This window comes from Rhizobium grahamii CCGE 502, assembly GCF_000298315.2.
GTDB lineage: Bacteria > Pseudomonadota > Alphaproteobacteria > Rhizobiales > Rhizobiaceae > Rhizobium > Rhizobium grahamii.
Window position 1 is genome coordinate 225,552 of the sequence record NZ_AEYE02000003.1, and the last position, 54,546, is coordinate 280,097.

General features: G+C 60.7%; 57 protein-coding genes, 1 tRNA gene and 1 pseudogene (2 of these 59 running past the window's edge). 32 read left to right on the forward strand and 27 right to left on the reverse strand.

Features of this window, described 5'->3' with window-relative positions; genetic code table 11:
* The 5 genes from RGCCGE502_RS02220 to arsC all read left to right on the forward strand — a co-directional run.
* Positions 1-220, forward strand: partial view of a globin-coupled sensor protein gene (locus tag RGCCGE502_RS02220; protein ID WP_016552535.1) — the 3' end only. It extends 1,277 nt beyond the left edge of the window; only the last 220 of its 1,497 coding nucleotides appear in the window; its start codon lies beyond the left edge, outside the window; its stop codon occupies positions 218-220.
* 96 nt (positions 221-316) lie between these two features.
* Positions 317-835, forward strand: a complete 519-nt coding sequence (gene def, locus RGCCGE502_RS02225) for a peptide deformylase (RefSeq protein WP_016552536.1) — start codon at positions 317-319, stop codon at positions 833-835.
* A 122-nt stretch (positions 836-957) separates the two neighbouring features.
* Complete coding sequence (fmt, locus tag RGCCGE502_RS02230; protein WP_016552537.1) at positions 958-1,893, forward strand: methionyl-tRNA formyltransferase; 936 nt, start codon at positions 958-960, stop codon at positions 1,891-1,893.
* Positions 1,893-2,699, forward strand: a complete 807-nt coding sequence (truA, locus tag RGCCGE502_RS02235; protein ID WP_016552538.1) for a tRNA pseudouridine(38-40) synthase TruA — start codon at positions 1,893-1,895, stop codon at positions 2,697-2,699. Before fmt ends, truA begins: the two co-directional genes overlap by 1 nt.
* Positions 2,677-3,081, forward strand: coding sequence for an arsenate reductase (glutaredoxin) (gene arsC, locus RGCCGE502_RS02240; protein WP_016552539.1), 405 nt, complete (start codon positions 2,677-2,679; stop codon positions 3,079-3,081). Before truA ends, arsC begins: the two co-directional genes overlap by 23 nt.
* A gap of 8 nt (positions 3,082-3,089) precedes the next feature.
* Here the strand turns inward: arsC and RGCCGE502_RS02245 are convergent, their stop codons facing one another.
* The 3 genes from RGCCGE502_RS02245 to dapD all read right to left on the reverse strand — a co-directional run bounded on the left by RGCCGE502_RS02245 (position 3,090) and on the right by dapD (position 5,887).
* Entirely contained in the window at positions 3,090-3,686 is a 597-nt protein-coding gene (locus RGCCGE502_RS02245) for a hypothetical protein (protein ID WP_016552540.1), read from the reverse strand.
* The gene (gene dapE, locus RGCCGE502_RS02250) at positions 3,673-4,866 is read right to left on the reverse strand and encodes a succinyl-diaminopimelate desuccinylase (RefSeq protein ID WP_016552541.1); all 1,194 of its coding nucleotides are present in this window, start codon (positions 4,864-4,866) and stop codon (positions 3,673-3,675) included. The genes RGCCGE502_RS02245 and dapE overlap by 14 nt, the downstream gene beginning before the upstream one ends.
* Positions 4,867-5,026: 160 nt before the next feature.
* Positions 5,027-5,887: a 2,3,4,5-tetrahydropyridine-2,6-dicarboxylate N-succinyltransferase gene (gene dapD, locus RGCCGE502_RS02255; protein ID WP_016552542.1), complete on the reverse strand. Its 861-nt coding sequence runs from the start codon at positions 5,885-5,887 to the stop codon at positions 5,027-5,029.
* Between the two features lie 192 nt (positions 5,888-6,079).
* Between dapD and RGCCGE502_RS02260 the strand changes: the two genes are divergently transcribed.
* The gene (locus RGCCGE502_RS02260; RefSeq protein WP_016552543.1) at positions 6,080-6,946 is read left to right on the forward strand and encodes an LOG family protein; all 867 of its coding nucleotides are present in this window, start codon (positions 6,080-6,082) and stop codon (positions 6,944-6,946) included.
* Between the two features lie 46 nt (positions 6,947-6,992).
* Here RGCCGE502_RS02260 and RGCCGE502_RS02265 read toward each other — a convergent pair whose 3' ends face one another.
* Together RGCCGE502_RS02265 and RGCCGE502_RS02270 are read right to left on the reverse strand one after the other, a co-directional pair.
* Positions 6,993-7,631, reverse strand: coding sequence for an EF-hand domain-containing protein (locus RGCCGE502_RS02265; protein ID WP_016552544.1), 639 nt, complete (start codon positions 7,629-7,631; stop codon positions 6,993-6,995).
* 110 nt (positions 7,632-7,741) lie between these two features.
* A complete protein-coding gene (locus tag RGCCGE502_RS02270; protein ID WP_016552545.1) occupies positions 7,742-8,449 on the reverse strand; it encodes a pyrimidine 5'-nucleotidase in 708 nt (235 codons plus the stop codon).
* Positions 8,450-8,550: 101 nt separating this feature from the next.
* Between RGCCGE502_RS02270 and RGCCGE502_RS02275 the strand changes: the two genes are divergently transcribed.
* Entirely contained in the window at positions 8,551-9,630 is a 1,080-nt protein-coding gene (locus tag RGCCGE502_RS02275) for a bifunctional transcriptional activator/DNA repair enzyme AdaA (RefSeq protein WP_040673887.1), read from the forward strand.
* Entirely contained in the window at positions 9,627-10,400 is a 774-nt protein-coding gene (locus tag RGCCGE502_RS02280; protein WP_016552547.1) for an isocitrate lyase/PEP mutase family protein, read from the forward strand. Before RGCCGE502_RS02275 ends, RGCCGE502_RS02280 begins: the two co-directional genes overlap by 4 nt.
* A gap of 17 nt (positions 10,401-10,417) precedes the next feature.
* Here RGCCGE502_RS02280 and argB read toward each other — a convergent pair whose 3' ends face one another.
* Positions 10,418-11,305: an acetylglutamate kinase gene (gene argB / locus RGCCGE502_RS02285; RefSeq protein ID WP_016552548.1), complete on the reverse strand. Its 888-nt coding sequence runs from the start codon at positions 11,303-11,305 to the stop codon at positions 10,418-10,420.
* Between the two features lie 131 nt (positions 11,306-11,436).
* On the opposite strand from argB, the gene RGCCGE502_RS02290 reads away from it, so the two are divergent.
* From RGCCGE502_RS02290 to RGCCGE502_RS02300, 3 genes are all read left to right on the forward strand, one after another.
* The gene (locus RGCCGE502_RS02290; RefSeq protein ID WP_016552549.1) at positions 11,437-11,976 is read left to right on the forward strand and encodes a sigma-70 family RNA polymerase sigma factor; all 540 of its coding nucleotides are present in this window, start codon (positions 11,437-11,439) and stop codon (positions 11,974-11,976) included.
* Complete coding sequence (locus RGCCGE502_RS02295; RefSeq protein ID WP_016552550.1) at positions 11,973-12,692, forward strand: anti-sigma factor; 720 nt, start codon at positions 11,973-11,975, stop codon at positions 12,690-12,692. Before RGCCGE502_RS02290 ends, RGCCGE502_RS02295 begins: the two co-directional genes overlap by 4 nt.
* 123 nt (positions 12,693-12,815) lie before the next feature.
* Positions 12,816-13,373, forward strand: a complete 558-nt coding sequence (locus tag RGCCGE502_RS02300; RefSeq protein ID WP_016552551.1) for a fasciclin domain-containing protein — start codon at positions 12,816-12,818, stop codon at positions 13,371-13,373.
* A gap of 52 nt (positions 13,374-13,425) precedes the next feature.
* Here the strand turns inward: RGCCGE502_RS02300 and yihA are convergent, their stop codons facing one another.
* The 4 genes from yihA to rpmH form a co-directional block, all read right to left on the reverse strand.
* Positions 13,426-14,085: a ribosome biogenesis GTP-binding protein YihA/YsxC gene (gene yihA, locus RGCCGE502_RS02305; RefSeq protein WP_016552552.1), complete on the reverse strand. Its 660-nt coding sequence runs from the start codon at positions 14,083-14,085 to the stop codon at positions 13,426-13,428.
* A 135-nt stretch (positions 14,086-14,220) separates the two neighbouring features.
* Positions 14,221-16,014, reverse strand: coding sequence for a membrane protein insertase YidC (gene yidC, locus RGCCGE502_RS02310; RefSeq protein WP_016552553.1), 1,794 nt, complete (start codon positions 16,012-16,014; stop codon positions 14,221-14,223).
* Entirely contained in the window at positions 16,014-16,415 is a 402-nt protein-coding gene (gene rnpA, locus RGCCGE502_RS02315) for a ribonuclease P protein component (RefSeq protein WP_016552554.1), read from the reverse strand. The genes yidC and rnpA overlap by 1 nt, the downstream gene beginning before the upstream one ends.
* A 21-nt stretch (positions 16,416-16,436) precedes the next feature.
* Entirely contained in the window at positions 16,437-16,571 is a 135-nt protein-coding gene (gene rpmH, locus RGCCGE502_RS02320; protein ID WP_016552555.1) for a 50S ribosomal protein L34, read from the reverse strand.
* Between the two features lie 446 nt (positions 16,572-17,017).
* Here rpmH and RGCCGE502_RS02325 point away from each other — a divergent pair, with 446 nt between their 5' ends.
* The 3 genes from RGCCGE502_RS02325 to RGCCGE502_RS02335 all read left to right on the forward strand — a co-directional run bounded on the left by RGCCGE502_RS02325 (position 17,018) and on the right by RGCCGE502_RS02335 (position 20,896).
* Positions 17,018-19,018, forward strand: a complete 2,001-nt coding sequence (locus RGCCGE502_RS02325) for a methyl-accepting chemotaxis protein (RefSeq protein WP_016552556.1) — start codon at positions 17,018-17,020, stop codon at positions 19,016-19,018.
* 155 nt (positions 19,019-19,173) lie between these two features.
* Positions 19,174-20,697 (forward strand): ATP-binding protein, encoded by a 1,524-nt coding sequence (locus RGCCGE502_RS02330; protein ID WP_016552557.1) that lies wholly within the window; start codon positions 19,174-19,176, stop codon positions 20,695-20,697.
* A gap of 122 nt (positions 20,698-20,819) precedes the next feature.
* Positions 20,820-20,896: transfer RNA gene (locus RGCCGE502_RS02335), tRNA-Arg, on the forward strand.
* Positions 20,897-21,037: 141 nt separating this feature from the next.
* On the opposite strand, the gene RGCCGE502_RS02340 is transcribed toward RGCCGE502_RS02335, so the two are convergent.
* The 3 genes from RGCCGE502_RS02340 to RGCCGE502_RS02350 form a co-directional block, all read right to left on the reverse strand.
* Positions 21,038-21,301, reverse strand: a complete 264-nt coding sequence (locus tag RGCCGE502_RS02340; protein ID WP_016552558.1) for a hypothetical protein — start codon at positions 21,299-21,301, stop codon at positions 21,038-21,040.
* 375 nt (positions 21,302-21,676) lie between these two features.
* Positions 21,677-22,147 (reverse strand): aminoacyl-tRNA deacylase, encoded by a 471-nt coding sequence (locus RGCCGE502_RS02345; RefSeq protein WP_016552559.1) that lies wholly within the window; start codon positions 22,145-22,147, stop codon positions 21,677-21,679.
* Positions 22,148-22,304: 157 nt separating this feature from the next.
* Positions 22,305-22,877 carry a cysteine hydrolase family protein gene (locus tag RGCCGE502_RS02350; RefSeq protein ID WP_016552560.1) on the reverse strand — a complete coding sequence of 191 codons (573 nt, stop codon included), beginning with the start codon at positions 22,875-22,877 and terminating at the stop codon, positions 22,305-22,307.
* 116 nt (positions 22,878-22,993) lie between these two features.
* On the opposite strand from RGCCGE502_RS02350, the gene RGCCGE502_RS02355 reads away from it, so the two are divergent.
* The 4 genes from RGCCGE502_RS02355 (at position 22,994) to RGCCGE502_RS02370 (ending at position 26,780) form a co-directional block, all read left to right on the forward strand.
* Positions 22,994-23,980, forward strand: coding sequence for a GlxA family transcriptional regulator (locus RGCCGE502_RS02355; RefSeq protein WP_016552561.1), 987 nt, complete (start codon positions 22,994-22,996; stop codon positions 23,978-23,980).
* Between the two features lie 96 nt (positions 23,981-24,076).
* Positions 24,077-24,400, forward strand: a complete 324-nt coding sequence (locus RGCCGE502_RS02360) for a hypothetical protein (RefSeq protein WP_016552562.1) — start codon at positions 24,077-24,079, stop codon at positions 24,398-24,400.
* 167 nt (positions 24,401-24,567) lie between these two features.
* Positions 24,568-24,939 (forward strand): hypothetical protein, encoded by a 372-nt coding sequence (locus tag RGCCGE502_RS02365; RefSeq protein WP_016552563.1) that lies wholly within the window; start codon positions 24,568-24,570, stop codon positions 24,937-24,939.
* An 803-nt stretch (positions 24,940-25,742) separates the two neighbouring features.
* A complete protein-coding gene (locus tag RGCCGE502_RS02370; protein WP_016552564.1) occupies positions 25,743-26,780 on the forward strand; it encodes a 4-hydroxyproline epimerase in 1,038 nt (345 codons plus the stop codon).
* A gap of 3 nt (positions 26,781-26,783) precedes the next feature.
* Here the strand turns inward: RGCCGE502_RS02370 and RGCCGE502_RS02375 are convergent, their stop codons facing one another.
* Together RGCCGE502_RS02375 and RGCCGE502_RS02380 are read right to left on the reverse strand one after the other, a co-directional pair.
* Complete coding sequence (locus RGCCGE502_RS02375; protein ID WP_016552565.1) at positions 26,784-27,266, reverse strand: RbsD/FucU family protein; 483 nt, start codon at positions 27,264-27,266, stop codon at positions 26,784-26,786.
* On the reverse strand, positions 27,250-28,497 hold the full coding sequence (locus RGCCGE502_RS02380; RefSeq protein ID WP_016552566.1) for an ROK family transcriptional regulator: 1,248 nt from the start codon (positions 28,495-28,497) through the stop codon (positions 27,250-27,252). The genes RGCCGE502_RS02375 and RGCCGE502_RS02380 overlap by 17 nt, the downstream gene beginning before the upstream one ends.
* A gap of 230 nt (positions 28,498-28,727) precedes the next feature.
* Here RGCCGE502_RS02380 and RGCCGE502_RS02385 point away from each other — a divergent pair, with 230 nt between their 5' ends.
* From RGCCGE502_RS02385 to RGCCGE502_RS02420, 8 genes and pseudogenes are all read left to right on the forward strand, one after another.
* On the forward strand, positions 28,728-29,753 hold the full coding sequence (locus RGCCGE502_RS02385; RefSeq protein ID WP_016552567.1) for a sugar ABC transporter substrate-binding protein: 1,026 nt from the start codon (positions 28,728-28,730) through the stop codon (positions 29,751-29,753).
* 152 nt (positions 29,754-29,905) lie between these two features.
* Positions 29,906-30,970: an ABC transporter permease gene (locus tag RGCCGE502_RS02390; protein ID WP_016552568.1), complete on the forward strand. Its 1,065-nt coding sequence runs from the start codon at positions 29,906-29,908 to the stop codon at positions 30,968-30,970.
* A gap of 1 nt (position 30,971) precedes the next feature.
* Positions 30,972-31,754, forward strand: coding sequence for an ATP-binding cassette domain-containing protein (locus tag RGCCGE502_RS02395; RefSeq protein WP_016552569.1), 783 nt, complete (start codon positions 30,972-30,974; stop codon positions 31,752-31,754).
* A complete protein-coding gene (locus RGCCGE502_RS02400) occupies positions 31,751-32,377 on the forward strand; it encodes a nucleoside triphosphate hydrolase (RefSeq protein ID WP_016552570.1) in 627 nt (208 codons plus the stop codon). Before RGCCGE502_RS02395 ends, RGCCGE502_RS02400 begins: the two co-directional genes overlap by 4 nt.
* Positions 32,378-32,491: 114 nt before the next feature.
* Positions 32,492-32,842 carry a DUF805 domain-containing protein gene (locus RGCCGE502_RS02405; protein ID WP_016552571.1) on the forward strand — a complete coding sequence of 117 codons (351 nt, stop codon included), beginning with the start codon at positions 32,492-32,494 and terminating at the stop codon, positions 32,840-32,842.
* 91 nt (positions 32,843-32,933) lie between these two features.
* A complete protein-coding gene (gene pyrC / locus RGCCGE502_RS02410) occupies positions 32,934-33,974 on the forward strand; it encodes a dihydroorotase (RefSeq protein ID WP_016552572.1) in 1,041 nt (346 codons plus the stop codon).
* A gap of 182 nt (positions 33,975-34,156) precedes the next feature.
* A pseudogene (locus RGCCGE502_RS02415) lies at positions 34,157-35,336 on the forward strand (GGDEF domain-containing protein).
* Positions 35,337-35,525: 189 nt separating this feature from the next.
* Positions 35,526-36,062, forward strand: coding sequence for a glyoxalase superfamily protein (locus tag RGCCGE502_RS02420; RefSeq protein ID WP_016552575.1), 537 nt, complete (start codon positions 35,526-35,528; stop codon positions 36,060-36,062).
* 31 nt (positions 36,063-36,093) lie between these two features.
* On the opposite strand, the gene RGCCGE502_RS02425 is transcribed toward RGCCGE502_RS02420, so the two are convergent.
* The gene (locus RGCCGE502_RS02425; protein ID WP_016552576.1) at positions 36,094-36,582 is read right to left on the reverse strand and encodes an anthrone oxygenase family protein; all 489 of its coding nucleotides are present in this window, start codon (positions 36,580-36,582) and stop codon (positions 36,094-36,096) included.
* On the reverse strand, positions 36,579-36,785 hold the full coding sequence (locus RGCCGE502_RS02430; RefSeq protein ID WP_016552577.1) for a hypothetical protein: 207 nt from the start codon (positions 36,783-36,785) through the stop codon (positions 36,579-36,581). Before RGCCGE502_RS02430 ends, RGCCGE502_RS02425 begins: the two co-directional genes overlap by 4 nt.
* Positions 36,786-36,883: 98 nt before the next feature.
* On the opposite strand from RGCCGE502_RS02430, the gene RGCCGE502_RS02435 reads away from it, so the two are divergent.
* The gene (locus tag RGCCGE502_RS02435) at positions 36,884-37,534 is read left to right on the forward strand and encodes a TetR/AcrR family transcriptional regulator (protein WP_016552578.1); all 651 of its coding nucleotides are present in this window, start codon (positions 36,884-36,886) and stop codon (positions 37,532-37,534) included.
* Positions 37,535-37,550: 16 nt separating this feature from the next.
* Here RGCCGE502_RS02435 and RGCCGE502_RS02440 read toward each other — a convergent pair whose 3' ends face one another.
* The gene (locus tag RGCCGE502_RS02440) at positions 37,551-38,822 is read right to left on the reverse strand and encodes an MgtC/SapB family protein (protein ID WP_016552579.1); all 1,272 of its coding nucleotides are present in this window, start codon (positions 38,820-38,822) and stop codon (positions 37,551-37,553) included.
* A gap of 219 nt (positions 38,823-39,041) precedes the next feature.
* Between RGCCGE502_RS02440 and RGCCGE502_RS02445 the strand changes: the two genes are divergently transcribed.
* Together RGCCGE502_RS02445 and RGCCGE502_RS02450 are read left to right on the forward strand one after the other, a co-directional pair.
* Complete coding sequence (locus RGCCGE502_RS02445; RefSeq protein ID WP_016552580.1) at positions 39,042-39,731, forward strand: orotate phosphoribosyltransferase; 690 nt, start codon at positions 39,042-39,044, stop codon at positions 39,729-39,731.
* Positions 39,732-39,821: 90 nt separating this feature from the next.
* Positions 39,822-40,748, forward strand: coding sequence for a carbohydrate kinase family protein (locus tag RGCCGE502_RS02450; protein WP_016552581.1), 927 nt, complete (start codon positions 39,822-39,824; stop codon positions 40,746-40,748).
* 8 nt (positions 40,749-40,756) lie between these two features.
* On the opposite strand, the gene RGCCGE502_RS02455 is transcribed toward RGCCGE502_RS02450, so the two are convergent.
* Complete coding sequence (locus RGCCGE502_RS02455) at positions 40,757-41,557, reverse strand: alpha/beta fold hydrolase (protein ID WP_016552582.1); 801 nt, start codon at positions 41,555-41,557, stop codon at positions 40,757-40,759.
* Between the two features lie 176 nt (positions 41,558-41,733).
* Here RGCCGE502_RS02455 and RGCCGE502_RS02460 point away from each other — a divergent pair, with 176 nt between their 5' ends.
* Positions 41,734-42,018 (forward strand): BON domain-containing protein, encoded by a 285-nt coding sequence (locus RGCCGE502_RS02460; RefSeq protein ID WP_016552583.1) that lies wholly within the window; start codon positions 41,734-41,736, stop codon positions 42,016-42,018.
* Between the two features lie 78 nt (positions 42,019-42,096).
* Here the strand turns inward: RGCCGE502_RS02460 and pgi are convergent, their stop codons facing one another.
* Positions 42,097-43,722 (reverse strand): glucose-6-phosphate isomerase, encoded by a 1,626-nt coding sequence (gene pgi, locus RGCCGE502_RS02465; protein ID WP_016552584.1) that lies wholly within the window; start codon positions 43,720-43,722, stop codon positions 42,097-42,099.
* Positions 43,723-43,860: 138 nt separating this feature from the next.
* The gene (locus tag RGCCGE502_RS02470; protein ID WP_016552585.1) at positions 43,861-45,561 is read right to left on the reverse strand and encodes a long-chain fatty acid--CoA ligase; all 1,701 of its coding nucleotides are present in this window, start codon (positions 45,559-45,561) and stop codon (positions 43,861-43,863) included.
* Positions 45,562-45,810: 249 nt separating this feature from the next.
* Here RGCCGE502_RS02470 and RGCCGE502_RS02475 point away from each other — a divergent pair, with 249 nt between their 5' ends.
* The gene (locus tag RGCCGE502_RS02475; RefSeq protein WP_016552586.1) at positions 45,811-46,203 is read left to right on the forward strand and encodes a PRC-barrel domain-containing protein; all 393 of its coding nucleotides are present in this window, start codon (positions 45,811-45,813) and stop codon (positions 46,201-46,203) included.
* A 117-nt stretch (positions 46,204-46,320) separates the two neighbouring features.
* On the opposite strand, the gene RGCCGE502_RS02480 is transcribed toward RGCCGE502_RS02475, so the two are convergent.
* The 6 genes from RGCCGE502_RS02480 to osmF form a co-directional block, all read right to left on the reverse strand.
* Positions 46,321-48,771, reverse strand: a complete 2,451-nt coding sequence (locus tag RGCCGE502_RS02480) for a glycoside hydrolase family 2 protein (RefSeq protein WP_016552587.1) — start codon at positions 48,769-48,771, stop codon at positions 46,321-46,323.
* Between the two features lie 9 nt (positions 48,772-48,780).
* Positions 48,781-49,176, reverse strand: a complete 396-nt coding sequence (locus tag RGCCGE502_RS02485) for a VOC family protein (protein ID WP_016552588.1) — start codon at positions 49,174-49,176, stop codon at positions 48,781-48,783.
* A 47-nt stretch (positions 49,177-49,223) separates the two neighbouring features.
* A complete protein-coding gene (locus tag RGCCGE502_RS02490) occupies positions 49,224-49,973 on the reverse strand; it encodes an ABC transporter permease (RefSeq protein WP_016552589.1) in 750 nt (249 codons plus the stop codon).
* The gene (locus RGCCGE502_RS02495; RefSeq protein ID WP_016552590.1) at positions 49,970-50,914 is read right to left on the reverse strand and encodes an ABC transporter ATP-binding protein; all 945 of its coding nucleotides are present in this window, start codon (positions 50,912-50,914) and stop codon (positions 49,970-49,972) included. Before RGCCGE502_RS02495 ends, RGCCGE502_RS02490 begins: the two co-directional genes overlap by 4 nt.
* Positions 50,911-52,077 (reverse strand): ABC transporter permease, encoded by a 1,167-nt coding sequence (locus RGCCGE502_RS02500; protein WP_016552591.1) that lies wholly within the window; start codon positions 52,075-52,077, stop codon positions 50,911-50,913. Before RGCCGE502_RS02500 ends, RGCCGE502_RS02495 begins: the two co-directional genes overlap by 4 nt.
* Before the next feature lie 65 nt (positions 52,078-52,142).
* Positions 52,143-53,051 carry a glycine betaine ABC transporter substrate-binding protein OsmF gene (gene osmF, locus RGCCGE502_RS02505; RefSeq protein WP_016552592.1) on the reverse strand — a complete coding sequence of 303 codons (909 nt, stop codon included), beginning with the start codon at positions 53,049-53,051 and terminating at the stop codon, positions 52,143-52,145.
* Between the two features lie 419 nt (positions 53,052-53,470).
* Between osmF and RGCCGE502_RS02510 the strand changes: the two genes are divergently transcribed.
* Positions 53,471-54,546, forward strand: partial view of a LysR family transcriptional regulator gene (locus tag RGCCGE502_RS02510; RefSeq protein ID WP_016552593.1) — the 5' portion only. The gene runs 118 nt beyond the window's last position; the window shows 1,076 of its 1,194 coding nt (coding positions 1-1,076); its start codon is at positions 53,471-53,473; its stop codon lies beyond the right edge, outside the window.

The following is a 54,546-nucleotide window of genomic DNA, read 5'->3' on the forward strand; positions in this document are numbered from 1 at the left end:
CGCCGCCGCCGCGCGCGATCAGGCAACCGGCGTCAATGAGGTCAGCATCGCCATCCGCAACATGGATACGATTACCCAGCAAAACTCGGGCATGGTCGAGAACACTTCTGCCGAAACCCGGCATCTGCGCGGCGAGGTCGACAATCTTGTGGCGCTGCTGCAGCGGTTCCGTACCGGCGTCGAGCATCGCTCGATGGTCGCGCCACGCCGCGCCGCTTAAAGGAATGCGGCGAAAATCCGGGCTGGGACGTAAAAAAGCGCCCCGCCTGCCTGCCGGATAATTCCATCCTGGAAAAAGATGCGTTATGGGAACGCCATGACCATCAAGCCACTCATCATTCTCCCCGATCCGCTGCTTCGTCAGGTTTCCAAGCCGATCGAGCGCGTCGATGCCGATTTTCAGCGCCTCGCCGACGACATGCTTGAAACCATGTACGACGCGCCGGGCATCGGTCTTGCTGCCATCCAGATCGGCGTACCGCGCCGCATGCTGGTCATCGATGTATCCCGCGAAGGCGAAGAGAAGCAGCCCCTCGTATTCGTCAACCCGGAGATCGTCGCATCCTCCGACGAGCGCTCGGTATACGAAGAGGGTTGCCTATCCATCCCTGACTACTACGCCGAGGTCGAACGCCCGGCGACCGTCACCGTCAACTATCTCGACCGCTACGGCAAGGAACAGACGGTGCAGGCCGACGGCTTGCTCGCGACCTGCTTGCAGCACGAGATCGACCACCTGAACGGCGTGCTTTTCATCGACCACATCTCGCGCCTGAAGCGCGACATGGTGATCAAGAAGTTCACCAAGGCAGCGAAGTCGGCGAAGGCGCTTTAAGCGGGTTTGTCGGGAGTCGATTGCGATCCGACGACGAAGTCGCTGGGCAAGCCAATGGACTTGATCTTAGGCTCGTAAGCCCGTTTGAAGACGGGTGACGATCTGCAACATGGCGAGATACAATGTCGCTTCGCATCATCTTCATGGGTACGCCCGAATTCTCTGTTCCGACCTTGCGCGCGCTGGTCGATGGCGGGCATGAAATCATCGCCGTCTACACGCAGCCTCCGCGGCCGGGTGGGCGGCGCGGTCTCGACCTGCAGAAGTCGCCCGTACATCAAGCCGCTGAATTGCTCGGCATTCCCGTCTTTACGCCAGTGAATTTCAAGGATCCGGAAGAACGTGAGCGCTTCAAGGCGCACGACGCTGACGTTGCCGTTGTCGTGGCCTATGGCCTGCTGCTGCCTGAGGCAATCCTGACCGGTACCCGGCTTGGCTGCTACAATGGTCACGCCTCGCTCCTCCCCCGCTGGCGGGGTGCCGCTCCGATCCAGCGGGCGATCATGGCCGGCGACCGGAAGACCGGCATGATGGTGATGAAGATGGACAAGGGGCTGGATACCGGCCCGGTGGCTCTCACCAGTGAAGTCGAGATCGGCGCCAACACCACGGCTGGCGAGTTGCACGACAAGCTGATGCATGTCGGTGCCAAGGCGATGGCGGAGGCGATGGTCAAGCTCGATATGGGCGAGCTGCCCCTGACACCCCAGCCGTCGGACGGTGTGCTCTACGCCGCCAAGATCGACAAGGGCGAGACGCGGATCGACTTTTCAAAAAACGCCGTCGACGTCCACAATCACATTCGCGGCCTGGCGCCGTTTCCCGGTGCATGGTTCGAGCTTGCGATCGGCGGCAAGCCGGAACGTGTGAAGGTGCTGGCGTCCGAGCTCGCACAAGGTCAAGGGATTGCTGGTGACCTGCTGACCGACGATCTGGTCGTCGCCTGCGGAAGCGGCGCCGTGCGTCTCACTAAACTGCAGAAGGCTGGCGGCAAGCCGCTACAGGCTGCCGACTTCCTACGCGGAACGCCGCTTGCATCAGGGACGAGGCTCACCTGATGCATCGCTACCGCATGATCGTCGAATATGATGGTGGTCCTTATGTCGGCTGGCAGCGGCAGGAGAACGGGCCTTCCGTCCAGGGCGCGATTGAGAAGGCGATTCTTTCGGCAAGTGGCGAAACGGTGTCGATCCGCGGGGCCGGCCGCACCGATTCCGGCGTTCATGCGACAGGCCAGGTCATCCATGCCGATCTTGCCAGGGAATGGTCGCCCTTCAAGCTGCAGAATGCGCTGAACGCGCATCTCAAGATGGCAGGCGAGCGGGTCGCGATCATCAACGTGGAAGCGGCCAGCGAGTTTTTCGATGCCCGCTTCTCGGCGCTGCGGCGCCATTATCTCTATCGCATCATCAGCCGCCGGGCGCCGCTGGCACTCGAAGCTGGCAAGGCCTGGTGGGTGCCGAAACCTCTCGATCACGAGGCTATGCATGCCGCCGCGCAGACCCTTGTCGGCAAGCACGATTTCTCTACCTTCCGTTCCGCACATTGCCAGGCGAATAGTCCGGTCCGTACGCTGGATCGGCTGGACGTGACAAGAAATGGCGAACTGATCGAAATCCGCGCGACGGCCCAGAGCTTCCTGCACAACCAGATCCGCTCCTTCGCGGGAACGTTGAAGCTTGCGGGAGAAGGCAAGTGGACGCCGGACGACGTTCGCGCCGCTTTGGATGCCCGCGACCGCAAGGCTTGCGGCCCGGTGGCGCCGCCCGATGGCCTCTATTTCATGCAGGTCGATTATCCCGAGGTGATCACCGATCGCCGCCGGGAAAAGGAGGCACGCGATGACGACGACGATCTATCATAATCCCGCTTGTGGCACCTCGCGCAACACCCTTGCCATGATCCGCCAATCCGGCGAGGAGCCGGTAGTGATCGACTATTTGAAAACGCCGCCGACACGCGAGCGATTGGCCGAGATGGTCGCTGCGATGGGGGTCCCCGTCCGCGCGCTGCTGCGCCAAAAGGGCACGCCCTATGATGAACTTGGATTGGGCGATCCATCGCTGAGTGACGACCAGTTGTTGGATGCGATGATCGCGCATCCGATCCTGATCAATCGCCCGATCGTCGTCACCGAAAAAGGCGTGCGGCTCTGCCGGCCATCGGAGACTGTGCTGGATATCCTGCCGAATGCCGCCATCGGGACCTTCACGAAGGAAGACGGTGAAGTCGTTCGAGGCAAATAGCGCCTGATCTAGACCGGATAGATACCGAGAAAGCGCTGCAGGTATTCCGACAGCATCAGCGACGGGACCAGCAGCACCAGCGTCATTGCCCCGACCATCAGGCCCTGGCCGTAGAAGATCATCCTGAGGATGCGGGCGACGGCGAAGACTTGGGCCAGCATGAAGGCCAAGAGCAGCAGCGAGACGAAGCCCACCAGTTGCGGCAGGAAGAAGACCAGCGCCAGCAGCAGCCCGTTGATATAGGAAAGTGGCACACCCAGCCAATTGACACTGACGATCACAGGCGCAAAACGCTCGCCCTTCTTGAAGGCGAGCAGCAGCAAGCCCGCAAAGACCAGCGGCACGAACCAGTTGGCGGCTTCGACGAGCCCAAGCCGGAAATAGAAAAGGGTGCCGACATTGGTATGCGGCGGCATCGTTTGCAGAAAGGCCTGGCGCCACCAGAGCCACGAGATACCCATCGGCGGAAGGCACCAGAAGATTGCCCAGAACGAGCGGTTGACGCCGCGCTCCGACATGTCGAGAAAACGGAAGCCGCGCGGGTCCATGCGGATCAGCAGCCAGATTCCGGCAAGATAGTATTGAACTTCCCTAAAGCCCGGCATTCGCGAACCAGCGCTCGATGAAGGTCTCATAGATTACCGTGAGTCGCTCGAGGTCGGAAACGGCAACGCGCTCGTCGACCATATGCATCGTCTGGCCAACGAGGCCGAACTCGACGACCGGGCAATAATCCTTGATGAAGCGGGCGTCGGACGTGCCGCCCGTGGTGGAAAGCTTCGGCGACTGGGCGGTTACGCTCTCGACCGCGGAGGACAGCGAGGCGATCAGCGCATTGTTGCGAGTCAGGAACACGTGGCTCGGACGCTCGGCCCACACGATGTCGTATTTGAGCGGCGGCCGGCCTGGGCGCAACACGCCTTCAGCCGCAGCGGCATCGAGCCGGCGCAGGATCTCCTGCTGCAGGCTTTCCGCTGTCCACGTGTCGTTGAAGCGGATGTTGAAGCTCGCCGTTGCCTTGGCGGGTACGACGTTCGTCGCCGGATTGCCGACGTCGATGGTCGTCACTTCGAGGTTCGACGGCTGGAAGTTGTCGGTGCCGGCATCGAATGGCGGATCCATCAGCGCTTGGGTGAGCTGCAGGATGCCGCGCACGGCGTTATCGGCCAGATGCGGGTAAGCGGCATGGCCCTGGACGCCATGCACGGTGATCTTGCCGGAGAGCGATCCGCGACGGCCGATCTTGATCATGTCGCCGAGCTGGTCCGGATTGGTCGGTTCGCCGACGAGGCAGGCATCCCAGCGCTCGCCGCGCTCGGCGGTCCACTTGAGCAGCTTGATCGTGCCGTTGACCGCCGGGCCCTCCTCGTCGCCGGTAATCAGGAACGAGACCGATCCCTTCGGCGCTCCATGCTTTTCGACATGGCGGGCAATGGCCGCAACGAAGCAGGCAACGCCGCCCTTCATGTCGACCGCGCCACGGCCAAAGAGTTCGCCGTCGGCGATCTCGGCGGCAAAGGGCGGATGCGTCCAGGCCGCTTCGTCGCCAACCGGCACCACGTCCGTATGCCCGGCAAACATCAGATGCGGGCCCTCAGTGCCGAGCCGCGCATAGAGGTTCTCGATGTCGGGCGTTCCCGGTTCCGTCGCCGTAACCTTGTCCACCTTGAAGCCGAGCGGCGACAGCATTGCTTCGAGTGCCGAAAGCGCGCCGCCCTCGGCAGGAGTGACGGACGGGCAGCGGATCAGGGTCTGAAGATTGGCGACGGGATCGGTAGCGGTCATGGGAGTGGAACTATCCAGCTGTAATGGCAAAGAAAAGGCAAGCCGGCGATGCCGCCTTGTTGAAATGTGCCGTTCATTTTGCCGGATCAAGTCCGACCGTCAGCGTTTGGGCGGCGCGCATCTTTTCGGATGCGCGGACCGCCGGAACGCCAAGACTTGATCAGTCGCGCAGCAGTTCGTTGATGCCCGTCTTCGAGCGGGTCTTTTCGTCGACGCGCTTGACGATGACGGCGCAGTAGAGGTGTGGTGCCGGCTGGCCGTTCGCCATCGTGGCGTTGCCCGAAGGCATGGAGCCTGCAACGACGACGGAGTAGGGCGGCACTTCGCCGTACATCACTTCGCCGGTGGCGCGATCGACGATCTTGGTCGACTTGCCGATATAGACGCCCATGCCAAGCACCGAGCCCTCGCGGATGATGCAGCCTTCGACCACTTCCGAACGCGCGCCGATGAAGCAGTTGTCCTCGATGATCGTCGGGCCGGCCTGCATCGGCTCGAGAACGCCGCCAATGCCGACGCCGCCCGAGAGATGCACATGCTTGCCGATCTGCGCACAGGAGCCGACAGTCGCCCAGGTATCGACCATAGTGCCCTCATCGACGAAGGCGCCGAGATTTACGAAGGACGGCATCAGCACGACGTTCTTGGCAATATAGGCCGAGCGGCGCACCACGCAGTTCGGCACGGCGCGGAAGCCGGCAGCGCGATACTGGTTTTCACCCCAGCCTTCGAACTTGGAAGGCACCTTGTCCCACCAGGTCGAGTTGCCCGAACCACCCTTGACGACCTCCATGTCGTTCAGGCGGAAGGAGAGAAGCACGGCCTTCTTCAGCCACTGATTGACCTTCCAGGCGCCGTCGCTGCCGCGCTCGGCAACGCGTGCCTTGCCGCCATCGAGCAGTTCGAGCGCTGCCTCGACGGCGTCGCGAACTTCGCCCTTCGTGGACGTATTGACGTTGTCACGGTTATCGAAGGCAGCTTCGATTGTCTTTTCAAGGGAAGAAAGGTCGCTGGCGCTCATGGGAATTCCTTAAACTTCGATCTCTATCGTGGAGACCGAAGCCTCCGGAATTGTGATTGGCGGGATGCGATCTGCTCTATCCCATGCAGGGGTAAAATGGAATGATTTTTCGGGGCGTGGTAACTCTCCCAATTCAAAGCAGGAAACGACATACCGGCAGCACCTGCCGGGCATACTGAGAGGCATTTTGACATGGCAAAAACAAAAAACAGCAGGCTGCGGCGCAAGGACGGCGTCTGGGACCCGCTGAAGACGAGCGCAACCGACAAGCATCGCGCCGAAGCCGTGCCGAAAACACCACAAACGTTGTCGCCTGCCTATCGTCTTGCCTATGCCGATGAGGATTTTCTATGCCGCGAAGAGCTGCGGCCGATCCGCTTGCAACTGGAGCTGATGAAGCCGGAAATGCTGCTGACCGAGCGCGGCATCAAATCGACGGTCGTCATGTTCGGCGGCGCCCGCATTCCGGCGCCGGGCCAGAGCGCCTGGGCGGCGAGAAACGAGACGCAGCGCGCCAACCTCGAGGCAGCCTCGGTCTACTACGACGAAGCACGCAAGTTCGCCCGTCTGTGCTCGAAATATTCGGCGGGTTTCGATTTTCATGAGTACGTCGTCGTTACCGGTGGCGGTCCTGGTGTCATGGAAGCCGGCAACCGTGGTGCGGCTGATGAAGGTGCTCCCTCGATCGGCCTCAACATCGTGCTCCCGCATGAGCAGGCACCGAACGTCTATGTGACCCCGGAACTGAGCTTCAATTTCCACTATTTCGCGATCCGCAAGATGCACTTCATGGTGCGGGCAAAGGCGATCGCTGTCTTCCCCGGCGGCTTCGGTACGCTCGATGAATTCTTCGAGTGCCTGACGCTGATCCAGACCGGTCGGATGGAAAAGATGCCGTTGATCCTGTTCGGCGAGAAGTTCTGGAGGAGCATCGTCAATTTCGAGGCGCTTGCGGAATTCGGCACGATTGCGCCCGACGATGTCGACCTGATCAGCTTTGTCGATACTGCCGACGCTGCCTGGAAGATCATCCAGGATTTCTACGAACACCACGAGTAAGAAAAAGCCCGCCGGTTGGCGGGCTTCGATCTCTGTAAGCTCAAGCTTACGGGAACGGGCGATCCGGCATGTCGTCGAGCGAGATCGTGCCGTCCTTGTTGCGGTCCATCCAGGTGAAGAACTTGTCGAAGGCCGCTTCGGCTTCCTGTTTGGAGATCTGGCCGTTCTCGTCGGTATCGAAGCGCTGCATCATCATCATGCCGCGCATCATCCCGCCATGCATGCCGCGGCGATCCGGACGGCCGTCGGAGCCGGGCTGGGGCGGTGCCGGTTGGGCGTTGTCTGCATCGGCCGGCGGCGCCATCGGTGCAGCATCGTCGTCCGTTGCGTCATCGGCGGGTGCCTTTACCTTGGCCATCTGCGCTTCGCGGTATTTGCGGATTTCGCCTGGCGTCAGGGAGCCGTCCTTGTCGGTATCGATCGCGACGAAGATTGCCTCCATCCCGTCTTTGGCTTCCTGCTTGGAAATCTGTCCGTCCTTGTTCGTGTCGAACTGCTTCAGCATGCGAACGAAGATGACTTCACGGATCGCGCCCATGCGCGGCCCCATCATCATGCCCATGGCGTGTTGCGGGCGCGACGAATGATGCTTCTTGTCGTGAGAGGCGGCAAAACTGGTGCCGGCTGCGGCACCGACGATCATGACGGAGGAGAGTGCGGCCAGTATCAGCTTGTTTCGTGACATCTCAATTCCTTTCGATCTGCAATCACAATGAGGACTACAGGTGAAAGGGTAGGGCCGGTGCGGCAAATTGCCCAATTAAAGATCGGTAAGCTGGATGAAATTTCTGTAATCTAGTCGGCAATCTTCGCAAGAAAATCAGTTAGATCGTCGGTCACGAAGTCGATGTGATCGTCCTCGCCGCTCGTCTTTTCCCACCATTCGACGACCGTGTCCTCGAGGTTGTTCGGCACCAGCAGGACCGTCTGCATGCCGAGCGCTTTCGGGACCTTCAAGTTGCGTGGGAGATCCTCGAACATCGCCGCCTTGCCGGTCTCGATCCGCTTCAGCGCAGTGAACTTGTCATAGGTCTCCTGCGCCGGTTTCGGCACGAAATCGGCGGCCACGATGTCGAAGATGTCGTCGAAATGCTCGAGGATGCCGAGTGCGCCTGCGGCCATCTCGGCATGCCTGACGCTGCCATTGGTGAAGATGAACTTGCGGCCCGGCAGGGCCTTGATTGCCGCGCCGAGTTCCGGCTGCGCCGTCAGGCTCGAATAGTCGATCGCATGCGCCTTCTCAAGGAAGTCGTTCGGATCGATGCCGTGGTGGATCATCAGCCCTTGCAGGGTCGTACCGTGATCGAGGTAGTACTGCTTCTGCAGCTTCCGCGCCTCGTCCCGCTCCATCTGCAGCAGGGTCGCGACATAGGCCGTCATGTTCTTGTCGATCTGCGCGAACAGGTTGACGTGGTGCGGGTAGAGGGTGTTGTCGAGGTCGAAAACCCACTCGGTCACATGCGCGAAGTCCGCCTTGGTCGGCGTGCGATCTATCTTGGTCATATTCGCGTTATGGCACGCCTTGCCACCCAAGGAAATCGGCAAGAAAAAATAGACGCCCGATTTGCGGCGGACGCAGCCGGGAAGGGATGATAGAACGGCTCATGCTCTTTGACCTGCCCGATGACAACGCGCTCTACGATGCGCTGATTGCCCGCAGCGCGGCCTATGAGGGCCTCGCTTACGTTTGCGTCAAGACAACCGGCATCTTCTGCCGGCTGACCTGCCCGGCTCGTAAACCGAAGCGGGAAAACACGCTGTTCTATGATTCTGTCGCCACCTGCATGCAGTCCGGATTTCGGCCCTGCCAACGCTGCCGGCCTCTGGAGGAGGCGGGCAGGGAGCCGATCGTCGACCAGCTTCTCACCGCGCTCGACCGCGATCCCGCAGCGCGATGGACGGAGGACGATCTGATTGCGGGCGGCTACGATCCCTCGACCGTACGGAGAGCCTTCAAGCGATCCCTCGGCATGACCTTTCTCGATATCGCCCGTTATCGCCGTCTTGGCGAGGCGGCGAAGCAGCTGGCGAATGGCGCCCGTGTCATCGATGCTCAGATCGAGGCAGGGTATGAATCGGGCAGCGGCTTCCGCGCGGCATTTCAGCGGCTGATCGGCAAAGCGCCCGCGCTATCGCAGAAACGCGACCTTCTGCGTGCGGATTGGTTCGAAACGCCGCTCGGCCCCATGGTTGCTGTGGCCGACCAGACGCATTTGCATCTCCTCGAATTCCACGACCGCAAGGCGCTGCCTGCTGAGCTAGACAAGCTGCAGCGCAAGACGCGCTCTACCGTCGCAGCCGGCCGCACGCCGGCGATCGAGCAGATCGATGCCGAGCTGAAGGCGTATTTCGATGGCAGATCGGCATCCTTCCGGACGCCGCTTGCGCTGGGTTTCGGCACGGCTTTCGAGCGGCAGGTCTGGTTGAAGCTGATGGAGATACCCGTTGGCGAGACACGCGCCTACGGCGACATTGCGCGCGATATGGAAAACCCGCAGATCGTGCGCGCCGTCGGCCGCGCAAACGGGGCGAACCAGATGGCGATTGTCATCCCCTGCCACCGGCTGATTGGCGCCGATGGCTCGCTGACCGGCTACGGCGGCGGGCTCTGGCGCAAGCAATGGCTTTTGCGACACGAAAATGAGATGAAATCCAAGAGATTGTCTGTGGAGGGAATTCAATGAATCAGGCTGAGAAGGCAAAGGCGTTCGGTGCCTTGCATCAAAAGGGCAATCCCCTCGTCCTTTATAACATATGGGACGCCGGAACGGCGAAGGCGGTGACCGAAGCCGGCGCAAAGGCGCTGGCGACCGGAAGCTGGTCGGTCGCAGCAGCGCAGGGCTATGGTGATGGTGAAAAGATTCCGATGGAGGCGTTGATCGCCACAACCCGCCAGATCACCGCTGTCAACGACCTGCCGCTCTCGGTCGATTTCGAGGGTGCCTATTCCACCGATCCGGCCGGTGCTGCCACCAATGTCGAAAAGCTGATCGACGCCGGCGCGATCGGTATCAACTTCGAAGATCAGGTTGTTGGCGGCGAAGGGCTGCACGCCGTCGATAAGCAGGTCGCCCGCATCCGCGCCATCCGCGAGATGGCGGAGCGCCGCGGCCTTGCCTTCTTCATCAATGCGCGCACCGATCTGTTCTTGCGCGAAGGTGATCTTTCGAAGCATGCCGGTCTGGTTGAGGAAGCGATCGAGCGCGGCAAGGCTTACGCTGCCGCCGGCGCCAACGGCTTCTTCGTGCCTTGGCTGATCGACGAGGGTCTCATCGAGAAGGTCTGCGCCGCGTCGCCGCTGCCGGTCAACATCATGATGCGGCCGGGCGCCCCCGACGTGAAAACGCTGGCGAAGCTCGGTGTCAGCCGCGTCAGCTACGGGCCGGGACCATATCGGGCGATGATGGAGAAGCTGAAAGAGGCAGCCGCGGCGGTCTATGCCGCCGCGGGCTAACAGAGGTCCGGCAAAGCTCAGGGAACGATCAGCGTTCCCGCGCCGTGCTCGGTGAAGATCTCGAGCAGGACCGAATGGGCGGTCTTGCCGTTTAGGATGACGACACCCTGGACGCCGGCCTTGATCGCATCGATGCAGGTCTCGACCTTCGGGATCATGCCACCGGAGATCGTGCCGTCGGCGATCAGCGCGTGCGCCTGCGCGACGGACAATTCCTTGATCAGGTTGCCCTGCTTGTCGAGAACACCGGGAACATCCGTCAGGAAGAGCAGGCGGGTGGCGTTCAGCGCGCCGGCGATCGCGCCGGCAAAGGTGTCGGCGTTGATGTTGTAGGTCGCACCGTCGCGGCCAGGGGCGACCGGAGCAATGACCGGGATCATCTCCGAGCGGGCAAGCAGGTCAAGCAGCGTGCGGTCGACTTCGACGACCTCGCCGACGAAGCCGAGGTCGAGCACGCGTTCGATGTTCGAATCCGGGTCCTTGATCTTCTTTTGCGCCTTTTCGGCAAAGACCATGTTGCCGTCCTTGCCGCAGAGTCCGATCGCCCATTCGCCCGTCTGGTTGATGAGCGCGACGATTTCCTTGTTGATCGAGCCGGCGAGAACCATTTCGACGATCTCGACGGTCTTGGCGTCGGTGACGCGCAGGCCGCCTTCGAATTTCGATTCGATGCCCATCTTCGTCAGCATCGCGCCGATCTGCGGGCCGCCGCCGTGGACGACGATCGGATTGACGCCGGACTGTTTCAAGAGCGCGATGTCGCTCGCGAAGGCCTTGCCGAGCTCGGCATTGCCCATGGCATGGCCGCCGTACTTCACGACGATCGTCTTGTTCTCATAGCGCTGCATGAAGGGCAGGGCCTGCGCAAGCAGGCGTGCCTGGGTTTCGCTTTCGGACTGGTTCATGGGATACCCCGCGGAATTGATCGCGGCCTTTTATCTCAAGTTTTTGACAGATGGAATAATCCAGAGGCCATTAGTTTGCCGTATCAGCTGGCAGTAAGCCCGGGAGTCGGGCTAGTGGTAAGGGGCATGGCATGACAAGCGACGAAATCGCGCATCTGATCAGCCTCGTGGCGATCGGCGATCGCAAGGCCTTTGCCACGCTCTATCGCGAGACCAGCCCGAAACTCTTTTCCATCTGCCTGCGTATTTTGAAAGACAGAACCGAGGCCGAGGAATCGCTTCAGGAAGTCTACGTGAAGATTTGGCAGCGTGCCGGCGTGTTCGCTGCCGGATCCGGTACGCCGTCTTCCTGGCTCGCGGCAATCGCGCGCAACCAGGCGATCGACATCATGCGCGCGCGAAAGCCGATCGCCGACGAACTCGATAGTGCCTACGACCTCGCGGATGACGAACCCTCCCCCGAGATACAGACTGTGATCAAGGATGAAGGAAGGCGCATTGACACCTGCATGGAAGAGTTGGAAGCTGATCGGGCAATGGCGGTGAAGAAAGCTTACGTCGAAGGGCAGAGCTATCAGGAACTGGCCCATCAGTTTGGCGTCCCTTTGAACACGATGCGCACATGGCTGCGTCGCAGCCTCTTGAAACTGAGAGAGTGCATGGAACGATGACATCGCCGGATCAGAGCAAGGGAGGCCGCTCCCGCGACGAGGTACTCGCCGGTGAGTATGTTCTTGGTGTTCTTTCCTTCAAGGATCGGCGAGTTGTAGAGGAGCGGATGCGTCGCGACAGGCAGTTCGCGGCGATCGTCAGCCGCTGGGAAACCAATCTCTCCTCCTTCAACGACGATTACGACGTCGTCAGCCCCAGCCAGGAAACGTTCAAGCAGATCGAGGCGCGGTTGTTTGGTGCGCCGGAAGCAACTCCGGCGCCGGCGCGTGGAGTGTGGGGTTCGCTCATTTTCTGGCGCTGTCTCGCGCTCGTCTCGCTGTTGATCACCGCGGGCGCACTGACGATTGCCACTGTTGCCGTCACTCCGCCTCAGGCCTCAGCACCGCTCGTGGCAGAACTGACGGCCTCCGGCAGCCAGGTCAATCTACTTGCCTCCTATGAACGACAGAGCGGAAAACTGCGGATCGTACCCATCGCCACCGGCAAGCCCGAAGAGAAGTCGCTGGAGCTCTGGCTTGTTCCGGCAAGCGGTGCACCACGATCGCTTGGCGTATTCCCTCCGGGTCAAACAGGCGAATTGGTCATCCCTGTCGATATGCGCGGCAGCGTTGACGAAGGCGCAGTCCTTGCGGTCAGCCTCGAGCCTTTCGGCGGCTCGCCGACCGGGCAGGCCACCGGGCCGATCGTGGCTAGCGGTACGACGCACCGCCGTTGACCTTTTTTCAGCAAGTTTGCGCTCTGGCTGAAACTCTCCCCACGAACCTCCCGTAGATCCTCATGTCCGTAAGGAATGTCGGCATCCGGTCGGCTTAGCCACGGACGCTAGAGGAGAACCATCATGATGAAGTCCGCACTGCGCTTGAGCGTGCTTGCTGCTGCCGTTTCCGCATTTGCTTTCACTGCGCAGGCCAAGAACCCAATGGTCGGTGGCGCCGCAATGTATCCGACCAAGGATATCGTGCAGAATGCCATGAACTCGAAGGATCACACGACGCTGGTTGCGGCGGTAAAGGCTGCTGGTCTCGTATCGACGCTCGAAGGCAAGGGACCTTTCACAGTCTTTGCTCCGACCAATGAGGCTTTCGCGGAATTGCCCGCCGGCACGGTCGATACGTTGCTGAAGCCGGAAAACAAGGCCCAACTAACGAAGGTCCTGACCTGCCACGTCGTCGCCGCTGACGCGATGGCCAAAACCGTTGCCAAGATGATCAAGGCCGACGGTGGAGAACACGACATCAAGACGGTCGGCGGTTGCGTGCTGAAGGCCAAGGAAAACATGGGCAAGATCACGATCACCGATGAAAACGGCGATGTCGCCCATGTGACCATCGCTGACGTGAAGCAGTCGAACGGCGTCATCCACGTCGTTGACAAGGTTCTGCTGCCGAAAATGTAAGCCGGTTCAGGCAGTCAGCGGAAGGCGCCCAATTCCATCTGGGCGCCTTTTTTCATTTCCAGTTGGTGATCCCGACCGTTTGGGCAATCGCCTCACGCAGGTCATCGAGACCCTCGCTCTTCTCCGAGGAGGAGGCGATGATGCCGGGATAGGCCGCCGGCCGCTTCTTGATCTTTTCCGCGGTGTCCGCGAGCAGCTTGATCACAGCCGGTGGCTTGATCTTGTCTGTCTTGGTCAGAACGATCTGGTATGAGACGGCCGCCTTGTCGAGCAGATCGAGAACCTCGTCATCGTTCTTCTTCACGCCATGGCGGCTGTCGATCAGCACATAGACCCGCTTCAACGTCGCGCGGCCGCGCAGGTAATCGAAGACGAGCTTCGTCCAGGCATCGACCTGATCCTTCGGCGCCTGCGCGTAGCCATAGCCCGGCATGTCGACGAGAGCCATGGGTGGCAGGTCGCCGGCTTCACCGGAGTAACCCTCCGGCACGAAGTAGTTGAGTTCCTGTGTGCGCCCCGGCGTATTCGAGGTACGCGCCAGTCCCTTGTGACTGACGAGCGCATTGATCAGTGATGACTTGCCGACGTTCGATCGGCCGGCAAAGGCCACTTCCAGCGGCCCTTCCGGCGGCAGGAACTTCAGGGACGGAACGCCGCGGATAAAGGTCCAGGGGCGCCCGAACAGCGGCTTGTCGTTCTTGTTGTCGGTCATTCGGCCTTTTCCAGTCCAGATCCAATGTGCCTATGGCATTCAGGTTTCGGGTGATTTTGTCAACCGACCGGCAGCTGCCAGGTTACCGCAGCAACGCCGGCTGAAATGAAAAGCCCCGCCGAAGCGGGGCTTTTGTCATTTCTCCGTCGGGGCCGGCTTTCGCTTGAAGAGCCCCTTCAGGTTGCTGAAGAGTTCGATCTTCACGCCATGGCGCTTCATGATTACCGACTGCTGGATCACCGACAGCGTGTTGTTCCACGCCCAGTAGATGACCAGACCGGCCGGGAAGCTCGCCAGCATGAAGGTGAAGACCAGCGGCATCCAGTTGAAGATCATTGCCTGCGTCGGATCCGGCGGCGTCGGGTTCATGCGCATCTGCAGGAACATCGTCACACCCATGATCAGCGGCCAGACGCCGAGATGCAGGAAGGCGGGAGCCGCAAACGGCAGCAGGCCGAAGAGGTTGATGAACGAGGTCGGATCGGGCGCCGAAAGGTCCTGGATCCAGCCGAAGAACGGCGCGTGGCGCATCTCGATGGTGATGTAGATCACCTTGTAGAGCGAGAAGAAGATCGGGATCTGCAGCGCGATCGGCCAGCAACCGGCGATCGGGTTGATCTTCTCTTCCTTGTAGAGCGCCATCGTCGCTTGCTGCAGGCCCATGCGGTCGTCGCCGAACTTGGCCTTCAGCTCCTCCATCTTCGGCTGCACGCGCTTCATGTTCGCCATCGAAGCGTACTGCTTGCTGGCGAGCGGGAAGAACAGCGCCTTGACGACGATGGTGGTCATCAGAATGGCGACGCCGAAGTTTCCGAAGTAACGGAAGAAGAAGTCCATCAGCCTGAACATCGGCTTCGTCAGGAAGTAGAACCAGCCCCAGTCGATCAACCGGTCAAACTTCGGAATCGAATACGTCTTCTCGTAGCCGTCAATAACAGGAACTTCCTTGGCGCCTGCGAACACGAGGTTCTTCAGTTCAAGCGACTGGCCAGGAGCGACGGTAACGGCGTTCTGCTTGTAGTCGGCCTGGAAACGCGGCTGACCATCCGTGAAGTGCGTGAAGCGTGCATCATACGGGGTCTGCTGCGGCGGAATGATCGTTGCCGCCCAGTACTTGTCGGTGATGCCGAGCCAGCCACCGGTTGCCGTTGCAGGCGTGACGGCTTCCTTCTCGACAGCGGCGTACTTGCTCTCGAGCAGGCTGTCACCGATGACGCCGATGAAGCCTTCGTGCAGCACGTAGGTCGAGGCAACGGCAGGCTTGTTGTAACGGGTGACGCGGCCATAGGAGGACAATGCCGCCGGAGCCGGGCCCGCATTGGTAACCTTGTCAGTGACCGTGAACATGTAGTGCTCATCGACCGAGATGGTGCGGGCGAAGGTGATGCCCTTGTCATTGGTGTAGGTGAGCGTAACCGGGGTCGTTTCGGTCAGCTTAGCCCCTTCCGGTGCGGTCCAGACGGTCGAGGGACCCGGAACGCTGCCGGTAGCGGCGTCGCCGATGTAGCCGAGTTCGGCGAAGTAGCCGTCCTTCGTCTCCGACGGGCTGAAGAGCGTAATGATCGGGCTCGAGTCATCCACGGTCTCGTGATAGCCCTTGAGCTTCAGGTCATCGAGGCGCGCACCGACAAGGTTGATCGAGCCTGCAAGAGCAGCCGTATCGATCGTGACGCGCGGGTTCTTGGCAAGTGCGTCAGCAAGCGAGGTTGTCGCGGCAGCCTGGCCGGAAGGCGCGGCGCCACTCGTCTGGGCCGTACCCGCGCCACCAGCAGCAGGGGTCTGCACCTGTTCGGTCTTCTGCTGCGCTTTTTGAGCGAGTTCCGCCTTGCGCTGCGCTTCGATGCGCGGATTCATGTAGAGGAATTGCCACCCGAGAACGATCAGCACGGAGAGGGCGATCGCAATGAAGTAGTTGCGGTTGTTTTGCATCATACGTTCCTGGGGCGGCCGTCTCCGGACCGCTTGTGTTTCGGCTTGGTCTCGACGCGAGTTTTGAGCTCTGCGGCTAATTTTTCGAAGGGTGCTTGCAGCACGTCTCTTCGCGCGACAACCACATAGTCGTGTCCGGGCTGCATTGCAAACCCTGCATGAAGTCGCACCGCCTCTTTCAGGCGCCGCCTCATGCGGTTTCTTTCGACCGAGTTGCCATGTTTCTTGGTGACGGTGAAGCCGACGCGGGCTTCGGCCTCTGGTTCCTTCCGGTCGAGGACTTCGAGCAGGAAGAAGCTGCCCCTGCGCTTTTCGCCATTGCGGACAGCAAGAAACTGCGGGCGGCTTTTCAGCCGCCCGGCAGTCATTTTCTTCTTATTGGTCGTCAATTCGCCCGCCATCTCTTATCGGGCAATTCGGCCTTAGGCCGAAAGACGCTTGCGGCCGCGTGCGCGGCGAGCAACGATAACCTTACGGCCGCCCTTGGTGGCCATACGTGCACGGAAACCGTGGCGGCGCTTGCGAACAAGCTTGGATGGTTGGTAGGTACGCTTCATTTATTTAAACACCGCGGAGTGCGGCCCTTCTTGAATTTGCATATTGCAAGGAGCGTTGTTTTTCGAACGGGCGAGGCTAACGAGAGCCTTATATGACCGGACGTGCGGCGGCTTATACGGATGAAGGCCGTCAAAGTCAATTATCGCCCGGAATTTCTGGATTTCGGCCCTCTGTTACAAGATTTAGCGATGCACATTAATGTTTGTGACAGCGCGTTAACGTCGGCCGTGCGTAATATTTTTCTTCGTTCGCAACTGCTGCGCGCATTCTCGGGGCGATCTAGCGTTTTTCGGCGCAAAAAACCAAACGTCGACGACTAAGTACAGGTAATTTTTTGTAGTTAGGCGACCAAGCATCCGAAATCTAACGTTAATTTATTTCGGCCAAATTTAGCTATCGGCCGGAAAGCTTTCCCGGCTTGTCATCAGTTTCTGGGGGGCTTCCTTTGAAAATCCGAGGTAAGATCAATCTGCTCGTTTCCGCCATGTGCGGCGTTGCTTTGCTGATCGGGGCAACGGCACTTTGGGCCGTACATCAATATGACGGGAACCTGTCGGCTTATGAAGACGCGTCTGATCGTGCTTACTACGGCGAGCGCCTCAACCGCTTCGTGACGGCGACGGTCATGGAGGCCCGCGGAATCTACGGCGCTCCCTCGACAAAGGAAGCCGCTGCCTTCGCCAAGGGGCTGCTGACGGATCTCGATCAGATCGACAAGGTAATTGCCTCCTGGGCTCCGCTGGTTCCTGAAAGCCAGAAAGACACCTTCGTGAAAATGACCGAGCGCGCCAAGGAATTCCGGACGTTCCGCGCTGAAACAGCCCGCCTCGGCACCGAAGTGAGCCCGCAGGCAGCGAACGAGCAGGGCAACAACGACGCCAACCGAGCCAATCGCAAGGCTTTCCAGGCGGAGATCGATGCGATCGTCGCGACCGACAAGGCGACACTCGATGCTGTCAATGCACAGGTCGAAAGCTCGCGCACCTCCGTCTTGTGGCTCGTGATTGCGATTACCGGTGTCGGCATTGTGGCTGGCGTCGGTATGGGCTTCTACATCGGCACAATTCAGCTCAGCCGCCCGATCAAGAAGGTCACGGACGCGATCAAGCAGGTTGCCAACGGTAACTTTGAGGCCGAAGTGCCTTTTGCGGGACGTCAGGATGAAATCGGCGAAATGGCCGCCGCGGTCGCTGTCTTCAAGGAGAATGGTCTCGCCGTACGTCGCATGAATGCGCAGGAAACCGCCATGCGCGCCAAGAGCGACGATCTGCAGTCCAGCATGTCCGTCGTCGTTGCATCCGCAGCCGCCGGCGACTTCAGCCGCCGCATCGAAAAGGACTACGGCGACGACAACCTCAACCAGTTCGCCAGCAACATCAACCATCTGCTTTCCAGCATCGATGCCGGTGTCGGCGAAACGCGCCGGGTGATTGCAAGTCTGGCGGAGGGCGACTTGACGCAGACGATGCGCGGCAACTTCCAGGGCGCCTTCGCCGAACTGCAGCAGAACGTCAACAGCACATTCGCGACGCTGCAGACAACGATGCGCGAAGTACGCGAGACGGCCGAAGGCTTCCACGGCAACACAAACGAGCTGCGCGCCGCAAGCGACGACCTCTCCAAGCGCACCGAGCAGCAAGCCGCTGCCCTCGAACAGACCTCGGCGGCTCTCGACGAGATCACCGCGGTCGTCAACAATTCGACCGAGCGCGCTCAGGAAGCCAGTGTCATGGTCTCCGAGGCCAAGGACGACGCCGGCAAGTCGGGCGTGGTCGTCCGCAATGCCGTCGACGCAATGGGTCGCATTGAGCAGGCTTCGCGCGAAATCAGCCAGATCATCAACGTCATCGACGAGATCGCCTTCCAGACGAACCTGCTGGCGCTGAACGCAGGCGTCGAAGCGGCGCGTGCAGGCGAGGCGGGCAAGGGTTTCGCCGTCGTCGCTCAGGAAGTTCGCGAGCTGGCACAGCGGTCGGCAACCGCCGCTAAGGACATCAAAGGCCTGATCACCAAATCCGGCGATGAAGTACAGGTTGGCGTAAAGCTGGTGCAGGCGACTGGCGAGGCGCTGTCCCAGATCGAACGCCGCGTCAACGCGATCAACGACCATATCCACTCGATCGCGACGGCTGCGAAGGAGCAATCAACTGGCCTCAAGGAGGTCAATACCGCCGTCAATCAGATGGATCAGGTGACGCAGCAGAACGCCGCCATGGTCGAGGAAACCTCGGCGGCAACGCATAAGCTCTCCGGCGAAGCCGATGGCCTTGTCCGCCTGATCTCCCGCTTCAAGGTCTCCAACGTGCCGGCAGCGGCGGCCGTCGCCGTCGCGCGCCATCAGGAACATCGCCCGGTGGCCTCTCCGGCCCGCCGGGCCATGGGGACCGTCGCCCGCGCGTTCAGCGGCAACGCCGCCGTCGCCGAGCAGAATTGGGAAGAGTTTTAATCGCCCGGCACTTTCTTGGACAGCCGCGAAACGCCGCCTCAGGGCGGCGTTTCCTTTTGTCGCAAATGGGTTTGCTCGCAAAGATTTGAAAGCGGACCGTCATCGTCTAATATAGAACGCGCAAAGGGCGCCCGGCGCCAAGCGGACGAAAGACAATGCAAGCCCACGATCAAGGCGACAATCTTCTCCCAGGCGGTGCTGCCGGGACCGAGGCCGACCAGGCGGACCAGCGCCCGTCCGGCAAGTTCGGCGGGCTTTCCGGCAAGTTGCTGTGGCTGACGGTTGTCTGCATCATGCTCGCCGAGGTGCTGATCTTCTTTCCGTCGGTTGCCACCATGCGCCTGCGGTGGCTGGACGAAAGGCTGAATGCCGCGGCCGCGGCCGCGATCGTGATCGACGGTCTGCAGCCGGTGGAACTGCCGCGCGCGCTGCAGAAGGAAACCCTGGAAGCGACCGGCACCAAGGCGATCGTGCTGCGGAAAGAGGGCACCTCGCGCCTACTTGCGACGACGGACATGCCGACCTCCGTCGATGAACAGTATGATTTGACCGATGTGCCACCAGTGACCGCGATTCGCGACGCGCTCGATACGATGATTTTTGGCGGCAACCGCCTGATCCGCGTCTACGGTCCGGTACAGGACACCAATACCGGTGTCGAAGTGCTGATGAAGGACAAGCACCTCCGCAATGCGATGCTTGTTTATTCCCGCAACGTCTTTCTGCTGTCGATCCTGATTTCACTGTTTACCGCGACGCTGGTGTTCTTCGCGATTAACCGCATCCTGATTCGGCCGATTCGCAAGCTAACCGGCAGCATGCAGCAATTCTCCTCCGATCCCGAAAATCCGCAGAATGTCTTTGTCGGCGACGGCGGCCGCGACGAGCTTGCCGTTGCCGGACGGCACCTGACCTCCATGCAGTTGGAACTGCAGAAGACGCTGAAGCAGCAGAGAAACCTTGCAGCGCTCGGCCTAGCAGTTTCCAAGATCAACCACGACATGCGCAACATCCTGGCCTCGGCACAGCTGATGTCGGACCGTCTTGTGGACGTCGATGATCCGATGGTGAAGGCCTTTGCGCCAAAGTTGCTGCGCACCATCGACCGCGCCGTCGGTTATACGACTGAGGTGCTGTCCTATGGCCAGGCAAGCGAAGCGGCACCTCGTCGGCGCCGCATCCGGCTCCATGACCTGACCCAGGACGTGAAGGACATGTTGGCGATCGATGCTCAGAGCGGTATCGAGTTCGTCGGCCAGGTCGCGCCCGAGCTCGAGGTCGATGCAGACAGCGAGCAATTGTTTCGTGTCATCCACAATCTCTGCCGCAACGCCGTGCAGGCCCTCAGCGCACCGGCGATAGCGCGCGGAGCCGAGGGCGCCAAGCGCATCACCGTTTCGGCGCAGCGCGTCGGCAGCGTGGTCAGCATCATCGTCGATGATACCGGGCCCGGTATGCCGCAAAAGGCCCGACAAAATCTCTTCGCCGCCTTCCGCGGCTCGGCCCGCTCCGGCGGAACGGGCCTGGGGCTGGTGATCGCCCGCGAACTCGTGCTGGCGCACGGTGGCACCATCGCTCTTGTGGAAAAGCCTTCGGTTGGAACGCAGTTTCGCATCGAGATTCCGGATCGCCCGCTATCGCTCGACGACTACCGCGGCCGCGCGCTGCAGGAAAAGTGATGCATTTTGCGCATTTCCGCTCTGCGCCATCAAAGTCGCGATTTTTTCAGAAAGCCTATTGCAATCCCCGAAAGGACCCTTTAGAGAACCGCCCACGCAAGCGGTTCGGCCGCTTCCGGCACGCACCCGTAGCTCAGCTGGATAGAGCACCAGACTACGAATCTGGGGGTCAGGAGTTCGAATCTCTTCGGGTGCGCCATTCTCTTCATCATATCATATTTATGTCCGGTTGGCGCCGGTTCTGCGCGCGCAACGCATCCCTCTGCGGCTTAGGCGAAAAAAAAGCCCCGCCGACTCGGCAGGGCTGCAGGGATTTGGTCTGCGGTGGCGTCAGATATCGTCAGTGGCGGCAAACCGTCTTGTACTTGGTAATCTCATGGTGATGGCTGCGCACCTGGTAGGGTTCCCTCCAGCAGCGCTGGTAGGAAGAATAGTGGCGATCGCGCCAGTAGCGTGGCGGCGGGCCGTGGCGATAGTTGGGCCGGTAATCATCATGGTAGCCCGGCGTTCCAATAATCACTCTGACATTATCGGCAAACGAAGGGGCGGCTGTTGATGCAAGCGATGTCAGGACAATGGCTGCTACGGTAATAAGCTTTTTCATGTTCTACTCCTTTGAGCACGTAACGCCGCTGGTTAGGCATTTGTTTCAAAGGATATTTTTCTGAACATGAACCTTGGCTGAGGCGGCCGTTCATAAACGTCGCCGTCTGGCAGTCCCAAGACGGCGAGGGTAGTCGACGCGCCTACAGCCGCAATGGAGCGATTGTGGATCGCGGCGATCAACGCTTTTCTTCGATTGTCCGGATGCCAGGAAGGCCGCTTGTGATTTGCGAGGCTGCGTTAGAACGACGCGCACGTCAGTCATGAAAATCACGCGACTCCAACCAGGGTATGGTGTGAGACTCGCGAGTCTTCCCGAGACCCACCAAAGTCAGCCGATGTCGGCAATCGCGTGATCCGCCGCCCCTGGACGTCCCTACGGTCGGTGACTGAAGCGGGCGATTTGCGCATTCTTCATCAGGTTGCGAAAGTTGGGTCCGCTGACATGCACCAACGTCGTGTGGTCACCGCCCTCGAAATAAACGTCACTGGCGTCGCCTAGGCTTTCGTCGAGAATGACAGGCACGTCGTACGCCGATCCGATCGGCGGGACCGCACCTATATCGCAATCGGCGAAAAGTGTGCTGACTTCATTTTCCGAGGCGAGGCCGAGGCGCTTGTTCATCACATCCTGCAGCGTGCTGAGCTCGAGCCGGTGAGTGCTCGGAACAACGGCCAGTACATATCCCATTTCGTGATGGACGACGACAGATTTGGCGAGCCTGCTGCCCGGAACATGGGCGGCCTGCGCTGACTGGCTGGTCGTCGCTGTACGATGATGAGGCACGGTGTCGTAGGCGATGCCTTCACCGTCGATATAGTCCCGAAGCTTCCTTGCGATGGTCATCTCGGGTTCCCCTTAAGATTGCGTCGGAAGGCATACAGGGCATTCTCCTCTCATCGTCCGCGAAGTCAACGGCGAAGGGTGCAACGCGTGACCGCCACAGGACCATGGCGGTCACGCAAGTTCGGCGCACCACTTAGGCGCGCCGGCTGTCTCCTTCCTAGGCGGAGACTCTCACCTCGCCATGCTTGGCCAGTGCCTCGTCCGTCGAGAGCACGGAGGCGTAGGCAAAGGCGAACGCTGCCATGAACGCCGCATGCGCTTGTGCGGCAGGAACCAGCGTGCCGTTGAATTCGAGGTCGCGTGTTGCGCAGGCATCATGGACAACCGTTACCCGGTAGCCGAGATCGCTGGCGGCGCGTGTCACGGCATCGATGCACATGTGGCTCATGCTGCCGACGACCGTAACCTCTTCGATGCCATGACGATCAAGCGTCGCCTTCAGGTCTGTTTCACGAAACGCGTTGACATGGTTCTTCACGATGACGGTCTCGCCCGGTCGATTCAACACCTTCTGATGAATCTGTGCACCCTCGGACCCTGCAAGGAAGAAAGCCGCAGTCTCGCCGATCGACTCATGCCTGACGTGGATGATTAGGTCGCCGGCATCGCGGGCCGCCGCGACGATCCGTGCAGCATTGTCGGCAGCGGCATCGGCGCCGCTCAACGGCCATTTGCCGTTCGGGAAATAATCGTTCTGAATGTCGACGACGATGAGGGCTTGTTTGGTCATGTCCTAATATCCTTTTATTCCTTCCGGGACGGTCCCGTCCGTTGATGGACAAACTATGTCGGAAGCGGCATGGTGTGGATTGGCGAAATTGACATTATCGAGGTCAAAACTGACAAATGAGCCAAGCCAGCCCACCGACCGAGATCGGCATCCTGCTTTATCCGCACGTCCAACTCGCAGCCGTCTATGGGCTGACTGATCTATTCAATCTGGCGAATCGGTTTGCAACGAGGCAGCGCCCTTCGGGGAGCCCGGCGTTGCGCGTAAGCCATTGGCAGGAGACAGAAGCCGCGGAGGCGGTCGAGCGCGTATTCGATACGGCACCTGGCACCCCGGGGCCGCCCGACGTGCTGCTGCTGCCCCCGAGCTTCGGCGAACCGATGACATCCGAGGAGGCCGCTCCGCTGGCCCGATGGCTTCGCCAGCGGCATGCCGAGGGAACGACGCTGAGTTCGGTCTGTATCGGCGCCTTCCTGCTTGCCGAGACAGGTCTTCTGGCGCATCGGATGGCGACGACTCACTGGACCTACGCGGCGGTACTGGCTGAACGCTTTCCCGACGTGCGGGTCGATACCGACAAGCTCATCATCGATGAAGGCGACGTCATTACCGCCGGCGGCCTGATGGCCTGGACCGATCTCGGCCTGAAGCTCGTCGACAGATTGTTGGGATCGGCTGTCATGCTGGAGACGGCACGCTACCTCTTGGTGGATCCACCTGGAAGGGAGCAACGCTGCTATAGCAGCTTCTCGCCGCGCTTGAACCATGGCGACGAACAGATCCTGAAGGTGCAGCACTGGCTACACGCGAGCGGCGCACGCCAAGTCACGCTGCCCGCGATGGCCGAGTGCGCGCGCCTGGAAGAGCGCACCTTCCTTCGCCGTTTCCACAAGGCGACAGGGTTTCGACCGACGGAATACTGCCAGCATCTGCGGGTCGGCAAGGCGCGTGAAATGCTGGAGTCATCGAAACGTACCGTCGAGCAGATCGCCGTTGCTGCCGGCTACGAGGATCCGGGCGCCTTCCGCAAGGTGTTCCAGAAGATTACCGGGCTGTCGCCGGGAGACTACCGCAGCCGCTTCGGATTGAACGGCAGGGCATGAATTGAGGCCGGCTGGCTAGCTTGGCGCAATATTGCGACGCGATGGTGCAATGGGCGCTGCATAAGCAGCGATTCATGGCGCATGGCCGGAGGAAATATGCTGAGGAATACGGTGCAAGCGTTTGCGTTGTGCGCGGTCATGGCAACGCTTGCCAGCTGCGTCGATGCCAATATGCCGACACTTGTACCCGTCGCGTGGCCTTCCGATCCACCGCTCAATCTGCCGGCCGTTGCGCATCACATCTGCACCGGCGACAGCAATTTCATGTACCGGGAATCAAAGAAGCAGTACGAGCTGCGCGCCGGAATGGGCCGCTATCCGATCGATCCCGCCCAGCAGGAAGCGACCGCGATCGCCGCGGCACAACGGCAATATGTCACTTGTCTGTCGAGCCAAGGGTATCGAATTTACGGCCGATAAGCTCGCTGCCTGAAGCCTGCCGCCTAGCCCGCCGTGGCGCCTGCCGCGTCAGCCTGCTTCACGCGCAATCGCCGCTGATCACGACTGCAGGAGGGAACGTGTGATCGCGGAACTTTGCTACGCAGGAACGCATTTTTCTCTGATAAATCCAGGAAGGAGGATTTATCATGAAAATGTCCAGCTTTGCTTTCGCCCTGTCAGCCGGAGCGCTCCTCCTACTGCGACCAACTGTTCCCGTTCAGGCGGCGCCTGTGCAGCAGGTTCCTCTCCCAACCGCCTCGAACGTCGAAATGGTGCAGTATAATCAGCCGCGGGCAGGCTATTTCAACGGCTATCGCGGCTCGCGCACTGAGCGCGCCGGCACCCGCCGCGGGCCAGATGGCTACTGGTATCCGTTGGCCGCCTTCGGTGTTGAGGGCGGTACGACAGGTTCCATCGGCACTCAGCCGGTGCGACCCATGCAGCGCCAGACCTACTGCCAGAACACGTTTGGCGGCACCAACGGTGATGGCAGCATGCCATGCGACAACGGCTACTGAAGACGTAACGTCTGAATGTGAGGCGGGATAGCTCCCGCCTTCACATTCACTGCTTCCCTCAACTGCTGGTGATACTTTTCGAGGTTCGTCGGCGAAGGGCGACTCGCAACAGATCGTATCGGCGCTCCGCCGTTCGGCCCACTACCGCAGTCGAGCTCCACATCAATTCGTGTTCCGCAGCGTAGACGTTCCCTCGGCTGGTTCGCATAATTCGGCGTGACAGCAATTGGCGAGAGTTCGGGCCACTGATGGCCCTTTATCGGTCCTCGAATGGGAATCCTGACGTTTCATCGCGCAATTCCGGCAGATTGAGCGCCGTTTTCGCCCAAAAAATTGACTAGTTGATCAAAAATGCCACAAAAAGAGGCCGGCTGCAGTTACAAGGTATGCGTTTTTCGCATTGCTGCGTTGCGGTAATCTCCCTATTCCTGATCGAAACAATGGGCTATCTATTACCTCGAAGGCAGCGCACTCCTCCTCCCAGCGCTCCTTCATCGGACTGACAACACTCCTCCTCCCAGTTGTCAGTCAGGATCAAGAGCCCGGTGCACCTCCTCCCGCACCGGGCTCTTTTCTATTTTGCCTCCTGCATCGATAAATCGGGGCTTCTCGCACGCTGTGACGGCCGCCGTCGCGGTACATTGCCTGGCGTGTTGCGGGCGGTTGGTCTGCCGCAAGTCCGCATCAACGAAAATTCCCCATAGGCAACCGCCGACGATCTGATATATCAGACCGATAAGATGACGCGGATGCCGAAGCTGCTTCGGCCGACATGATACGATATGCTCGAGAGGAGTTGACTGATGAGATGGAAGCGCACGATCCAGCTTCTGGATGTTCACGCCGAAGGGGAGATCGGCAAGGTCGCCATCGGCGGCGTGCCGAAGATCCCTGGCAATACGGTCGCCGAACAACTGAACTGGCTGAACACCGATCCCAAGGGTCAGGAACTCCGCCGTTTCCTGTGCCTCGAGCCACGCGGCGCTCCGATCGGCTCCGTCAATCTGCTGCTGCCGCCGAAGCATCCGGATGCCGATGCGGCTTTCATCATCCTGCAGCCCGATCAGGCGCACGCCAGCTCGGGTTCGAACTCGATTTGCGTCACGACGGCATTGCTGGAAGCCGGCATCGTCGAGATGAAGGAGCCGGAAACCATCGTCACGCTGGAAACGGCCGCCGGCCTCGTCAAGGCGACAGCGACCTGCCGCGATGGGCGTTGCGAGAAGGTCAAGCTCACCATGGTTCCGTCTTTCGTGCAGGAACTCGACGTTGACGTCGACACGCCGCACTGGGGCAAGATCAAGGTCGATATTTGCTATGGCGGCATCTTCTACGCGTTGGTCGATGTCGGGCAGATCAATCTAACAATCGAGAAAGGCAATGCCGCGGCTCTCGTAGAGGCAGGCATGGTGCTGAAGGAGCTGATCAACCGCGGCATCGAGGTCGTCCATCCGGAAATTCCGGCAATCTCCGGCGTTGCCTATGTCATGTTCCGCGACCTCGAGGCCGACGGCACCGTTCGCACCTGCACCACCATGTGGCCGGGCCGCGCCGATCGCTCACCCTGCGGCACGGGCAATTCCGCCAACCTTGCAGCCCGGCACGCGCGGGGCGAGGCGAAGGTCGGGGATGCCTTCAAGTCACGCTCGATCATCGGTTCGGAGTTCGAAGTTGGGCTGCTGGCGGAAACCGAAGTCGCGGGCCGTCCCGCCATCGTTCCGACGATTACCGGGCGAGGCTTCACCTTCGGGCTTTCACAGGTCGCTCTCGATCCTTTCGATCCGCATCCGGGTGGCTTTGCCCTGACCGATGTCTGGGGCCCATTGGCCGGCGAGATCTGACGCTCAATAGGTGAAAGGGTCGACCTCTGCCTTTTCGACGGCGTGGTCGCCCGCCTGCTCCGGGTAGATGACCCCCTTGCGCAGGATGATGTTGGCGTAAAGCCGTGGTTCACTGGTCTGGATCACGGCATGCGCGGCTCGCACGCGATTGTAGAAGTCGGCGCCAACGAGCGGCACCACTTGTCGGTGCGGCTCGTGACGGGCGCAGCAGTCGATCATTTCCTCATGCACAGGATCGAGTTTGTCGCGATCGGCCTTGACGGTCGAGCGGAAGATCGCATCCGGCACGAAATCATCGATCGGCAGGACGCTCAAGACGGCGTCGAGAACGCGCACAATGCCATGGCCATCGAGGCGGATCAGCCGCCGCGCATGCTCGACACCGGGATAATTGCCGTCGACGATCGCGATCTCGTCACCATGCCCCATGGCACGCAGCGTCGAAAGCAGTTCGGGGCTCAGAAGCGGGTTAAGTCCCTTCAGCATATTCGACCTCCTTGAATAGAACGTTCTGGTCCGTGAGGTAGCGCGCGAAGATCGGCAGACTGGCGCCGCCGATGGCACGCGCATGGGCACCGACCGCGCCCTCGATGATATCAGGCATGACAACGCCCTGAAGGTCGAGCAGATCCGCCTCGCGGATCGTCGCCTGCACGATCCGCTCCCGCACCCATCCGGGAAAGCCGCCGTCGATGACGGCCGCACTGAAGTCGATGATCGATGCCGCTGCGACGATTGCCTGCGCCAGCGCTTTGGCGGTGTCTTGGATCCATGTTTCGAGGGGCTCGCCAAAGTCGATCCAGTCGTCGGCCGAATACCAGAGCGGCTGTGGGTCAATGCCGCGCTCGCGCAGCATGTTCTCCAGCACGAAGATCGAGGCAACTTCCAGCAACTGCAGCGTCTCTCCGTTCTTCCCACGGACCGGAAGCGGGCCGATGGCTCCTGCCGTACCGGTGCGTCCGGAAAAGATCGCGGAATTGAGGACGATTCCACCGCCGATGAACGAGCCGATGAAGAAATAGACGAAGTCGGGATAGGAGGGGCCGACACCAAACACGAGCTCGGCGCCGCAGGCGCTTGTCGCATCGTTCTGCAGGTAAACCGGGTAGGGGACGCGCGTGGCCATCTCGGCATGGAGATCGAAGTCGCGCCACACGTCCATCGCGCCTTTGGGTGATCCAACTTCCTCTTCCCAGTTCCAGAGCTCGAACGGCGCTGCAATGCCGATGCCGGCAATACGGCTACGCTGCTTCTCGTCGAGCCGGCCTTCGAGCTCTCGGATACCCGAGGTGATGAAGTCCAGGAAAGTATCGGGCAGCGGATAGGCGTAGGTCTTATGCAGTTGCAGGCGGATCTGGCCCAGGAAATCCATCAGCACCAAGTCGGCGCTGCGTCGGCCCATTTTCACGCCGAACGAGTAGACGGCATCCGGATTAAGGCGCATCGGGATCGATGGTTGGCCAACCCGACCGCGCACCGGCTCGCCGCGGGAGAGCAGCCCTTCCTTCTCAAGTGCCCGCATGATGACGGATACTGTCTGCGCTGAAAGACCCGTGCGTCGCGCGATATCTGCCTTCGACTGGGAGCCGTAGAGACGCACCAGCGACAGTACAAGTCGCTCGTTATAGGCGCGCACCCTGATCTGGTTGGCGCCTCCTGCCGGACTTAAAATGGGCAGTTGGGCCGGTGTTTGCACCGGACCGTCCAAAGACGACATAGCCGCTCCTCCCGTCTCTTGGCCTATGCCCTATTTTTGCGAAGCATGCCATACGGAATTAATAATTCAATTGGATTTATTTATTGACAAGGCGATTTCTTTCGCTCTTAATTGCCATCGTCAACGGCACGGAACGGCTTGGGGAGGCCGCCGGCGAGACCGCAGCGGTTCTTGTGCTTGTCAATTCCGGCACCGCCTGGGGCGGGTCGGCAAATCTCTGGGAGGACTCAATGAAGAAATCAGTGCTTTCCGCCGCGCTCGGCGCGCTCGCTCTAGGAGTCGCCTTTTCGGCGCCTGCCATGGCAGCTGACGTTTCGGCCTGCCTCATCACCAAGACCGACACCAACCCCTTCTTCGTGAAGATGAAGGAAGGCGCGACGGCCAAGGCCAAGGAACTGGGCGTCACGCTGAAGTCCTACGCCGGCAAGATCGATGGTGACAGCGAAAGCCAGGTTGCTGCGATCGAAAGCTGCATTGCCGACGGCGCGAAGGGTATCCTGATCACCGCGTCCGACACCAAGGGCATCGTTCCTTCGGTCAAGAAGGCTCGCGACGCAGGCCTGCTGGTCATCGCACTCGACACGCCGCTCGATCCGGCTGACGCCGCCGACGCAACCTTCGCAACCGACAACCTGCTCGCCGGCAAGCTGATCGGCCAATGGGCGAAGGAAACGCTCGGCGACAAGGCAAAGGATGCCAAGGTCGGCTTCCTTGACCTGACGCCATCGCAGCCGACCGTCGACGTTCTGCGCGACCAGGGCTTCATGATGGGCTTCGGCATCGACACCAAGGATCCGAACAAGATTGGCGATGAAGACGATGCGCGCATCGTCGGTCACGACGTAACGAACGGCAACGAAGAAGGCGGCCGCAAGGCCATGGAAAACCTTCTGCAGAAGGATCCGAGCATCAACGTCATTCACACGATCAACGAGCCGGCTGCTGTCGGCGCCTACCAGGCCCTCAAGGCTGTCGGCATGGAAAAGAACGTTCTGATCGTCTCGGTTGACGGCGGTTGCCCGGGTGTGAAGTCGGTCAAGGAAGGCGTGATCGGCGCTACCTCGCAGCAGTATCCGCTGCTGATGGCGTCGCTCGGCATCGAGGCGATCAAGAAGTTTGCCGACAGCGGTGAAAAGCCGAAGCCGACCGAAGGCAAGTCCTTCTTCGACACCGGCGTTTCGCTGGTGACCGACAAGCCTGTTTCGGGCCTCGAGTCGATCGACACGAAGGTCGGCACTGACAAGTGCTGGGGCTAAATCCCACAATATAACTTACCGCCGGCCGGGGCTTGATCCTCGGCCGGTTTCGACCGACCATAGCTGCTGTCTCGGGAGCCGGCGAACAAAGTCCGGAGCGATATGGGGCAGGGCTTCCGCGCGCGGTTTGGCGCGAAAGCGGAGGAGAAACAATGACCGGAGCACAAGACTTCGAACGGGTGCTTGACGGAAGCGACAAGAACGTCGCGTCGTTCGAGCATCAAGCCGTACCATTTGTGAAGCGTGCGCAGCACTTCCTGCACTCGACGCCGGCCGCCGTGCCGCTGATCGTGCTCGTGCTGTCGATCATTATCTTCGGCATCGCGCTTGGCGGACGCTTCTTCTCGTCCTACACGCTGACGCTTATTCTCCAGCAGATCGCCATCGTCGGTATTCTCGGCGCCGCGCAGACTCTGGTTATTCTCACAGCGGGCATCGATCTCTCGATCGGCGTGATCATGGTTATTTCGGCCGTCATCATGGGCAATTGCGCCATCACCTATGGCATTCCAACGCCGATCGCCGTGCTGGCCGGTCTGCTGGTCGGCGGCCTTTGCGGACTACTGAACGGCTTCCTCGTCGCGTTCATGAAGCTCCCGCCGTTCATCGTGACGCTTGGTACGTGGAACATCGTGATGGCCACGAATTTCATCTATTCCGCCAACGAAACGATCCGCGACACCGATGTCGACACGCAGGCGCCGTTGCTGCATTTCTTTGCGATCAGCTTCAGGCTCGGCAGTGCAGTCCTGACGCTCGGCGTCATTGCCATGGTGCTGCTCGTCCTTGCGCTCTGGTATATCCTCAATCACACCGCCTGGGGGCGCCACGTCTATGCCGTCGGCGATGATCCCGAAGCGGCAAAGCTTTCGGGTATCCAGACGAAGAGCGTCCTGCTCACGGTCTACACTGTTTCGGGTGTGATCGCCGCCTTCGCTGCCTGGGTCTCGATCGGCCGAAATGGCTCGATTTCGCCCTCATCCGCGGTGATGGACTATAACCTGCAGGCCATCACGGCGACTGTGATCGGCGGCATCTCGCTCTTCGGTGGCCGCGGCTCGATCCTCGGCACTCTCTTCGGCGCGATGATCGTCGGCGTTGTCTCGATGGGCCTCAACATGCTCGGCGCCGATCCGCAGTGGAAGGTGTTGCTTACCGGCGTGCTCATCATCGCCGCAGTCGCAATCGACCAGTGGATCAGAAAGGTGTCGGTGTAATATGGCGAACGAACCTCTCCTCTCGGCCCGCGGTCTGGTCAAGCGCTACGGACGCGTTACCGCACTCGATCATGCCGATTTCGATCTGTACCCCGGCGAGATCCTGGCCGTCATCGGCGACAACGGTGCCGGCAAATCGTCGCTCATCAAGGCGATCTCCGGCGCCATCACGCCCGATGAAGGCGAGATCACGCTGGAGGGCAAGACTGTCAACTTCAAGTCGCCGATGGAAGCGCGCGAAGCCGGCATCGAGACGGTCTACCAGAACCTCGCCTTGTCGCCGGCGCTGTCGATCGCCGACAACATGTTCCTCGGCCGAGAAATTCGTCGGCCGGGCGTCCTTGGCAGCTGGTTCCGCATGCTCGACCGTCCGGCTATGGAAAAGCGGGCTCGCGACAAACTGACTGAGCTCGGCCTGATGACCATCCAGAACATCAACCAGGCCGTCGAAACGCTTTCGGGCGGTCAGCGCCAGGGTGTGGCGGTGGCGCGGGCGGCTGCCTTCGGATCGAAGGTGGTCATCATGGACGAGCCAACGGCGGCTCTTGGCGTCAAGGAAAGCCGCAAGGTGCTGGAACTCATCCTCGACGTCCGTTCGCGCGGCTTGCCGATCGTGCTGATCTCTCACAACATGCCGCATGTTTTCGAGGTTGCCGACCGCATCCATATCCATCGGCTTGGACGTCGCCTCACGGTCATCAATCCGAAGGAATATACGATGTCCGACGCCGTCGCCTTCATGACCGGCGCCAAGGCCGCTCCGACCGAACCGGTCGCCGCATGAGCGTAACGATCGATGAAATCGCCGGCGACGTCATAAGCCGCGCCGGCGATGTAAAGCGCTTCCTGATTGCCATCGCCGGCCCGCCCGGCGCTGGCAAGTCGACCATGGCGGACAATCTCGCCGACGCCCTCAGAGCTAGAGGAGAGACGGCCGAGGTCCTGCCGATGGACGGCTTCCATATGGACAATGCCATCCTCATCGAACGTGGCCTGCTTTCCCGGAAGGGTATCCCGGAGACCTTCGATGTCCGCGGCTTCCTCGATATCATCCGCGCCGTGCGTCCGGCCGACCAGGAAGTGTTGATCCCGGTTTTCGATCGCTCCCGCGAACTTGCCATCGCCTCGGCGCGCGTCGTCTCGCCGGAACATCGGTTTATCATCGTCGAAGGTAATTACCTGCTTTTCAGCCAGGGCAAGTGGGCGGAGCTCGAGGGCATTTTCGACTACTCGGTCATGCTTGCGCCGCCGATCGAGGTGCTCGAGGAACGGCTGTGGGAGCGTTGGCGCGGCTACAAGCTCAGCGAAGAGGAAGCGAGCGCCAAGGTTTATGGCAACGATCTCCCGAATGGCCGGCTGATCCTCGGCAACCGCCGTAGGGCGGACGTCACGCTTGACGTAGCGTAATCAGCCTCCTGCCGGGCTCAAGCAGCCTTGCGGCAATAGATGGAATCGTTGCACGCTCACCTACATGCAACTTCCGCTTCGTGCGCGGAACGCCTGGACATGGAGGGATAGCGCATGAGCTTCATCGAAGCAGTCTCGTCAGTCTTCTCTAAATATGCCGTTTTCAGCGGTCGCGCCGGGCGACCGGAATTTTGGTGGTTTGCGCTCTTCAACGTTATCGCATCGCTGATCCTGGCCGTCGTCGACTATCTTCTCTTCGGTCACGAGATCCTTGGCGCAATCTACGGTCTTGCCGTCCTGCTTCCCGGCCTAGGCGTGGCGATCCGCCGCCTTCATGATGTCGGCCGCTCCGGCTGGTGGATCCTCGTCGGCATCATTCCGCTGGTAGGCTGGATCGTTCTGCTCGTCTGGTATCTCAGCCCCGGCACATCAGGCGTCAACGAATACGGTTCACCATCTGCTTGAAAGAGCCGCGGGCAAAATGTTTGCCATGCCCCGCTTCGGGGTGATAATGCGCAGGGCTGAACGTTGTCAGCAGCTCGCGGAGTTTCAGCGCATGCAATCGATCACCATCCGTCGCCCCGATGATTGGCATCTTCACCTGCGTGATGGAGCCATGTTGGAAGGTGTGATTGGCGATACCAGCCGCGACTTCGCCCGCGCAATCATCATGCCGAACCTCGTGCCGCCGGTGGTCACCACCGCGGATGCTGAAGCCTATCGCGCTCGCATCATCGCGGCGCTGCCGAAGGGCGACAAGTTCCAGCCGCTGATGACGCTCTACCTGACGGAGCATACCAATCCCGATGACGTCGAAGCCGGCAAGACAAGCGGGCTCATCACCGCGGTCAAGCTCTACCCGGCTGGTGCGACGACCAACTCGCATGGCGGCGTGCGCGATATCGAAAAGGCGATACCGGTGCTGGAGCGGATGGCGAAGATCGGCCTTCCGCTTTGCGTTCACGGCGAGGTGACGACGCCTGAGGTTGACATCTTCGATCGCGAAGCGGTGTTCATTGAAACCGTGCTCGATCCTCTGCGCAAGCGGTTGCCCGAACTCAAGGTCACGATGGAGCACGTGACCACCAAGGACGGCATCGACTACATCAAGTCTGCGAAGGCCAATCTTGCAGGGTCGATCACGACGCATCACCTGATCATCAACCGCAATGCCATCCTGGTCGGCGGCATCCGTCCGCATTACTATTGCCTGCCGGTCGCCAAGCGCGAAAATCACCGGCTTGCGTTGCGTGCCGCCGCAACGAGCGGCGATCCGCGCTTCTTCCTTGGCACGGATTCAGCCCCGCATGTCGATCCCCTGAAGGAATGCGCCTGCGGCTGCGCCGGCATCTACACCTCGATCAACACGATGAGCTGCCTTGCACATGTCTTCGAACAGGAAAGCGCTCTCGACAAGCTCGAGGCCTTTGCGTCGCTGAACGGACCCGCCTGGTATGGGCTGCCGGTGAACGAGGAAAGAATAACGCTGGTCAAGCGTAAAGAGACCGTCAATTTTCCAGGTAAAGTCGAAACCGGCGCGGGCCTCGTTACGGTCTTCGATCCAATGTTCCCGCTCCATTGGGACGTTGAGCGGTAGGATTTGCTGGCATCACGCAATTTTTACTGCTGCTGTTCTTTGGGGAGGCGGCGGCAATGTTCTGTCAGCGCCTTATTGTTGATTTAAATGCATGAATTTTTAACGAAATGGGTAAGACATTCCTCATAGCAGACCCGTAGGCTTCGCACGAATGAGGGGCGCGGCAGCCGTCGCGATAAAGCATGACGCTTGATTACAATTCCCTTTTGATGGCGCTTGCAGTCTCGGCCACGTGTCTTGCTGTCACGCTGCTCGGGAGTTGGTTTGCGCGCCGGACCGAGACTTTTCTCTTAACCTGTACCTTCGGTCTTGTTCTGATCGTCAGCGGCATTGTCGCCTATGGTCTTTATGTCGACGATCCCAAGATGGGCTTTGCCGTCGTTGCCTTCGTGTTGTTCCATGCCGGCTTTGCCGCTGTTTGGGGTGCCGGCTATCAATTCCGAACTGGCAAGCTGCCGCGCATTGCCATCATTTCCTGCGCTCTCGCCGCGATGCTCATCTCGATCCCGCCGTTGCTGCTTGGATTGGACGGGCTGGCCTTCATCGCGGATAACCTCGCGATTGCCGCATTGCTTTTTGCCACGGCCCATCAGTACTGGCGGGCGCGCGCGGAGGCCCCGGCGCCTTTGACAGGAATTACCGGCCTCTATGCCCTGACGGCGATCTCCTTTGTGCTTTGCGCCGCCGTTCTGATTGCCGATGGAAAGATGGTCCTCGGGGTTGCGCCCAGCAATTGGGGCCGAGGATCTAAGCCTTGCGATCTGCATCGCCAGCATGACCGGTATCGGCGCGCTGTCGCTGGCGCTTCATCAGTGGCGGCTCGCCGCTCGCCATCGCCTGGATGCCATGACGGATCCGCTGACGGGACTTGTGAACCGCCGGGCTCTTTTCGATCGCTATGGACAGGGCACGATGGGGCCGGCGACCGCAGTGCTGGTGTTCGATCTCGATCACTTCAAATTGATCAACGATACGTTCGGACATGCCGGCGGCGACCGCGTGCTGAAGGTCTTTGCCGGCGAGCTCGCGGCGAATTGCCGGGCCGGCGATATCGCTGCCCGTTTGGGTGGCGAGGAGTTTGCGCTGGTTTTGAAAGAGATGGCGCCGGGCCGCGCCGAAATGGTGGCCGAGCGTATCCGCAAAGCATTCGCCGCCCGGGAGATCTATCTTGAGGACGAAACCCTTAAATGCACGGTCAGTGTCGGCGTCGCGCCGGGGCGATCAATGCCAATGGATTTCGACGCCATGCTGAGTGCCGCCGACAAGGCGCTCTACGTAGCCAAGCGTGCGGGTCGTAACCGGATTGAGCTTGCAAGCCGTCTCCATTCCGTACCGGCCGGAGCCATTCGCACCGGCTCTTGATCGGAAGCATCGGCTCGCCTATTGTCGCGGTCGGCCGGATGCGGCCAGCCGCCCCGCGGCGCGAAAGCGCGATGGTGAATGCATCCAGATACCTCCTTCACATCCCTTGCCGTTTGGCGATCGATGGCGAACGGGTCAGCAGACGCGGGCACTGATCATCCTGTTTGCCGCCAACGGAAGGAATGAATCATGCGCGATTTTCGCGACGCCAAACTCATGGCGAAAGCGTTGCGGCAAGCAATGGCCGCCCGCAACATAGACCTCACGCACAGCGAAACTCTGGAGATCGTTGCTCGCCAATTCGGCTTCGATCAATGGAATATCCTATCGGCTAAGCTTGACGAGCGGGAAGCGACGCCGCCGGCCATTGCTATCCAGCCACCAATCCCGATCTTTCGCATCTTCGACGTCGACAAGACGAAGGAGTTCTATTGCGGCTTCCTCGGCTTCGCTCTCGATTGGGAGCACCGCTTCGGCGATCACTTCCCGCTCTACTGCCAGGTATCGAGAAGCGGCATGATCTTGCACCTCAGCGAGCATTCCGGCGATGCCAGCCCCGGCGCCCGCGCCTTCATTCCCGTCACCGGCGTTCGCGCCTTTCAGGCTGAACTTGCGGCCAAGAACTATCGCTATATGAAGCCCGGTTTGCACGAAGCACCGTGGGGCCTGGAAATGGAGGTCATTGATCCCTTCAATAACCGGCTAACATTCTGCGAGCGGACGTAACGCTCGCAGGATGGGAAGATCGCCCACGCCTTCATATCAGCATGAGGGCCCGCACGAAGGCGATCGAGGCGAGCAGCGAGGCGATCGTCCTCACATGGTTCCACCACGTCCAGTCCTTGAGATAGCTGGTCCAGAGAGCAGTCGCCTCGCCGCCGCTGCCGCTCACCTTTGCCAAGGCGTCATTCATCGGCACGTTGAAGACGATCGTCGAGAGGAACGATGCAAGCAGATAGAGCGCTGCGCCGGAGAGCATCCAAACGCTGAGGCCACCACGCCAATGGACGAACGCGAAGGCGGCGATCACGAGACAGAGGGCCGCCGTCGGCACGAACAGCAGCATGAAGGGCGAGCGCACGATCGTCAGGTTGATGGAGTTCATCGCCGCGATGCCCTGCTCGGGAGGAATGCGGGCAAACGACGTCATGATGAAGGTCGAGAAGGCAAAGAAGATACCCGCGACGAGGCCGCTGCCGATCGCAGCGGCCGTCAGAACGATACCGAGAACACCTGCCACTGTCATACCCTCCATGTGCCACATGCCGCGGCATCTCTGGCATAAACACCGAAATCCCTGGCAGGGCGGCCTAGAATATCCGCGACTCCACTCGCAACCTGCGAATTTCTGCCGTCGAGCACCTGCGTGAAGAGCTCCTCGAGCAGGTCGATGATGTCTTTCGGCAGCCCCGCGGCGCCGCCGATGAGAATGATTTCGGAATCTTGCATGCTGAACACTCCTCCGATCAAAATGAGAGAAAGTCTCTCATTTGCAAAATGAGATAAGCTCTCTTATTTTGATCGTCAAGTGAAAAGTGGAGAGCGGAATGGGCGACGAGGTTGCTGTCAGGCGCAGACGACAGCCGGAACAGACCGGCCAGCCACGCCGCATCCCGCAGCAGAGGCGAGGCCGGGAGCGCTTCGAGAAGATTTTGTCGGTGGCGCTCGAACTGATCGAGAAGAACGGCAGCGACGCGCTGAAAATGAGCGAGATCGTTGAGAAAGCCGAACTATCGTTCGGGGCGCTCTACCAGTATTTCCCCGACAAGAGTTCGATCATTCGCACGCTTGCTGAGCGCTTCAACGAGCAGGGCAGGGCTTGCGTCGAGGCTGAGCTTGCAACAGTGGCGGACGCGGAAACGCTCCGCCAGGCTCTCTGCAACATCGCCGACCAGTACTACGCCTTTTTCCGGCAGGAGCCGGTGATGCGAGACATTTGGATAGCCACCCAGGCCGATCGGCTGCTGCAGCAGGTCGATGCCGAGGACATGGAGTTTCATGCCCAGGCATTGTTTTCCGTGCTTGCAAAGCTGGCGCCGGAGCGGAGCAGGAGCGAGCTGATCGCCGTTGCCAGACTGACGATGCAGCTTCTCGCCGCCGCCGTCCGCTACGCGATTTCGCTGGATGATGCCGAGGGACAGGCCGCGATTACCCTTTACCAACGAATGTTGCCTGCCGATATCGCGCGATTGTCATAGTCGCTGACGCAATCGGCTAAGCCGGCAGGAAACTGCGCGCTGTGAAGTAGCCCATGCCTCCGAGCACCACCGCCACCGCCGACGCTTCACCGAGCGCCATCGCGTATTCCCGGCGTCCGGCCGTGAAGGCCAGCACAACCTTCGTGATAGTATTGACCGCGACGGCGATCAGGATGACATCGGCCGCTGTCGTCACATCGATGGTCGAGCCGACGAGGCGTGCCGTGGAAAGCGTGATGGCATCGACATCGACGAGGCCGGAGATTGCCGCCACGACGAAGAGCGCGGATGCCCCGACGTAGTCGATCGCCATCTTCGACACGAGGCTGATGATACCGAGCAGCGCCGCGAAGGAGATGACGGTCGTCAGCTCAAAGGGGTTTTTCAGGTCGATCTCCGGCGCCTCGGTGGCAGTCTGGGAGCGCCACGCTGCAAACAGGCCAGCGGCCACAAAACCGATGATCGCCGGGACGAGCGCCGAGGCGAGCGGTACCAGCATGGTGAAGGAGAGCGCACTGGCGATGACAAGAACGCGAGCGTAGGAGAGGGCGCCAGCAATGCCGGCGCCGGCCGCAAGATGCCGCGCACCTTCAGGTGCCTCCGCTGAATAGCGGGCGAAGGACAGCGTCAAGGCCGTCGACGAGACAAGCCCGCCTGCCGCCCCGGCGAGCAGAACGCCACGACCGCTGCCCATCAATCGGATCGCGATGTAGCCGGCAAAGGACAGCGCCGCAATGGTGATCGTCAAGAGCCACAGCGAGTAGGGATTGAGCGCACCCCAGGGGTCAAGCGCTCTATCCGGCAGCAGTGGCAGAGCAATCACGGTCATCGCGAGCAGCAGCAGGGCGGAACGGAGCTCCACCCAGGTCAACCCTCTGAGAAAGCCGTGCAGGCTGTGGCGTGCTGCGAGAATGACCGTCGTTGCGACGGCGCCGGCTGCCGCCGTCACAACGTCGCCGACGGCAGCCAGGACGCCGAGCCCGAATACCACAAGCGCGGCCACGACGGTTGTGATGCCGTAATCGTGGTTCTCTTCCGTCTCCTGCCACTTGCCGGCTATGTAAACGAGACCCAACAGCACTGCGATCGTCGCAGGCAGGAACGGACCCGTCATGGACTGAAGCGTTCCGGCTATTCCGCCGAGAAAGCCGGTGAGGCCGAACGTGCGGATACCCGCGGCCCTGCCTCCAGCACGGATCTCACGCTCCTGCCAGCCTCGTTCGACGCCGACCAGGAGGCCGATGGCAAGCGCAACGCCGAGGCGCTGGAAAACTTCGATATGGTCCATGACATGACGATATCGCCGCTTTATACGCGCGCAAGCGCAAATATCTGAAAGAATTGGTGCATTGCGGCCTCAAGGCCTCGAACGCTGCGTGGCTGGAGTGCGGCGCCGGCGAGACCGTTCGATCGTCAGGACGTTTTCTCGGCATCGAACCGCTGGCCGTTCTGGAAAACTGTCGCGCTTGCTGCTATTGGCCCATAGATTTGACCAAAGGAGAGAGCGATGATCCAGACGACATTCACCGACCGCGCCGTGATGGCGGAACTCGTGGCGAAGATGCTCTGGGAGATCAAGGCGGTGCACTTCAACGCTGCCCAGCCCTATAAGTTCGCCTCCGGCATGGCGAGCCCGGTCTATATCGACTGCCGCAAGCTGCTCTCATTCCCGCGCGTCCGCTCGACCGTGATGGATTTTGCCGCCAGCGTCGTGCTGCGAGAAGCTGGTTTCGAGCAGTTCGATTGCATTGCCGGTGGCGAGACCGCGGGCATCCCATTTGCGGCACTGCTCGCCGATCGCCTCAGCCTGCCGATGATCTATGTCCGCAAGCAACCGAAGGGTCACGGCCGCAACGCACAGATCGAAGGCAACATGCCGGAGGGCTCGCGTGTCCTCGTCATCGAGGACCTGACGACGGCAGGCGGCAGCATGTTCAAGTTCATCGATGCTGTCAGGGCTGCCGGTGGCGTGGTCGATCATGGTATCGCGCTGTTTTATTACGGCATTTTCGACGAGGGCGCGCTGCGCTTTGCCGATGGCAAGGTGAAGCTGCACTACATCGCCACCTGGCGCGATGTTCTGGCGGTCGCCAAGGCGCAGAAGCTGTTCGACGAGAAGACCCTGAACGAAGTCGAGGCGTTCCTCGATGCGCCGCTCGCCTGGTCCGGACGCAACGGCGGCATTTCATCACTTTGAATGAAGAATTGCGTCGCGGCGCTTTGCTTTTGCCACGAAATTATCTAATCGATTTGAACATCGATGGATCGTAATGCTTGGGAGGCCGGAATGATTTTGTGCTGTGGCGAAGCGCTGATTGACATGTTGCCGCGGGAAACGACGCTCGGCGAGAAGGGGTTTGCTCCCTATGCCGGCGGTGCGATCTTCAATACGGCGATCGCGCTCGGACGCCTCGGCATCCCGACGGCCTTCTTCACCGGCCTCGCCGACGATATGATGGGCGAGATCCTGCGCGATACGCTGAAGGCGAGCAATGTCGACTTCAGCCTCTGCGCCATCACCCCGCGCCCGTCGACGGTCGCCTTCGTCAAGCTCGTCAATGGCCAGGCGACCTATGCCTTCTATGACGAAGGTACGGCCGGCCGCATGATCACGACCGACGATTTGCCCGCGCTCGACGACGATTGCGAGGCGCTGCATTTCGGCGCGATCAGCCTGATCCCCAGCCCTTGCGGCGAGACCTATGAAGCGCTTCTCGACCGCGAGTGCGACAAGCGGGTGATTTCGCTCGATCCCAACATCCGTCCCGGCTTCATCAAGAACAAGGAAGCCCATATGGCGCGTATCAAGCGCATGGCGTCGAAATCCGACATCCTGAAGTTCTCCGACGAGGATCTGGAGTGGTTCGGCCTCGAGGGCAGCCATGACGACCTGGCGGCCTACTGGCTGCAGCAGGGTGCCAAGCTCGTCGTCATCACCAAGGGAGCTGAAGGTGCCTTGGGCTACACCAACGAACGCAAGGTCACCGTCCCGAGCGAGCGCGTCACCGTCGTCGATACCGTCGGCGCCGGTGATACCTTCGACGCCGGCGTGCTTGCGTCGCTGAAGATCGACGATCTCCTGACCAAGGAAAAGGTCGCGTCGCTCAGCGAAAAGGCGCTGCAGAACGCCCTTTCGCTCGGCGCCAAGGCCGCAGCCGTCACCGTCTCACGCGCCGGCGCCAATCCTCCATGGGCGAAGGAAATCGGCCTTTGATACGAGGCCTATAACCGATCCAGAAAGGCTAGCACTTCGCGGTTGAAGTGCTCGGGCCGCTGCAGCGGTGCGAAATGGCTGACCTCCGGAAGCAGGATCAGTTCGGCATCGGGAATACTGCGCGCCAGATAATCGGCATGCTCGCGCTTGATGAATTCGTCGTTCTCTCCGAGCACGACCGCGACCGGCACCTTGATGCTCGCGAGGTCCGCGGCCGTATAGTTCGGCTCGCTTGCCATCATCTTCGACACGTCGCCGACGAAGTTCTCGAAGGCGTCGGGCGTGGCGGATAGTGCCTGATAGTCCTTTCGATGCCGGCTGAAGCAACGATCGATGATCGGCGTCGGCTTGAATTCAAGCGTGCCGCTCGGGTCCATGTTGCAGGCGAAGAAAAACACACCGGAAACCCGCTCCGGCCGCTGGTCGGCGAGAATAAGCGCCGTGCATGCCCCGTCGCTCCAGCCGACGAGCGCGGCCTTTACCAGTCCTAGGTGATCCATCACCGCAAGCGCGTCTTCGGACATCTGCCTGTAATGATAGGGACACGCGTCACGCGTGCTGCGGCCGTGGCCGCGGCTGTCAATGACGACGACTTGCCGGCCCGCGGCGACGAGCGCTGGCACCTGAAAGCCCCAGTTTCCTGCATTGCCGAGCCCACCATGCAACAGGATCACGGCCGGACCGGAGCCGTAGCTCGCATACCAGATGCGGGCGCCGTCATTCTCAACGAAGCCATGGTGCTGCGACCTAGGTAGCGGCGCCGCGCCATGCGCTTCGAAATTCAAAAGTTCGTTGTCCGTTACGCTCATTCAACCTCTCCTCATCGCGACGTACCTATAACGCATGGCGAGGTCGGATTTCGACATGGACTACGCGAAATACCGCGTCGCGGGCGAAGCCTGGGTAGAAATCGACGCATGTCATACTTAATAGACCGCTAATATTCCGACCTGTACCTTCAATGTTTAACGTTGGAGGAGAAGAAATGGTTCTACGCGTTGATGGTCACGGCTGGTCGCTCGGCAGCGTCGAAGCCGGACATTGTTCGGCGGCGACCAAAGCCGCGATCAAGTGCGCACTGGAAGCGTCATCGGAGTTCGACAGCACGCAGATCGTTGTTTCAATGCTTGGCGATTTCGTAGTGCTTGAAGGCTTTGTCCGCTGTCGTGGCGATGACGAACTGGCCGTGGATGTCGCCGCTGCTATCGTCGGGCCGACTCACGTTCACAATCGACTGTTATGTCGTGGCTTCCCGAAGAGGCCAAACTAGAGGCGGCCTTCTGAGCCCATTCGTGAACTGTGGAAAGCTCCCGCGGCCAGCCGCGGGAGCTTTTTGATCTCGATGCTCTTACTTGGCGAGTTTTGCCAGCGTGGCAACGAGGCCCTGCGTCGAGGAATCGTGGCCGGCGGCGCTTTCCTTGCCTTCCACGACGGGCAGCAGGCCAGTTGCCAGTTCCTTGCCGAGCTCGACGCCCCACTGGTCGAAGGAGTTGATGCGGAACAGTACGCCTTCGACGAAGACGCGGTGCTCATAAAGCGCGATCAGGCGACCGAGCGCATAGGGAGTCAGCTTGTCGTAGACGAAGGTGATCGACGGGCGATTGCCGGTAAAGACACGGTGCGGCGCGATGAAATCCGCCTTCTTGTCGTCCATGCCCTTGTCGGTCAGCTGCTTCTTCGCCTCTTCGAAGGTACGGCCCTTCATCAGCGCTTCGGACTGCGCAAGCACGTTCGAGATCAGAAGCTGGTGCTGGTGTCGCAGATTGGGTTCGAAGGCGTTGGCGGCGATCATGAACTCGGCCGGAATGACGCTCGTACCCTGGTGGATCAGCTGGTAGAAGGCGTGCTGGCCATTGGTGCCGGGCTCGCCCCAGACAACAGGACCGGAATTGCCCTCGACGGGCGTACCGTCGATCGTCACGCCCTTGCCATTCGATTCCATATCGAGCTGCTGCAGATAGGCCGGGAAGCGCGACAGGCGCTGGTCATACGGCAGGACCGCGCGGGTCGGATAGCCGAGCACATTGCGGTGATAGAAGCCGATCAGGCCAAGCAGCATTGGCAGGTTCTTGGTAACTGGCGCCGTGCGGAAGTGGTTGTCGACGGCATGGGCGCCCTCGAGAAACTTGATGAAATTGTCCGGTCCGATCGCGATCATGATCGGCAGGCCGATCGCCGACCACAGCGAATAGCGGCCACCGACCCAATCCCAGAAGCCGAAGACACGTTCGCTCTCGATGCCGAAGGCCGCGACCTTGTCGAGCGCGGTCGAAACGGCGGCAAAATGATGCTGAACGGCGGCCTCACCGAGGGCGTCGGCGATGAACTTGCGCGCGGTCTGCGCATTGGTCATCGTTTCGACCGTCGTGAAGGTCTTGGAGGCGACGATGAAGAGCGTCGTCTCGGGCTTAACGAGCTTCAGCGTGTCGGCGATATGGGCGCCGTCGATGTTGGAGACGAAGTGGGCGCGCGGGCCGTCGTGGAACGGCGCCAGCGCCAGCGTCGCCATCACAGGGCCGAGGTCGGAGCCGCCGATGCCGATATTGACGACGTCGGTGATCGCCTTGCCGGTCGCACCCTTGAGGGCGCCGGAACGGATGCCGTCGGCAAATTTGCCCATGGCTGATAGCACGGCGTTGACATCAGGCATGACGTCCTTGCCGTCGACCAGCACCGGCGTGTTGGAGCGGTTGCGCAGCGCCGTGTGCAGAACGGCACGGTTTTCAGTGAAATTGATCGCCTTGCCTGAGAACATCTCGTCACGCTTGGCTTCGACGCCGCCCGTTTCCGCGAGCTTGACCAGAAGAGCCAGAATCTCGTCGTTCACCGCCGTCTTGGAATAGTCCATCAGGAGGTCGTCAAGCGACACGCTAAAATGGGAGAAGCGCTGCGGATCGGCGGCAAAGGCGGCGCGCAGATCAGTCGCCTTGGTAGCGGCCGCAGTGCTTTTCAATTGTTCGACGATGGCATTCATGGGAGGCTCCTTTGCAGGGCGAGAGGGTCGCGGAAACTATTCGCTTTGTAGGGCGCAAATCAAGTTCGGCGACCTCCCTGGACGCAAAAAAGCCACCCGCCTAAGCGGATGGCCCGTAATTTCACGCAACCGTCAAACTTAGCCGCGGAGATCCTTGCGCAGGATCTTTCCGACCGGCGTCTTTGGCAACTCGGTGCGGAATTCCACGAAGCGCGGACGCTTGTAATTGGTGAGGTTCGCAGCGCAATGCGCCTTCACATCGGCCTCCGTCAGCGCCGGATCCTTGCGCACCACAAAGAGCTTCACGGCCTCGCCGGAGTGCCCGTCGGGGATGCCGACCGCTGCCGCTTCGAGAATGCCCGGATGCATCGCCGCCACTTCCTCGATTTCGTTCGGATAGACGTTGAAGCCGGAGACGAGGATCATGTCCTTCTTCCGGTCGACGATCTTGGTATAGCCGCGTGCATCCATGAAGCCCATGTCGCCGCTGCGGAAATAGCCGTCCGACGTCATCACACGCGCCGTCTCTTCAGGCTTGTTCCAGTAGCCTGCCATCACCTGCGGGCCGCGGATGCAGATCTCGCCGATCTCGCCGAGAGGCAGCGAATTGCCGTCCTCATCGCGAATGTCGAGCTCGGTGGAGGGAAGCGGCAGACCGATCGAGCCAGTGAACTCCGCCGAGTCGAAGCGGTTCGCCGTGGCAACCGGCGAGGTCTCGGAAAGCCCGTATCCCTCGGTAATGTGGGACCCGGTGATCTTCATCCAGCGCTCCGCGACCGGCCGCTGCACCGCCATGCCGCCACCGAGCGACATCACGATGTTGGAGAAGTCCAGCTTGGCAAAATCGGCGTTGTTCATCAGCGCGTTAAAAAGGGTGTTGAGGCCGGGGAAGATATGAACCTTCACCTTGCCGAACTCCTTGACCAGGGCCGGAATATCGCGGGGATTGGCGACCAGGATGTTGTGGGCGCCGAGCGACATCCCCATCAGCGAATTCACCGTCAGTGCGAAGATGTGATAGAGCGGCAAGGCACACAGGAAGTTCAGGACCTCCGGGCGCGGCTTCTTGTCGAAGGCCGATTGCAGCCAGAGTTCGAGCTGCAGCTTGTTGGAGAGCAGGTTCCTGTGCGTCAGCACTGCACCCTTGGCGATACCGGTCGTACCGCCGGTGTACTGTAGGAAGGCGATATCGTCGCCCTTGAGGCTTGCGGGCTTCAGTGACTTGCCTGCACCTTCACCAAGCACCTGCTTGAACGTCTTATGCTGGGGGATCGACCAAGAGGGAACGAGCTTCTTGACCCTGCGCACGAGCAGATTGACGATCAAGCCCTTGGCGCCCAGCATCTCGCCGAGCGAAGTGACGACGACATGGCGCACGTCGGTTTTGACCAACACCTGCTCGACCGTGCGAGCGAAATTCTCGAGCACGAAAATGGCCTTGGCGCCGGAATCGCGCAGCTGGTGTTCCAGTTCGCGGGGCGTGTAAAGCGGATTGACATTCACGACCACGAAGCCGGCGCGCAGGATGCCGTAAACGGCGACCGGATTCTGCAGGACGTTCGGCATCATGACGGCAACGCGATCACCCTTCTCGAGGCCGATGCTCTGCAGCCACGCCGCAATCTTGCGGGTTTGGCTTTCAAGCGCGCCGTAGGTCAGCGTCTTGCCCATGCTGGAAAAGGCGGTGCGATTGGCATAACGCGCGCAGGATTTCTCAAGCAATTCCGCCAGCGATTCATATTCCAGTGCGGGAAGCTCTGCGGGCACACTCTCGGGATAAGTCGCAAGCCAGGGCTTTTCGGGCTTCGCACCGCCTGGATGGACGGAAATGCTGTTCATATTGTCTCTCTCCCTGTCGCTGCCGGCCGGTTCAACCGGCAAGCCGATTGGACGATCCTCCATCTTCCAACGCGGCAGCTTATGTCATCGCCTGAATGGTTCAAGCTGAGAATAGAGCTACACTAACCTTAACGTAAACGTCAATAACGCAGCGTCCGCGGTTGTCGTGAGTAAAGTTGGGAACATCGAGTTCGGGGTAGCGTTTTTATGCGTGGACCAACCACGAGGAAAACCAAAAGGAGGTGCACCATGCTGCATCAGGACGCTGACAACACCCGCCGTGACCCGAACGTGAAGGATACTCCGACGCTGATTGCCAGCGACCGCGTGGAAGGCACTCGCGTCTATGGAGCCGATGGCAAGCATATCGGTTCCATCGAACGATTGATCCTCGGCAAGCGGGACGGCCGCGTTGCTTACGCCGTGCTTGAGTTCGGCGGTTTCTTGGGTATCGGCCACGATCACTATCCGTTGCCGTGGGAAAAGCTGACCTACGATACCCAGCTGGACGGCTACCGCATCGACCTCACCAAGGAGCAGATCGAAGGCGCGCCGAGCTATGCGGATGATGATGACACCTGGTACAACGATAATGGCCGCCGAGTTTACGATTACTACGGCGTGCCGCCCTACTGGATGTAACGTCGTCCGCTCACGTGCGGTCTATTGATCGCGCGTCTACGCGCTGCGCCGGGCCACCTTGGTGGCGCCCGGCGTGGTAAAACGACCTGGATGGGCCCCGTCGCAGACGGGGCCTTTTCAGTTTACAGCAACGAGGTCGTTTGCCGAGCGCAGCACGGTGCCAATAACGATGTCGCTCACCGACAGCGTTTTTGCTGTCCGCAGCGCAAAGACGTGACTTTCTCCCGGAAGCAACGTGACCAGCATGGAATCAATGACCGCATCAGGATCGAGGCGGTCGGCCATCAGGCAAAGGTCCTTCAGCAGGGTCTCGGCTGTCACCTTCACCGCATATCCGTCCGTCGTGGCGCTGAGCTCGATCGACGCCCGCGGTGCCGGGAGCGTCAGATCGATGTCCTCGACAAAATAATGGAATGCACGCCGGTCGAGCATTTGCACAACGATGAGCTCATCGCGGGCGTTGCCCGGCGTCGCGATATCCGCCGGCAGCGGAAACTCCTTCGCCTCGAAGCGGTCGCAGAGCAGCCGCCAGAATTCGAATTCGGCCAGTACCGTTCCGTCAAGCCGCAGACGCTTGCCTGATATTTTCGCCCGCCAGAACAGTGTGCGCTCGTTCACCGCAACAGCCGCCAGTCCGCCGTTGCGCGGCTGGATCGTCAGTAGTCTCGGATCGAACGCCTGCTGCATCGCATACCAGAGCGGCTTGCGCCGTCCCGCCGAATCGAGCGCTGCCCAGGACGTCACCGGCCAGCAATCGTTGAACTGCCAGACGACGGCGCCCTTGCAGACATCTCGGTGCGAACGCATGTGCTCGATCGCGAAACGGATGGCGCGCGCCTGGTTGAGCTGCGTGGCGAAATGCCAGTCGTCCATCGTCTGCGGCGCAGGCAGATGCCCGGCAAGGCCGCGGATTAGCTTGTCGTTGCCCTGCGTCGCCTTCTGATGATGGAATACGCCGTTCGAAACCGGCGTCAGCGGCGTGTCATGCACGCTTTCTTCGATCGTCGCCCAGTTCGGCGGCGCCTGCCAGCCGAATTCGGAGCAGAAGCGCGGGATGTAATTGCGATAGACCTCGTAACCGACGTCGTTCCAGACGTCCCAGATGTGCTTGCAGCCGTGCTCGTCCGCGTTCGGCTCGATCGCCATCGTCCCCGAATAGGGGCTGCCCGGATAATAAGGCCGATCCGGATCGAGTTCGGCGCAGAGCTTCGGCAGAACATCGAGGTAGTAGCCAAGCCCCCAGCTGACCCCCTCCTTGATGATCGGCCGCCAGCCCCATTCGTCGAAGCCCCAGATGTTCTCGTTGTTGCCGTTCCAGACGATCAGGGACGGATGCGGCATCAGGCGCACGACGTTGTCGCGGACCTCGGCTTCGACCTCGCTACGCAACGGCTCTTCTTCCGGATAGGAGGCGCAGGCAAACAGGAAATCCTGCCAGACGAGCATCCCGGCGCGGTCGCAGGCCTCGTAGAATTCGTCGCGCTCGAAGATGCCGCCGCCCCAAACGCGCAGCAGGTTGATGTTCGCAGCCTTCGCCTCCTCGATGCGGGAAACGTAGCGCTCCGCCGTGACCCGTGACGGGAAGCAGTCGTCCGGAATCCAGTTGGCACCGCAGAGGAAAAGCGGCACGTCGTTGATGACGAAAGTGAAGGCTGAGCCGTGTTCGTCCGGCGCTGTATCGAGCCGAACCGAACGAAAGCCGATTTCTTTCGAATAGCTATCGAGTAAGTCTTCGCTTACGCTGTCACGCAATTCGATCTGTAGCGGATAGAGCGGCTGGGCGCCAAGATGGTGCGGCCACCAGATCTGCGGCGCTGGAACAGCCAGCTGGAACTCGACCGCATCAGTTCCTTCCGCGACCTTGGCGACATGACTGACGCCGGCAATGCTCGCGACGATTTTCGCACCCGCGCCGTTGCGTCGCTCGATGCGCGCGCGAACGGTCACGCGCCCATCGCCGCCGGCAAGCGTCGCCGAAACCCGCGTCTCGGCAAGCCGGGCTCGCTCCCAGCTTTCCAGCCGCACCGGCTTCCAGATCCCCGCTGTAACCAGCGTCGGGCCCCAGTCCCAGCCGAAGTTGCAGGCCATCTTGCGCATCAGGTTGCCGGGGCCGGGATAGTTGTTCGGCCGATAGCCGTAATGCGCCTCCATCTCGGCGCCGTAGGCATAGGCGGAGCGGAAGGTCACGACCAGTTCGTTCGCGCCTTGCTTCAGCCGCTCCGACACGTCGAAGCGATAGGTCCGATGCATGTTGAAGGTTTGGCCAAGCTCCTCGCCGTTCAGCATGATCGTCGCGACCGTATCGAGGCCATCGAACACCAGTTCGTGGACTTTCCCGGCATCAGGCGATGCATCGAAGCTGCAGCGATAGGTCCAGTCTTCCTTGCTGATCCAGTCGTTGGTGATCTCGTTGACGTCGAGATAGGGATCGGGGATGAGCCGGTTGGCGAGCAGGTCGAGATGCACGCAGCCGGGCACGTGTGCTGGAATTTCAGCCGGCAGGTCGCGTCGACCTGTAACGTTGCAGGAGAGCGTCCAGCCTCGGTTCAGTTCGGTCTTTTCGATCATGAGAAACTCTTAGAGATAACGGCCGTGACGCTGCAGGACTTCGATCTTGTAGCCGTCGGGATCGGTGATGAAGAAGAACAGCGCCAGCAGCTTGCCGTCGCGATTGAGCTCGACGATCTTGCCGGGGTTCAGGCCGGCCTCGGTCAGGCGCTTGTGCTCGACCTCGACTTCCTGGACGGAGAGGGCGAGATGACCATAGCCGTTGCCGAGATCATAGGGCTCGATGCGCCCCTTGTTGACCGTCAACTCCAGCTCGAAGCCGGTCTCGTCATTGCTCATGTAAATCAGGGTGAAGGTGTCGAAGTCGATGCGATCGGCGACCTTGAGGCCGAAGACCTTGCCGTAGAACTCGACCGATCGCGCCTCGTCGAGAACGCGGATCATGGAGTGAATCATCTTGGCCAAGGCTGCCTCCCGTTGCCGATATCACGGCAGCCTTGGTAGCCGCCGCCTCATGCCGGGCGCAAGCCAATTCTTTCAGTGATGGCGTTTTCGATCAGCCCCATCGCGTCATAGATCAGCACCGCCATCAGGCCGACGATCAGGCCGCCTTGCAGAATGAAGGCCGTGTTATCGGAGATCAGCCCGGCGATGATAACTTCGCCCAAGCCCTTGGCGGCCACCGTCGAGCCGATCGTTGCGGTGCCGATGTTGATGACGGTCGCAACCTTCAAGCCCTCGAGGATCAGCGGCAGGGCGAGCGGCAATTCCACCTGAAAGAGCCGCTGCGTGCCATTCATGCCCATGCCGTCGGCGGCATCGAGCACGGAAGGAGATACTTGCTTGAGGCCCGCGACGGTGTTCTCGAAAATCGGCAGCAAGCCGTAGAGAAAGAGGGCGATCAACGTCGGACCGGCACCGAAGCCGGTTGCCGGTACGGCAAGGGCGAGCACCGCCACCGGCGGGAAAGTCTGGCCGGCATTGGCGATCGCCCGCGACAACGGCAGGAAGTCCTCACCGCCCTTGCGGGTGACAAAGATGCCGCCGAGGATCGCCAGAACGGCGCTGCCGACAATCGAGATCGCCACCAGGAAGAGATGCGAGGCGGCGAGCTGCGGAAGACTGTTTTGGGTATAGACCGCCGGCGCATTGTTGCTCGTCAGCGGCACCAGCAGGAACGACAGCCACTCCGTCCGGAACAGCAGGATCAGCAGCAATACCAGCGCGCCAACGCGAAAGAGGTTCGCAAAGACGAGCCTCATGCTTTGCGACCCAGTTCGAGCAGTCTGGTCATCGAGATAGAGCCAACAGGTGCCTTGTCCGCGTTTTGAACCGCGGCTTCGTCAACGCCCTGCCAGATCATCTCGGCCAGGGCGTCGCGCAGGCTGATTGATTGCGGTAATGCGTAAGCCAAGCCTGACTTTGTCGGCTCCATGCTTTCCTTCAGCGGCAGCAGCGACATCAGCTTCAGCGCCCGGTCGGAAGTACCGGTCAATTGCTGCACGAAGGGGTCTGCCGGCTCGGTCAGGATCTTTTCCGGTGTCGAGCATTGCAGCAGCTTGCCGGCGCTCATCACGGCGATCTGGTTGCCAAGATGGAAGGCTTCGTCCATGTCGTGCGTCACGAGGACGACGGTCGTACCGAACTGCTTCTGGATCGCCAGCAGATCGTCTTGCGCCTTGCCGCGGATGACGGGATCGAGCGCACCGAACGGCTCGTCCATCAGCAGCAGTTCCGGTTCCGCGGCGAGGGCCCGCGCAACGCCGACTCGCTGCTGCTGGCCGCCGGACAGCTGGTGTGGGTATTTCTCGGCAAATGTCGCGGGATCGAGGTTGAACAGGCCGAGCAGTTCCTCGACGCGGTCGTTGACTTTCGCCGTGTCCCAGCCGAGAAGCTGCGGCACCGTCGCGATGTTTTGCGCAACGGTCCGGTGCGGAAATAGGCCGTGCCCCTGGATCGCATAGCCGATCTTGCGGCGCAACTCGGTCACCGGCACGTCCATGATGTTCTGGCCGCCGACGAAGATCTCGCCCGACGTGATCGGCACGAGGCGGTTGATCATCCGCATCAGTGTCGATTTACCCGAGCCCGAGGTGCCGACAACGACGGTGATCGAACCCTTCTCTACATCCATCGAGACGTTATCGACCACGGTCGCCGTGCCGTAGCGCTTGGTGACGTTCCTGATTTCGATCATGCTCATGCGGCGGATCCCCGTATGCTGTCGATGACCGCATCGAGGATGACGGCCGAAGAGAAGGCGAAGAAAACGGTCGGCACGGCGCCGAGCAGAACGAGGTCCATGGCCGTTTGACCAAGTCCCTGGAAGATGAAGATGCCGAAGCCGCCACCGCCGATCAGAGCCGCGACCGTCACCAGGCCGATCGCCTGCACCAGGACGATGCGGATGCCGGTGAGGATGACTGGAAAGGCAAGCGGCAGGTCTATGCCGGTCAAAATTTGCCGCCGCGTCAATCCCATGCCAGCCGCGGCATCACGCACAGAAGGGTCGACGCCCTGCAGTCCGACGACGGTGTTGGCAACGATCGGCAACAGCGAATAGAGGACAAGCGCGATCAGCGCCGGTGCGGCGCCGATGCCGCGAATGCCGATGGACGCGGCCGCCGGCACGTGCGTCGCGAGGTAGCCGAGCGGAAGCATCAGGATGCCGAAGAGCGCGAGGCTCGGGATCGTCTGGATCAGGCTAAGGCCCTGCAGCACGACGGCGCGCAACTTTGGAACCCAAAAGCACAGGATACCGAGCGGCAGGCCGATGACGATGGCGACCGCCAGCGAGCCGAACGCTAGCAGCAAATGGGCGAGCGCTTCCGCCCAGAACTGAGCCGATCGGGTCACGAATTCCTTCATGATCGAGAGATCGTCAAGTAGTCCGGACGCAAGGAAGATACCGAGCAAACCAGTGTATACGACAAGGGCCGCAATGCGCATCCACGGGGTCAGCTTGATCTTCACAAGCGCATCCGAGACGATGAGCCCGATCACCGCAAACAGCACCCAGAACCCACCGCCCGGCGTCATGCGCGCGGCATTGCTGTTGGGTGGGGTGAAGGCCGAGGCCGCAAAACCGATGGTCGCCAGCAGGGCTACAAAACAGAGGGTCGAAACCACCAGCCGAAGCATCGCGTTTTGCAGAAACAAAACGGCCAGAGCCGTGACGATAAGGAGAATTGTCAGGATGACGGCGGAGGGTTGATTGAGCAGCTGCGTCAGCAGCATGGGCTTTCCGGCGGCGATGCGGTTTGCCTTCACATAGATGAAGGGCAGGAGCGCAGTTGCAACGACGCCTGCCGTCACCAGCACCACGCCAAGCCGGTCCAGTTTGCGGACCGCTAAGGTTTCTTCCATCGATCCATCCCTGTCCGTCGAAAAGCTGCTCCGCCCGCGAACAGGCGGAGCATCGGGCAATGAGACTACTTCAGGAAGCCCTTTTCCTTCAGGTAGCCTTCGGCAACCGACTTGGCCGGTTCGCCGTCGACCTGGATCTTGCCGTTCAGCTTGCGCAGTTCATCGGCGCTCAGGCTCTTGAAGATCGGTGCAAGCACTTCCTCGATCTTCGGGTTTGCCTTCAGCACTTCTTCGCGGATGATCGCGGTGGGCGCATAGACCTGCTGGACGTTCTTATCGTCTTCCAGGACCGTCAGTTCCGCAGCCTGAATCGCGCCGTCGGTGCCATAGACCATGGCGGTGTTGGCGCCGTTCGTCTGGTCGGCTGCCGCCTTGATGGTCGCGGCCGTGTCACCGCCCGAAAGGACGATTTCCTGGTCTGGTTTCAACGTGAAGCCGTAGGTCGTCTGGAATGCCGGAAGCGCGCCGGCCGAGTTGACGAACTCGGCGGAAGCCACAAGCTTGGCAGCACCACCGCCGGCGACCCACTTGCCGAAGTCCGACATGGTCTTCAGGTTGTTCGGGCCGGCGACGTCGTTGCGCACAGCGAGCGCCCAGGTGTTGTTGGCCGGGGAGGGCGTCAGCCAGACAATCTTGTTGGCGTCGTAGTCCAGCTTCTTGGCGAGGTCGTAGCCCTGCTGCAGGTTCTTCCAGGCTGCATCGTCGGCCTTGTTGAAGAAGAAGCCGGCATTGCCGGTATATTCCGGATAGATGTCGATTTCGCCGGCCGTAATTGCCTTGCGAAGAACCGGCGTCGTCCCAAGCGCAACGCGGTCCTGCGTCTTGATACCGTTTGCATTGAGCGCGAGCACGATCACGTTGCCGAGCAGCGTACCTTCAGTATCGATCTTCGATGAAACGACGACGTCTGCAGCATGGGCCGCACCTGCCGCAAAAGCGGAAAGCGAGACGGCAAGAGCGAATTTCTTCAACATGGATTGTCCCCTTGATTTACACCGTTTGAGCTCGTGGCGGGCCCTGGCGGGAGCCTTCCACCTATAAAATCACCGGCGAAAGCAGCCTGGCTGCGATCATGCCGGAAATACGTGCGTCATGGAAATAGCGTTCGCGTTCGAAAAATCGATGCAAGCCTCTCCAGTTTTGCGTTCGCGGCGCGATTATGGCGGTGAATGCAAATGCTTGCGCGAAAATGCATTTCCTTTTCCGTCGCTGCCGCGATTTGTTTTTGTTCCCTTGCGTGTTTCCGCAGATGTCCGGTGCTCTTCAGTGCTTCTACTGTCCAACCGGTTTTATTCTTGACGGGAACGATAGCGGTCTGATTTCGCGACAGGGATATCTTTTTTCGCGAACACACCATATCGTTCGATTTTTCATATTGTTACGGAGAAAACGCTTGCAGCTCGGCACGTTGTTTGTCGCCAGTCACGTGCTCGCGTCTGGCTCGGTCAGAGAGACGGCGCGCAGCCTTTCGCTTGCAGCATCGACGGTCTCGACGGCGGTCCGCAATCTCGAGACCGAGCTTGCGCTCAAGCTGACGGAGCGCAGCTCCGGTGAGCTAACCACGCTTCTCGCCAGCAATGACGTGCGCGAAAAGCTCGCCCCAATCGTACAGTCAGCCGAAGAACTGGCGAATTGGATCGGGACCGGCGAACCGTCACGTCTGCCGATCAAGATCGCCACGATGGAGCGATTTCTGGAGGTCGCCGATCAAGGCAGCATCAACCGGGCGGCGCGCCGGCTGAAACTCGGTCAGCCGCAACTCTCGCTTCAGATCGCGACCTTGGAGAAGGCACTGGGTCATCGTCTTTTCGAGCGGCAGGCGAACGGCTCGGCGCTAACGGAGCAGGGGAGCCGGGTCTATGCCATCTTCCAGTCAATCACGCAGGAGTGGAATGATCTGAAAGCATCCGCCGACGAACGCTATCAGCGCACGGCGCGGGCGCTTCGCATCGGTTCGATCATTCCGACAGGATCGGAAAGCTGGGTCGCGCGGTGCCTTGGGGCTCTCGTCGCCGACTGGAACGCTCGCCGCAGCAAGAACGCGCTATCTCTGGTTCTGATGACGGCGGATGACCTGCGCGAGGCTTTGAAGTCCGGCCGGATCGACGTTGCCATTCTCGACTCCGTTTTCGGTCTGGAACGCTTCCAGCATCGAGAGTTGCTGAAGACTGACATGGTCCTCATCGCACCGCCCCAGAGCCGCGAACGGACGGTGGCCGAGCTTGTCGAAGCTCACGCGATCTGCACGCCGAGTTCGCGAACAGGTCTCGGGCACGCCACGATGGCGCTGAGCCATGAGCGCACCGCCAATCGCAGGCACCGCAACCAGGACATCACCGCTGCCGACTCCCTGCCTGTCATCGTCGACCTTGTCGCCAACCACGGCTACATCTCGTTTCTCGGTCGTGTCAGCGCCATGCCCATCGCCAACAGGGTTCGCATCGTCGACCTCCAGGAGACGATCCCTAT

Coding starts and splice junctions, on each gene's coding strand:
- RGCCGE502_RS02355 (WP_016552561.1), top strand. CDS start 22,994: ATGAGCCAAGCCAGCCCACCGACCGAGATCGGCATCCTGCTTTATCCG.
- yihA (WP_016552552.1), bottom strand. CDS start 14,085: ATGACCGACAACAAGAACGACAAGCCGCTGTTCGGGCGCCCCTGGACC.
- RGCCGE502_RS02450 (WP_016552581.1), top strand. CDS start 39,822: ATGATTTTGTGCTGTGGCGAAGCGCTGATTGACATGTTGCCGCGGGAA.
- RGCCGE502_RS02445 (WP_016552580.1), top strand. CDS start 39,042: ATGATCCAGACGACATTCACCGACCGCGCCGTGATGGCGGAACTCGTG.
- RGCCGE502_RS02245 (WP_016552540.1), bottom strand. CDS start 3,686: ATGCCGGGCTTTAGGGAAGTTCAATACTATCTTGCCGGAATCTGGCTG.
- RGCCGE502_RS02475 (WP_016552586.1), top strand. CDS start 45,811: ATGCTGCATCAGGACGCTGACAACACCCGCCGTGACCCGAACGTGAAG.
- RGCCGE502_RS02470 (WP_016552585.1), bottom strand. CDS start 45,561: ATGAACAGCATTTCCGTCCATCCAGGCGGTGCGAAGCCCGAAAAGCCC.
- RGCCGE502_RS02385 (WP_016552567.1), top strand. CDS start 28,728: ATGAAGAAATCAGTGCTTTCCGCCGCGCTCGGCGCGCTCGCTCTAGGA.
- RGCCGE502_RS02365 (WP_016552563.1), top strand. CDS start 24,568: ATGAAAATGTCCAGCTTTGCTTTCGCCCTGTCAGCCGGAGCGCTCCTC.
- yidC (WP_016552553.1), bottom strand. CDS start 16,014: ATGCAAAACAACCGCAACTACTTCATTGCGATCGCCCTCTCCGTGCTG.
- RGCCGE502_RS02275 (WP_040673887.1), top strand. CDS start 8,551: ATGCTCTTTGACCTGCCCGATGACAACGCGCTCTACGATGCGCTGATT.
- rnpA (WP_016552554.1), bottom strand. CDS start 16,415: ATGGCGGGCGAATTGACGACCAATAAGAAGAAAATGACTGCCGGGCGG.
- RGCCGE502_RS02490 (WP_016552589.1), bottom strand. CDS start 49,973: ATGAGGCTCGTCTTTGCGAACCTCTTTCGCGTTGGCGCGCTGGTATTG.
- RGCCGE502_RS02265 (WP_016552544.1), bottom strand. CDS start 7,631: ATGTCACGAAACAAGCTGATACTGGCCGCACTCTCCTCCGTCATGATC.
- RGCCGE502_RS02290 (WP_016552549.1), top strand. CDS start 11,437: ATGACAAGCGACGAAATCGCGCATCTGATCAGCCTCGTGGCGATCGGC.
- RGCCGE502_RS02300 (WP_016552551.1), top strand. CDS start 12,816: ATGATGAAGTCCGCACTGCGCTTGAGCGTGCTTGCTGCTGCCGTTTCC.
- RGCCGE502_RS02460 (WP_016552583.1), top strand. CDS start 41,734: ATGGTTCTACGCGTTGATGGTCACGGCTGGTCGCTCGGCAGCGTCGAA.
- RGCCGE502_RS02370 (WP_016552564.1), top strand. CDS start 25,743: ATGAGATGGAAGCGCACGATCCAGCTTCTGGATGTTCACGCCGAAGGG.
- RGCCGE502_RS02440 (WP_016552579.1), bottom strand. CDS start 38,822: ATGGACCATATCGAAGTTTTCCAGCGCCTCGGCGTTGCGCTTGCCATC.
- RGCCGE502_RS02455 (WP_016552582.1), bottom strand. CDS start 41,557: ATGAGCGTAACGGACAACGAACTTTTGAATTTCGAAGCGCATGGCGCG.
- RGCCGE502_RS02420 (WP_016552575.1), top strand. CDS start 35,526: ATGCGCGATTTTCGCGACGCCAAACTCATGGCGAAAGCGTTGCGGCAA.
- pyrC (WP_016552572.1), top strand. CDS start 32,934: ATGCAATCGATCACCATCCGTCGCCCCGATGATTGGCATCTTCACCTG.
- def (WP_016552536.1), top strand. CDS start 317: ATGACCATCAAGCCACTCATCATTCTCCCCGATCCGCTGCTTCGTCAG.
- RGCCGE502_RS02395 (WP_016552569.1), top strand. CDS start 30,972: ATGGCGAACGAACCTCTCCTCTCGGCCCGCGGTCTGGTCAAGCGCTAC.
- RGCCGE502_RS02350 (WP_016552560.1), bottom strand. CDS start 22,877: ATGACCAAACAAGCCCTCATCGTCGTCGACATTCAGAACGATTATTTC.
- RGCCGE502_RS02360 (WP_016552562.1), top strand. CDS start 24,077: ATGCTGAGGAATACGGTGCAAGCGTTTGCGTTGTGCGCGGTCATGGCA.
- RGCCGE502_RS02500 (WP_016552591.1), bottom strand. CDS start 52,077: ATGGAAGAAACCTTAGCGGTCCGCAAACTGGACCGGCTTGGCGTGGTG.
- RGCCGE502_RS02330 (WP_016552557.1), top strand. CDS start 19,174: ATGCAAGCCCACGATCAAGGCGACAATCTTCTCCCAGGCGGTGCTGCC.
- RGCCGE502_RS02425 (WP_016552576.1), bottom strand. CDS start 36,582: ATGACAGTGGCAGGTGTTCTCGGTATCGTTCTGACGGCCGCTGCGATC.
- truA (WP_016552538.1), top strand. CDS start 1,893: ATGCATCGCTACCGCATGATCGTCGAATATGATGGTGGTCCTTATGTC.
- RGCCGE502_RS02340 (WP_016552558.1), bottom strand. CDS start 21,301: ATGAAAAAGCTTATTACCGTAGCAGCCATTGTCCTGACATCGCTTGCA.
- RGCCGE502_RS02405 (WP_016552571.1), top strand. CDS start 32,492: ATGAGCTTCATCGAAGCAGTCTCGTCAGTCTTCTCTAAATATGCCGTT.
- RGCCGE502_RS02280 (WP_016552547.1), top strand. CDS start 9,627: ATGAATCAGGCTGAGAAGGCAAAGGCGTTCGGTGCCTTGCATCAAAAG.
- RGCCGE502_RS02380 (WP_016552566.1), bottom strand. CDS start 28,497: ATGTCGTCTTTGGACGGTCCGGTGCAAACACCGGCCCAACTGCCCATT.
- RGCCGE502_RS02295 (WP_016552550.1), top strand. CDS start 11,973: ATGACATCGCCGGATCAGAGCAAGGGAGGCCGCTCCCGCGACGAGGTA.
- RGCCGE502_RS02495 (WP_016552590.1), bottom strand. CDS start 50,914: ATGAGCATGATCGAAATCAGGAACGTCACCAAGCGCTACGGCACGGCG.
- RGCCGE502_RS02400 (WP_016552570.1), top strand. CDS start 31,751: ATGAGCGTAACGATCGATGAAATCGCCGGCGACGTCATAAGCCGCGCC.
- RGCCGE502_RS02260 (WP_016552543.1), top strand. CDS start 6,080: ATGGCAAAAACAAAAAACAGCAGGCTGCGGCGCAAGGACGGCGTCTGG.
- RGCCGE502_RS02270 (WP_016552545.1), bottom strand. CDS start 8,449: ATGACCAAGATAGATCGCACGCCGACCAAGGCGGACTTCGCGCATGTG.
- RGCCGE502_RS02430 (WP_016552577.1), bottom strand. CDS start 36,785: ATGCAAGATTCCGAAATCATTCTCATCGGCGGCGCCGCGGGGCTGCCG.
- arsC (WP_016552539.1), top strand. CDS start 2,677: ATGACGACGACGATCTATCATAATCCCGCTTGTGGCACCTCGCGCAAC.
- fmt (WP_016552537.1), top strand. CDS start 958: ATGTCGCTTCGCATCATCTTCATGGGTACGCCCGAATTCTCTGTTCCG.
- dapE (WP_016552541.1), bottom strand. CDS start 4,866: ATGACCGCTACCGATCCCGTCGCCAATCTTCAGACCCTGATCCGCTGC.
- dapD (WP_016552542.1), bottom strand. CDS start 5,887: ATGAGCGCCAGCGACCTTTCTTCCCTTGAAAAGACAATCGAAGCTGCC.
- pgi (WP_016552584.1), bottom strand. CDS start 43,722: ATGAATGCCATCGTCGAACAATTGAAAAGCACTGCGGCCGCTACCAAG.
- RGCCGE502_RS02345 (WP_016552559.1), bottom strand. CDS start 22,147: ATGACCATCGCAAGGAAGCTTCGGGACTATATCGACGGTGAAGGCATC.
- RGCCGE502_RS02480 (WP_016552587.1), bottom strand. CDS start 48,771: ATGATCGAAAAGACCGAACTGAACCGAGGCTGGACGCTCTCCTGCAAC.
- rpmH (WP_016552555.1), bottom strand. CDS start 16,571: ATGAAGCGTACCTACCAACCATCCAAGCTTGTTCGCAAGCGCCGCCAC.
- RGCCGE502_RS02390 (WP_016552568.1), top strand. CDS start 29,906: ATGACCGGAGCACAAGACTTCGAACGGGTGCTTGACGGAAGCGACAAG.
- RGCCGE502_RS02435 (WP_016552578.1), top strand. CDS start 36,884: ATGGGCGACGAGGTTGCTGTCAGGCGCAGACGACAGCCGGAACAGACC.
- RGCCGE502_RS02375 (WP_016552565.1), bottom strand. CDS start 27,266: ATGCTGAAGGGACTTAACCCGCTTCTGAGCCCCGAACTGCTTTCGACG.
- argB (WP_016552548.1), bottom strand. CDS start 11,305: ATGAACCAGTCCGAAAGCGAAACCCAGGCACGCCTGCTTGCGCAGGCC.
- osmF (WP_016552592.1), bottom strand. CDS start 53,051: ATGTTGAAGAAATTCGCTCTTGCCGTCTCGCTTTCCGCTTTTGCGGCA.